The following is a 57,671-nucleotide window of genomic DNA, read 5'->3' on the forward strand; positions in this document are numbered from 1 at the left end:
CTGTTGATGGAAGCATTATACTACATTGGGACATTTTCCTTTATGGTATATTAGGACATTATCATAAATGGTTCATAAACACATTAAATAGCAAAAAAAGTGGATTGACAAAGCCAAAAAAATGATATATTATATACCATATTTTTGAATAAGAATTTGTTTTGACAAAGGCGTCAAAGAGAAATGGATAGGTTAAGTGCCCCCTAATCCTCCTCTTTGACGCCTTTTTTACATATTAGAACACATTAAAAGCAATTGGAGGAGGAAATCGAAAGATGGCAGTAAAATACGTTTTTGTCACTGGCGGTGTTGTGTCAGGACTGGGAAAGGGAATCACAGCAGCTTCACTTGGGCGACTTTTAAAGGCAAGAGGTTTTCAGGTCACAATGCAGAAATTTGACCCTTACATCAACATTGATCCCGGAACCATGAACCCTATTCAGCATGGAGAAGTCTTCGTAACAGACGATGGAACTGAGACCGACCTGGATCTTGGCCATTATGAACGATTCATTGATGAAAGCCTGGATAAAAATTCCAATGTAACTACCGGAAAAATTTATTGGTCCGTTTTACAAAAAGAACGCCATGGAGACTTTGGAGGAGGAACCGTACAGGTAATCCCTCATATTACAAATGAAATCAAAAGCCGCTTCTATCGCGCAAAATCCCCGGATGAAAACAGGATTGCCATTATCGAAGTCGGCGGAACAGTAGGAGATATTGAAAGCCAGCCATTTCTGGAATCCATCAGACAGTTTCAGCATGATGTGGGACATGAAAATGCAATCCTTATTCATGTAACCTTGATTCCATACCTGAAAGCTTCAGGAGAAATGAAAACAAAACCAACCCAGGCCAGTGTCAAGGAGCTTCAGGCAATGGGAATCCAGCCGGATGTTCTGGTATGCAGAAGTGAATATCCGCTGACCGACGATCTGAGAGCCAAAATTGCCCTGTTCTGTAACGTGCCGGTAAGCCATGTACTTCAGAATCTGGATGTAGAGTATCTGTATGAAGCCCCACTTGCGATGGAACGTGAAAAACTGGCAGATGTGGTCATGCAGTCATTGGGACTTGAAAAAAGAAAACCAGACCTTACGGACTGGGAGGCTATGGTAGAAAATCTCCGCCATCCGGATAAAACTGTAAACATTGCCATGGTAGGAAAATATACCCAGCTTCATGATGCATACCTCAGTGTGGTGGAAGCTCTGAAACATGGTGGAATCGCATGTAAAGCGAAAGTAGAGATTACTTGGATCGATTCCGAAGAGTTAAACGAGAAGAACCTGGATCAGAGACTTTACCAGGTAGATGGAATCCTGGTTCCAGGTGGTTTCGGCGGAAGAGGAACAGAAGGAATGATCCTGGCAGCCCAGTATGCCCGTGTACATAAGATCCCATACCTTGGAATCTGTCTTGGAATGCAGATGGCAATCGTAGAATTTGCCCGTCATGTACTTGGTTATGAAGATGCAAACAGCATTGAACTTGCACCAGAAACCACCAATCCGGTAATTGCCCTTATGCCAGACCAGGAAGATGTGGAAGATCTTGGAGGAACCCTGCGCCTTGGAAGTTATCCATGTGTGCTTGCGGATGGTTCTTTATCCCTGGAACTTTTCGGACAGAAAGAAATTCAGGAACGTCACAGACATCGTTATGAAGTTAACAATGCATATCGCAAAGAACTGGCAGAAAAAGGCATGACCATAGCAGGAACTTCTCCTGATGGTCACATTGTGGAAATGATCGAGATTCCGGCAAACCCATTCTTTGTAGGAACCCAGGGACATCCGGAGTTCAAATCAAGACCGAACCATGCTCACCCGCTGTTCCGTGGATTTATCCAGGCAGCTGTAGATAAAGTAAACAAAGAGGAAACTCTTAATCAACAATAGAAAGGATGAGGAAAATGAAAGAAGTGATAAAGGAAAGGCAGGGACTTTACCGTCAGGAATTTGAACATGATAACTGCGGTATCGGTGCAGTTGTCAATATCAAAGGCAAAAAATCCCATGATACAGTTGCCAACGCATTGCGGATTGTAGAGAATCTGGATCATCGTGCCGGAAAAGATGCAGAAGGCAAAACAGGTGATGGCGTTGGTATCCTCCTTCAGATTTCCCATAAATTTTTTAAGAAAGCATGTAAAAAAGAGGGAATCGAAATCGGCCAGGAAAGAGAATATGGTATTGGCCAGTTCTTTTTCCCACAGCACGAGATCAAACGTGCCCAGGCAAAAAAAATGTTTGAGATCATTGTGGAAAAAGAGGGACTGGAGTTCCTTGGCTGGAGAGAAGTTCCGGTAGTTCCGGAGGTTCTTGGACATAAGGCAAGAGAGTGCATGCCATGCATTATGCAGGCATTTATCAAAAAGCCGGATGATCTGGAAAAAGGCATCGCATTTGACCGTAAACTGTATATTGCCCGCCGTGAGTTTGAACAGAGTAATGACAACACTTACGTATGTTCTATGAGCAGCCGTACGATTGTTTATAAAGGTATGTTTCTGGTTGGACAGCTTCGTACATTTTTCTCTGATCTTCAAAGCCTTGATTATGAATCTGCGATTGCATTGGTACATTCCCGTTTCAGTACCAACACAAATCCAAGCTGGGAGAGAGCACATCCAAACCGTCTGATCGTGCACAATGGTGAGATCAACACTATCCGGGGAAACGCAGATAAGATGCTGGCAAGAGAGGAAAATATGGAGTCCCCATACTTAGAAGGGGAAATGCAGAAAATCCTTCCGGTAGTCAACCGAAATGGTTCCGATTCTGCAATGCTCGATAATACGCTGGAATTCCTTACCATGAGCGGCATGGATCTTCCTCTTGCAGTGATGATCACCATTCCGGAGCCATGGGCAAATAACGATACCATTTCCCAGGAAAAACGTGACTTCTATCAGTATTATGCCACTATGATGGAGCCATGGGATGGACCTGCATCTATTCTTTTCTCAGATGGAGATGTGATGGGTGCAGTGCTTGACCGTAACGGTCTTCGTCCGTCCAGATATTACGTAACATCCGATGGCTGCATGATCCTTTCTTCTGAGGTTGGAGTATTGCCGGTACCGGAAGAGAAAATCATATTAAAAGAGCGTCTTCATCCTGGAAAAATGCTTCTGGTAGATACGGTTCAGGGCAAGATCATTGACGATAACGAATTAAAAGAGATGTATGCGAAGAAACAGCCATACGGCGAATGGCTGGACAGCAATCTGGTACATTTAAAAGATATTAAGATTCCAAACGAAAGAATGGAAGAATATACAGAGGAACAGCGTTCCCGTCTTCAGAAGGCTTTCGGATACACTTATGAGCAGTATCGTACTTCTATCCGAAACATGGCGTTAAACGGTGCTGAGAGCATTGGCGCAATGGGTGTGGATACACCGTTGGCAGTATTTTCCAAACAGAACAGACCGCTTTTTGACTACTTCAAACAGCTTTTTGCACAGGTAACCAATCCGCCGATTGATGCGATCCGTGAGGAGATTGTCACCAGCACAAGCGTTTATGTTGGAAAAGACGGAAACCTTCTGGAGCAGATTCCGGAGAACTGCAAGGTATTAAAGATTAACAATCCGATCCTTACCAATACAGATATGCTGAAAATTAAGGAAATGCATCACGAAGGCTTTAAGGTGGCTGTTGTCTCCACTCTTTATTACAAGAGCACAAAGCTTGAGCGTGCTATTGACCGTCTGTTTGTAGAAGTTGATAAAGCATACAGGGATGGTGCCAACATTCTGGTGCTTTCCGACAGAGGCGTGGATGAAAACCATATGCCGATTCCGTCTCTGCTGGCTGTTTCTGCAGTACATCAGCACCTTGTAAAGACGAAAAAGAGTACTTCTCTTGCTATTATCCTGGAATCCGGCGAGCCGAGAGAGGTTCATCATTTTGCTACTCTTCTGGGCTATGGCGCAAGTGCAGTCAACCCATATCTGGCATTGGAGACAATCCATGAGCTGATCGATACCCATATGCTGGACAAGGACTATTATGCAGCTGTAGACGATTATAATCATGCAGTTATCAGCGGTATTGTTAAGATCGCTTCCAAGATGGGTATTTCTACAATCCAGTCTTATCAGGGATCTCAGATTTTCGAGGCAATTGGTGTATCTCAGGATGTTATCGATAAATATTTCACAGGTACTGTAAGCCGTGTTGGAGGCATTACACTGGAAGATATTGAGGAGAATGTAGAAAAGCTTCATTCAGAAGCATTTGACCCGTTAGGACTTACCACAGACCTTACTCTGGATAGTGTGGGTGCCCACAAAATGAGAAGCCAGGGAGAAGAGCACCGTTACAATCCGGCAACCATTCATCTCCTTCAGCAGTCTACAAGAACAGGCAGCTATGAGATGTTCAAACAGTATACAGATCTTGTGGATAAGGAAAATCACGGCAATCTTCGTGCGCTTATGGACTTTAAGTATGCAGAAAATCCTATCCCTCTTGAAGAGGTGGAGAGTGTTGATGAAATCGTAAAGCATTTTAAGACTGGTGCCATGTCCTATGGTTCCATTTCTCAGGAAGCACATGAGACACTTGCTATTGCAATGAACCATCTTCATGGAAAATCAAATACCGGTGAGGGCGGTGAAAGCAATGAAAGACTGGATTCAGCAGGAACAAAGGATGACAGATGTTCTGCGATCAAACAGGTAGCCAGTGGTCGTTTCGGTGTTACCAGCCGTTATCTGGTATCTGCAAGAGAAATCCAGATCAAAATGGCACAGGGCGCAAAACCTGGTGAAGGTGGACATCTTCCGGCGAAGAAGGTTTATCCATGGGTTGCGAAAACCCGTCACTCCACACCTGGTGTTTCTCTGATCTCCCCGCCGCCGCATCACGATATCTATTCCATCGAGGACCTGGCAGAGCTGATTTATGACCTGAAAAATGCAAATAAATATGCAGATATTTCTGTAAAGCTGGTTTCTGAGGCTGGCGTTGGTACGGTTGCAGCCGGAGTTGCAAAGGCTGGTGCACAGGTAATCCTGATTTCCGGATATGATGGAGGTACTGGTGCAGCACCCAGAAGCTCCATTCACAATGCAGGACTTCCATGGGAGCTTGGACTTGCTGAAACCCATCAGACACTGCTTATGAACGGACTTCGTAATCGTGTCCGCATTGAGACAGACGGTAAACTGATGAGCGGTCGTGATGTTGCAATTGCAGCACTTCTTGGTGCAGAGGAATTCGGTTTTGCTACAGCACCTCTTGTAACTATGGGCTGTGTAATGATGAGAGTCTGCAATCTGGACACCTGCCCGGTTGGTGTAGCTACCCAGAATCCGGAGCTGAGAAAGAGATTCAAAGGCAAACCGGAATATGTTGAGAACTTTATGAAATTTATTGCCCAGGAGCTTCGCGAATATATGGCAAAACTGGGTGTGAGAAGCCTGAAAGAGATGGTAGGACGTACGGATCTCCTGGTTGCTACAGATGCAGTTGATGAGCCGCACAAAGGTAAAGTAGACCTTAGTGCAATCTTGAACAATCCATATGCAAAAGCTGGCAGCGAGGTAACCTTTGATCCGAAAGCAGAGTACAATTTCCAGCTGGAGAAGACTCTGGATGAGAAAGTTCTTGTGAAGAAATGCAGTCGCGCAATTCATGGCGGTGAGAAGACCAGATTTTCGGTAGAAGTAAAGAACACAGACCGTGCATTTGGAACAATCCTTGGTGCGGAGATTACCAGAAATAATAAAAACGGACTGCCGGAAGACACGGTAGAGATTGATTGTACAGGAGCCGGAGGACAGAGCTTTGGTGCCTTTATCCCGAAAGGTCTTACTCTGAAGCTTACCGGCGACTGCAACGACTACTTCGGAAAGGGTCTTTCCGGTGGCAAGCTGATCCTGAAGACTCCGGAAAATGCCGGTTACAAAGCAGAAGATAACATTATTGTCGGCAACGTTGCTCTTTATGGTGCAACTAGTGGAACTGCCTTTATCAACGGTATGGCAGGTGAGCGTTTTGCAGTTCGTAACTCTGGTGCCAATGCAGTTGTGGAAGGAGTGGGAGAGCACGGCTGTGAGTACATGACCGGTGGTCGTGTGGTAGTTCTTGGAAGAACCGGTAAAAACTTTGCAGCAGGTATGAGCGGCGGTATCGCTTATGTTTTGGATGTGGAAAATGTTCTTTATAAGAACTTAAATAAAACGATGATTTCTATTGAAAAAGTAGATAATAAATATGACAAAAAAGAACTGAAAAATCTGATCGAAGCACATGTAGCTGCAACGGGATCGGAGCTTGGACAGAAGGTTCTGGATCAGTTTGACATGTATCTGCCTCACTTCAAAAAACTCATTCCAAATGAGTACAAGAAGATGATCACATTAAGTGCAAAGCTTGAGGAAAAAGGTCTGAACAGTGAGCAGGCGCAGATGGAAGCATTCTACGAAAGCATAGGAGTTAAGCATTAAGGAGGCAGAAGATCGTGGGAAAACCGACTGGATTTTTAGAATATAACAGAGAGACGGCAAAGGTTCTGCCGCCAAAAGTAAGAATTGCCAATTTCAAGGAGTTCCGTACTCCTCTTAATAAAGAGAAACAAAAACTTCAGGGAGCACGCTGCATGGCTTGCGGCGTTCCCTTCTGCCAGGCAGGCATGATGATCGGCGGCATGGCTTCCGGATGTCCGCTTCACAACCTGGTGCCGGAGACAAATGATCTGGTATTTACCGGAAACTGGAAACAGGCGTTTCTTCGTCTGAACAAGACACACAGCTTCCCGGAATTTACCTCCCGTGTGTGCCCTGCACTTTGCGAGGCAGCCTGTACCTGCAACTTAAATGGAGAGCCTGTTTCCACTAAGGAAAATGAACGTGCCATCATTGAGACTGCATATGCAGAAGGCTGGGTTGTTCCACAGCCTCCGAAGGTTCGTACAGGAAAGACCATAGCAGTTATCGGAAGCGGTCCTTCCGGACTTGCAGCAGCACAGCAGTTAAACAGAAGAGGTCACAATGTAACTGTATTCGAAAGAAGTGACCGGATCGGCGGACTTCTTCGTTACGGCATTCCAAATATGAAGCTGGAGAAATCTGTGATCGACAGAAGACTGAAGCTGATGGAAGCTGAGGGTGTGAAATTTGTGACAAATACAAATGTTGGAGTGGATATTACAGCAGAGGAACTTTTGAAGAAATATGACCGTGTAATCCTTTGTTGCGGAGCTTCCAATCCCCGTGATATTAAAGTGCCGGGAAGAGATGCAAAGGGAATTTATTTTGCAGTAGACTTCTTGAAAAAAGTTACCAAAACTCTTCTGGACAGCGATTTCACCAAAGCTCCCTATGAAGAGGCAAGAGGCAAACATGTGCTGGTAATTGGCGGTGGTGATACCGGAAATGACTGTGTGGGTACTTCCGTACGTCTCGGCGCCAAATCTGTAACACAGCTGGAAATGATGCCAATGCCGCCGACAGAGCGTGCTGCTTCCAATCCATGGCCGGAATGGCCAAAGGTCTTAAAAACAGACTATGGCCAGGAAGAAGCAATTGCAGTGTTTGGACATGACCCCCGGGTTTACCAGACAACCGTTACTGATTTTATCAAAGATAAAAACGGAAATGTCTGCCAGGCCCGGATCGTAAAGCTGAAAAGCGAGAAAGATGCCAAAACAGGCCGTATGATGATGGTTCCGGTAGAGGGGACGGAAGAAGTGATCCCTGCAGACCTGGTACTGATTGCAGCTGGTTTCCTTGGAAGCCAGAAATATGTGACTGATGCATTTAAGGTTGCAACAACTGCAAGAACCAACGTTGAGACAAAACCGGAAGCCTATGAGACCAGCGTACCGCGGGTTTTCACAGCAGGAGATATGCACAGAGGCCAGTCTCTGGTAGTATGGGCAATCCGTGAAGGAAGAGAAGCCGCAAAGGCAGTGGATGAATCCCTGATGGGATATTCTTATCTGTAAGTTGGCAAAAAAATGCTTTGTGGAATAATACCTGCTGAATCGCTGTCGGGAAAATAAAAAAGAGAGTATATAAAAAGTATGGTCGGGGGCAAACTAAATTTGCTCCCGATTTTCCGTTCTGATACAAAATAATTATTTTGTACATCATTTTATACAACGCTGATATGGTAAAGTGGTAAAAAATAAGTTGACAAAGCATGACCTCATTGCTATAATTACCTCCATGAACAAGGGCGTTCTTCAGAAGGGTATCTTTTTGAAGTGCGCCTTTTTTGTTTAAATAAGTCATGCGTAATGGATGGATGAGGGCATGAGAGTGAAAGAAGGAGAGAACACCATGGGGAATTACACCAGAGAAGAAGTGTTACAGATGGCAGAAGACGAGGATGTAGAATTCATTCGTCTTCAGTTTACCGATATGTTCGGTACTTTGAAAAATATTGCGATTACAGCTCGGGAGCTCCCCCGGGCACTGGATAATGAATATGTAGTAGACAGCTCCTACATTGCCGGAATAGCAGGGGAGAAAGAGCCGGATATGTATTTACATCCGGACTATAATACTTTCACCATTCTTCCGTGGCGTCCGCAGCAGGGAAAGGTAGCCAGACTGCTCTGTGATATCTACCGCTCAGATGGAACGCCGCTTGAGAAAAGCCCGAGATATATTCTGAAACAGGTGGTAGAGATGGCTGCTAAGGAAGGCTATGTTTGTGAAGTGGATCCGGAATGTGAGTTTTTCTTATTTCACACAGATGATAACGGAGTTCCCACTACACTGACTCATGAAAAAGCTGGATATCTGGATATCAGCCCGCTGGATCTGGGAGAAAATGCAAGACGTGATATGGTTCTGAATCTGGAAGATATGGGATATGAAATTGAATCTTCCCATCATGAAACCGCTCCGGCACAGCATGAGATTGATTTTAAATTTTCCGGTGCAAATGAAATGGCTGACTGTGTGATGACTTTCAAAATGGCAGTCCGCACCATTGCAAAACGGCATGGACTTCATGCAACCTTTATGCCAAAGCCGAGAGCTGAGGTGAATGGTTCCGGTATGCACATTCATTTTGCATTGTATAAAGATGGAAAAAATATATTTGCTGATCCTGATGATGTAAATGGTCTCAGCGAGGATGCTTATCATTTTATCGGTGGTCTTCTTGCACATAGTGAAGAGATGGCCGCCATTACTAATCCGCTTGTGAATTCCTACAAGAGACTTGTACCTGGCTATGATGCTCCTACAGAACTGACCTGGACAAAGAATAACCAGAACTCTCTGATCCGTATTTCCAATTTAAGATCAGACAGCCTGGCAATCGAGCTTCGAAGCCCGGATGCATCTGCAAATCCTTACCTTGTGTTTGCTGTTTGTATTGCAGCCGGTCTGGATGGAATTCAGCAGAAATTATATCCTACCAAGGCATCGGATCGTTCTTTTTCCGAATCTGACCAGAAAGCTATGAATATTGGAAATCTTCCGCTGAACCTGGATGATGCCCTTACACATTTCGAGAATAGCACCTGGATCCAGAGTGTACTTGGTAAAAAGTTCTGTGAGGAATATGCAGCTGCCAAGAAGGAAGAATGGCTGAATTATATGAGACAGGTAAGCGAGTGGGAAATCAGCCAGTATTTATACAAGATTTAAGATAAGAGAGTAGCATGGTATGAACAGCAGCATTGTAATTGCATTACCGAAAATCGATGACGCAAAGAAAATACGTACCATATTGAACCGGCACGGTTTTTCTGTAGCTGCGGTATGTTCAACTGCTTCAACAGCACTTGCCAGCATGAGTGAGTTGGACGGAGGTATTCTGATCTGTGGTTATAAGCTGACGGACCGGTATTACCGGGATGTGCTGGAAGATATTCCTTCATATTTTGAAATGCTGTTGCTGGCATCTGGAAGAGTGATTGCGGAAGCGCCTACATCCGTCCTTACTGTGGAAATGCCAATGAAAGTCAGCGACCTGGTAAACACGGTGGATATGATGTTGTCCCAGATCGAGCGGCGGCTAAAAAAAGAGAAGAAGAAACCGAAAACGCGTTCCTGGAAAGAGCAGAATTACATTTCCAACGCAAAGTTTCTTCTTATGGAGCGAAACCATTTAAGCGAAGAAGATGCATACCGGTACATTCAGAAATGCAGTATGGATTCCGGGACAAATATGGTAGAGACAGCTCAGATGGTTCTGATGCTGTTATATGATGAGGTATAGTCTAAGGCAGAATTCTAATCCTGTTGTATAGGATTTTTCAGAAATTCTGGCTGGGGTTTTTATAAGATATATTTTTATGATTTTAGGAAATGGAGGATGAGGAAATGGAGTTTTTGGATGGAAGCTGGAAAAAAGAAGTGAGCAGCTGGGATGCACTGATGGGAGAAGAACTTCTGAATCAGGAAGCCATCCTGGAGGGCGCCATTCACAGTATCCGCAACATGGGAGATGTTGCATTTGTAATTATCAGAAGAAGAGAGGGTCTGTTTCAGACCGTTTTAGTAAATGAGGATGTTGATTTTTCCATTCATGATCTGAAAGAAGGCATGACAGTAAGAGTAAAAGGTGTTGTAAATAAAGAAGAGAGAGCGCCTCATGGCAGAGAGCTTCACATTCGTGAAATTCAGGTGCTGTCTTCTCCGGCTGAACCTCTTCCTCTTGCAATCGATAAATGGAAGCTGAATACTTCTCTGGAAGCCAAATTAAATTACCGTTCCCTTTCCCTCCGCAATATTCAGGAGCGCGCAAGATTTAAAATCCAGGAAGCTTTGACAAGGGCTTTTCGTGATTATCTCTATGAAAATGGATTTACGGAAATCCATACGCCGAAGATCGGAGCCAGAGGTGCTGAGGGAGGCGCGAACCTGTTTAAACTCAGCTATTTCCATAAACCGGCTGTTCTGGCTCAGAGCCCACAGTTTTACAAACAGATGATGGTGGGAGTTTTTGACAGAGTATTTGAGACCGGACCTGTTTTCCGTGCAGAGAAACATAACACCAAGAGACATTTAAATGAATATACGAGCCTTGATTTTGAGATGGGCTATATTGATAGCTTTGAAGAGATCATGGCTATGGAGACTGGCTTTTTGCAGTATGCAATGAAGCTTTTAAAAGAGGATTATGCAAAAGAACTGGAGATCCTGAAGGTTGAGCTTCCAGATGCTTCCAGGATTCCGGCAGTTCGTTTTGATGTGGCAAAAGAGCTGGTTGCGAAGAAATACAACCGTCAGATCCGTAATCCATTTGATCTGGAGCCGGAGGAGGAAGCCCTGATTGGTCAGTATTTTAAAGAAGAATATAATGCGGATTTTGTTTTTGTTACCCATTATCCATCTAAGAAGCGTCCGTTCTACGCAATGGATGATCCAGATGATACCAGATTTACGTTAAGCTTTGACCTGCTTTTCCATGGCCTTGAGATCACAACAGGAGGACAGAGAATTCACGATTACAATGCCCTTCTGAAAAAGATAGAGGACAGAGGTATGGAGACAGAAGGAATGGAACAGTATCTGGATACATTTAAATACGGTATGCCTCCTCATGGTGGTCTTGGAATCGGTCTGGAGCGTCTTACCATGCAGCTTCTCGGGGAGGAAAATGTCCGTGAGGCATGCCTGTTCCCAAGAGACCTGAACAGACTGGAGCCATAAAAAAGCTGGATATCCAGAAAAGATTTTGGTATGGATCCAGAGTGGAGCGTAATAATTTCTGTGCAGGAGGATGAGAAAATGGCAAAACAGATTGACGATGAAACCATGGAAAATGTCTGCATTCTTGCAAAACTTTCCCTTACAGAAGAAGAGAAGGAAAAGGCAAAAAAAGATATGCAGGAAATGCTTGATTATGTAGATAAGCTGGATGAACTGGATACATCCAGTGTTGAACCAATGTCCCATATTTTTGGCGACCAGAATGTATTTCGTGAGGATGAAGTTACAAATGGTGACAACAGCGAGGCAATGCTTGCAAATGCGCCAAAAGCCAAAGAAGGACAGTATCAGGTTCCAAAGACCATAGGATAGGAGACATTCACATGGAATTAGAAAAATTAACAGCCTTACAACTGGCTGATAAGATTAAAAAACATGAGGTCAGTGTTCTGGACGGCGTCAAGGATGTCTTTTCTAAAATAGAGGAAAAAGATAACAGAATCCACGCATATCTGGACACTTATAAAAAAGAAGCGTATGCAAGAGCAAAAGAGGTGGAAAAAGGCATTGAGGACGGAACTTATACCGGTCCTCTTGCCGGTGTTCCCATTGCCATCAAAGATAACATTTGTGTACAGGGAAAACCTACTACCTGTGCGTCAAAAATTCTGGAAGGATTTGTTCCCCAGTATCAGGCAGAGGTGATCAGCCGGCTTGAAAAAGCAGGAATGATCATTATCGGAAAAACAAATATGGATGAGTTTGCCATGGGAAGTACAACGGAAACTTCTGCCTATGGCATTACCAGAAATCCATGGAATACAGAGCATGTTCCAGGCGGCTCATCAGGTGGCTCCTGTGCAGCTGTAGCAGCAGGAGAGGCTTATCTGGCACTGGGCTCTGATACAGGAGGTTCCATCCGCCAGCCAAGCTCTTATTGTGGTGTAACAGGAATGAAGCCTACTTATGGTACGGTTTCCCGTTATGGGCTGGTTGCATATGCCTCTTCTCTGGATCAGATCGGACCGATTGGAAAAGATGTGGCAGATTGCGCAGCACTTCTGGAAGTGATCGCTGGCCATGATCCGAAAGACAGTACTTCCATTGACCGAAAAGACCTGGATTTTTCCAGTGAGATGACAGATAAGATTACAGGAATGAAATTTGGTGTTCCGAAGGAATATCTGTCAGAGGGAATTTCGCCAGAGGTAAAAGATGCCTTTATGGAAACCCTGAAAGTGCTGACCCAGATGGGAGCAATTGTAGAATTTTTCTCTGTCAAAACTATGGAATATATGATTCCGGCATACTATATTATTGCCAGCGCAGAAGCAAGCTCCAACCTGGAGCGCTTTGATGGCGTAAAATATGGCTATCGTGCAAAAGAATATGACGGTCTTCATGATATGTATAAACGTACTAGAACGGAGGGCTTTGGAGAAGAAGTAAAACGTCGTATCATGCTTGGTTCCTTTGTTTTAAGCTCTGGTTATTACGATGCTTATTATCTGAAAGCCCTGCGCACCAAAGCACTTATTAAAAAAGAGTTTGATCAGGCTTTCGAAAAATACGACGTGCTTCTTGCCCCGGCAGCTCCTTATACAGCGCCGAAAATCGGAGAAAGCTTAAAAGACCCTATGGCAATGTACCTTGGGGATATTTATACAGTTGCCGTAAATCTTTGCGGACTTCCAGGAATTACAGTTCCCTGCGGAAAAGACAGTGCCGGACTTCCAATCGGAATCCAGATGATCGGAGACTGTTTTATGGAAAGGAAGATCCTTCGTGCTGCCCATGCCTATGAAAGCGTAAGAGGGAATTTTGGAACACCAGAGGAAGGAGGTAAGAGAGCATGAAACAGTATGAGACTATTATCGGACTTGAGGTTCATGTAGAACTTGCCACCAGAACAAAGATTTTCTGCGGCTGCTCCACAGCATTTGGAGGGGCACCCAATACCCACACCTGTCCGGTGTGTACTGGTATGCCAGGTTCTCTTCCGGTATTAAACAAAAAGGTGGTAGAATTTGCCCTGCGCGCAGGACTTGCCACAAACTGCAGCATCAATCAGTATTGCAAATTTGACCGTAAGAACTATTTTTATCCGGATAATCCGCAGAACTACCAGATTTCCCAGCTGTATCTGCCAATCTGCCATGATGGATTTGTGGAGATCGAGACAGAAGCTGGTAAGAAAAAAGTCCGGATCCATGAGATGCATATGGAGGAGGACGCAGGTAAGCTGATCCATGATGAGTGGGAGGACTGCTCTTTGGTAGATTGCAACCGAAGCGGTGTTCCTCTGATCGAGATCGTTTCTGAGCCGGATATGAGAAGTGCAGATGAGGTTATCGCTTATCTGGAGAAGCTTCGTTGTACCATGCAGTATCTGGGTGTTTCCGATTGTAAGCTTCAGGAGGGTTCCATGCGTGCTGATGTGAACCTTTCTGTGAGAGTGGCAGGAAGTGATACACTTGGAACCAGAACAGAGATGAAGAACCTGAACTCTTTTAAGGCCATTGCACATGCTATTGAGGGTGAAAGAGAGCGTCAGATCGAGCTTCTGGAGATGGGTAAAAGTGTCATCCAGGAGACCAGAAGATGGGATGACAATAAAGAGTCTTCTCATGCGATGCGTTCTAAGGAGGATGCAAAGGATTACCGCTATTTCCCGGATCCGGATCTTCCGCCGATCCATATTTCTGATGAGTGGATCGCAAAAATCAGAAGTGAGATGCCAGAGTTCCGGGAGGAGAAGGCTGCCCGTTATCAGAGTGAGTTTGGTCTTCCGGAGTATGATTCCCAGATTCTTACAGAGTCCAGACATCTGGCTGCTTTGTTTGAAGATGTGGCTACGCTGAGCGGCAATCCGAAAAAGGCGGCAAACTGGTTTATGGTGGAAGTGCTTCGTCTTATGAAGGAAAAAGGCATTGAGGCTGAGAAGTTAAGATTTACACCGCAGCATCTTGCAGATCTTCTCACAATGGTCGATAAGAAGGAGGTAAGCCCACAGAATGCCAAGAAGGTATTTGAAAAGGTATTTGATGAGGATGTTGATCCGGTAGCTTATGTGGAAGAGCATGGCTTAAAGATCGTGGAGGATACCGGGCTTCTTAGCAGCACCATCAGCAGGATTCTGGATGAGAACCCTGGACCGCTGTCTGAGCTTCTTGGAGGTAAAGAGAAGGTTATGGGCTTCTTTGTCGGTCAGATCATGAAGGAAATGAAGGGCAAGGCAAACCCGGCAAGCGTGAGAGAGGCGCTGCTGGCTGAGGTTGAGAAGAGAAAGTAGATTTACAGGAGGATAATCAGATGGTTACCGTTAATCATAATTATTTAAAACTGCCAGGAAGCTATCTTTTTTCTACAATTGGAAAAAAAGTGCGTGCCTATAAAGAAGAGAATCCGGATAAAGAGGTGATCAGCCTTGGTATTGGTGATGTGACACAGCCGCTGGTTCCGGCTATTATTGATGCTCTTCACGGGGCAGTCGAGGAGATGGCTCACGCAGAGACTTTTCACGGTTATGCGCCAGATCTTGGGTATGAATTTCTGAGAAGGGCAATCGCAAAGAACGATTACCAGGACAGAGGATGCAATATTGCAGCAGATGAGATTTTTGTTTCTGATGGTGCGAAAAGTGATTCTGGTAATATTCAGGAGATTTTTGGAACAGACAATAAGGTTGCTGTGTGTGACCCGGTTTATCCGGTTTATGTGGATACCAATGTTATGGCGGGCCGTACCGGAGAGTATAATACGGTTCATGAGAATTTTGACGGTGTGATCTATATGCCATGCCGCAAGGAGAATGGATTTTTGCCGGAATTTCCATCAGAAGTGCCGGATCTGATCTATCTTTGCTTTCCAAATAATCCGACCGGTTCTGCTATTACAAAGGATGAATTGCAGAAATGGGTGGATTATGCCAACAAAAATGGCTGTGTGATTATTTATGATGCAGCTTATGAGGCTTATATCTCTGAGGAAAATGTACCGCACAGTATTTATGAGTGCGAGGGTGCGAGAACATGCGCGATTGAACTTCGAAGCTTTTCCAAGAATGCCGGATTTACTGGTGTTCGTCTTGGATTTACGGTTATTCCGAAGGAACTGGTACGAGATGGGGTATCACTTCACAGTCTGTGGGCAAGACGTCACGGCACCAAGTTTAACGGTGCTCCTTATATTGTACAGAAGGCAGGAGAGGCTGTCTATTCTGAGGCAGGTAAGGCTCAGCTGAAGGATCAGGTTGGCTATTATATGAGAAATGCAAAGCTGATCCATGATGAGCTGGCAAAAGCTGGCTTCTCTGTTTCCGGTGGTGTGAACGCGCCTTATATCTGGCTGGAAACACCGGATAAAATGACTTCCTGGGAGTTCTTTGATTATCTCCTTAAAAATGCAAATGTGGTTGGTACGCCAGGTTCTGGTTTTGGTTCTCATGGAGAGGGCTATTTCCGTCTGACCGCGTTTGGAACTTATGAGAATACTCTGAAAGCCATTGACAGGATCAAGAGTTTGTAATTATAATTGAAGAAAGCTGAAAAACAGGGCGCATCTCTGGCGAAAGCTGGGGATGTGCCCTTTTACGAAGGAGGAGTCTGGATATGAAGATCAATCGTATTGAGCATATGTGTGAGGGGAATGGACATGTGATTATCAAGGAGCTGCTGGATGAGCAGCAGTTAAATGGGAAGTGTGGGCTTTATGCAGAGGTGACTCTGGAACCGGGATGTTCTCTTGGTTTTCATATGCATTATGGGGAGAGTGAGACCTATTATATTCTGACCGGGGAAGGGGAATATAATGACAATGGGACTTCCTGGAGACATGTGAAAGCAGGCGATATTACCTTTACACCAGATGGAAGAGGTCATGGACTGGCGAATACGGGGAATACGGATCTGGTGTTTATGGCGTTGATTATTAAAGATTGAGAGTGTTGCTATGCTCGCAAACCTGCCGAAAATCCCCAAGCCCCACAAGCAGTACCCGCTGCCACCTCCCCTGTGTATCGGTTGGAACTGGTTCAAATGTGGTATGACTTATCACTTTGGCGAGCGGGGCTCGCAAAACGATTGCGGGGGTGTGGCAAAGGGAAAAGTATAGAAAAATATTTAGGAGTTTAGAAATGAATCATACAGCAGAGAAATTACTTACATTTATCAAAGAGAGCCCTACTGCATTTCAGGCAGTGGAGATGATGAAAACAAGATTTACGGAGAATGGATTTACAGAGTTAAAGGAAGATGAGCACTGGGAGATAAAAAACGGTGGGAAGTATTTTGTGATCCGGAATCATTCGGCAATCATTGCATTTACCGTGCCGGAGGTTTCCAGCGACGTGTTCCATATTATTGCAAGCCACAGTGATTCCCCGTCTTTGAAGATCAAGGAGAATCCAGAGATGGTGGAAAATGGGTATGTGAAGCTGAATGTGGAACTTTATGGTGGTGCGCTTCTGGCTCCCTGGTTTGACCGCCCCCTTTCTGTGGCTGGACGTCTGATCGTGAAGGAGGATGAACAGATTTGTGAGAAGCTTGTGACTGTGGACAAGGATATGTTGATGATCCCGAATCTGGCTATCCATATGAATCGTGAGGCGAACAGCGGTTATAAGTATAATGTGCAGAAGGATATGCTTCCTCTTTATGGCCTGGAGAGCGCTAAAGGATCTTTCTTTAAAACTGTGGCAGAGGCAGCAGGGGTGAAAGAAGAGGACATTCTGGGACATGATCTGTTCCTTTATAACCGCATGCCTGGTACGGTTTGGGGCAGTGAGGAGGAATTTGTCTCTGCGCCAAGACTGGATGATCTGCAGTGCGCTTTTTCCTCTATGGAAGGACTGATTGCTGGAAAAAATGAGAAGAGCATCTGTGTACATATGGTAATGGATAATGAAGAGGTGGGAAGCGGCACCAGGCAGGGGGCTGCATCTACTTTCCTTCGGGATACCCTCCTTCGCATTAATCTGGGGCTTGGAAGAAGCTACGAGGATTATCTGATCTCTCTGGCAAAGAGCTTTATGATCTCTGCGGATAATGCACATGCGATTCATCCGAACTACCCTGAGAAGGCGGATCCGGTGAACCGACCGCATATTAATGCCGGAATTGCGGTGAAGTATAATGCGAACCAGAAGTACTGCACAGATGGTATTTCGGCAGCGATGTTTAAGGAACTCTGTAAAGAGGCAGGGGTATCCTGTCAGGTTTACGTGAATCGTTCGGACGTAGCCGGCGGCTCCACTCTGGGAAATATTTCCAATACGCAGGTGGCTTTAAATACAGTAGATATTGGACTGCCGCAGCTGGCTATGCATTCTCCTTATGAGACTGCCGGTGTGAAAGATACCTGCGACTTTGTAAAGCTTGCGGGGGTATTTTATGCCTGATAACATTTTCAAGGGAAGTTATGAAGGTGCTTCTTCTACAGGAAGTGGACAGCAGATTCACAAAAAAGCAGTGTTTTTTGATGCTGATGGTACGATCTGTGATATTGAAAAGGGGACACCGGCCAGTGCTGTAGAGGCGATTACAAAACTGGTGAAGAATGGCCATCAGGCATGGCTGTGTACAGGAAGAAGCAGGGCGTTTGTGCCTGATTATCTGGAACAGATCCCTTTTACGGGAATGATCAGTGCCTGTGGATGTACCATTGAGAAAGATGGCAAAAGGCTTTTTAACAAGGAGATGACCACGGAGGAGGCATGGCATTCGGTGGAGGTCCTTCGGAAATACGGCATGATTCCGGTGATGGAGGGTGCCGACTGGATGTACTACGATAAGGATGAGTATAATACAGATATTAACTGGTATGCTGATCTGATCACAAAGGCTCTGGGGGGTAAGTGGCGCCCTGTTAAGGGGTATGAACACGACCTTCATATTAATAAGATCAGTTCTAAGATCGTGCCGGGAAGTGATCCTGAGAAGGCCTGTGCGGAGCTTGAGGACTATTACGAGTTTATTGGCCATATGGGGGAAGGTCTTGCCGGGGATACCATTGAGATGATCCCGAAAGGCTTTTCCAAGGCTGTTGGCATTGCGGCTGTATGCAGGATTTTTGATATTGCACATGAGGATACCATTGTATTTGGTGACAGCAATAATGACCTGTCTATGTTCGAATATGCAAAGACGAAGGTGGCAATGGGAAATGCGGCGCCTGGAATCAAGAAGCTGGCTGATTACGTGACAACGGATATTTTTCATTATGGAATTAAAAACGGGTTGGAGCACCTGGGATTGATTTAGCTGTTACTTTAGATCATTTCAGACAATTCGCGTACTCCGAGATAAGGGTAAAGGATAAAATATGGCAGAGCGATTAAATTACCAATGTAAATTTGAAAAATACAAAGAAGAGCTGATCAGATTGCGGCGTCATTTCCACAGGCATCCAGAGCTGGGGCTTCAGGAGTTTGAGACATCTGCTTTTATACAGGAGTATCTGGGAAAATTAGGCTATCGGTTTCGGATTGTGGAGCCTACGGGGATCATTGCGGAGCAGCCCTGTCAGGATGAGGCAGCTTTTGCCGGCAAAAAGAAGGTTGTGCTTCGTGCAGAGATGGATGCACTTCCTATACAGGAACAAACCGGACTGTCTTACGCATCGGAAAATGCCGGAGTCATGCATGCCTGTGGTCATGATGGCATCGTGGCTTCGGCGTTGGTGCTGGCGAGGATTCTGGCGGAAGAGGGAGAGGATTTTCCAGTGCGGATGCGGTTTCTTTTTGAACCTGCTGAAGAAATCGGTGAAGGTGCAAAGCGAATGCTGGCAGCAGGTGCCCTTGATGGAGAACCAGATATTTTTCTCATGTTTCATTACGCAGTGGATCAGTCTTTTGGAATGGCAGTGCATGAGGGACAGGCTTCGGCTATGATCAATGGCATGGAAATCCGTGTTCATGGAAAATCCAGCCACTGGTGTGAGGCTCATAAAGGAATTGACAGTATTTATGCGGCTTCTCTGGTGGTAAAAGCCCTTCATGATTTTAATGAAACGTATAAAGGAAAAGGTCCCTGCCTGATCGGAATCGGAACCATTCATGGTGGAGAATACTCTAATATTATTACAGATCTTGTGACTCTTCGGGGAAATATCCGGGCTGCTTATGAAGAAGATTACCAGGCGCTGGATAAGCGGCTGAAGGAAACCTTGAATGAAATAGAAGCAAAGACGGGAACAAGGATTGAGTTGGAATATCCAAAGCCTGCAGTTCTGCCTTTTGCAAATGATCCGGAGCTTACCAGGATTGCGGAAACTGCAGGAAGGAAGATATTTGGAGAGCAGTTTCTTCTGGAAGGCGAGGAGCAGCTGTTTTTGTCCGGAGACAATGCCTATCGGTATTTTTTACATACAAAGGGCTTGTTCAGTGTATTTCTGGCAGGAATTCCTGATAAGGGTTATCCGCTGCATCATCCGAAATTTCAGATTGATGAGGATATTTTGCCATATAGCCTGGAGGCGTTGTATGAGATACTGTCTGGCATTGACAGGGATATGTAGCAGAATCCATTAAATCAATCCTAAACTTTTGCAAATGAACAGCCAGATAGTGAGAGTAAAAGCACTGAATAATGTAGTGAGCATAATGACACTGGAGGAAAAAGACCCTTCGTGCCCCATGTTTTTTGCCATAATATAACAGCTTACTGTGGTAGCAGAACCAAGCATGATCAGAATGGCAACCAGCTTGTCATGGGTAAATCCAAGTCTGACAGCAACTGGAAGAAAAATGGTGCAAAAGCCGATCAGCTTCATAAAAGTGCAGGCGATAGTTGCTTTTAATCTGGAAAAAGCTTTTCCAAAATGAAGGGCACCACCCATGGCCATCAGTCCAAGAGGTGTGGCTGTTTTTCCGAGGTTATTGACAGTACTGGAAAGGATCGTTGGAAGAGGCAGACGAAGGACAGACCAGATAAGACCTGCCAGGATTCCAAGAATAATAGGGTTGCTGGCAATTCCTTTTAAGGTTTTTAGGAGCATCTGTTTGTTCATTCCCTGATTGTCAGGCTTCATAAAAGAGAGAACCATGACTGCCATTACATTATAGAGAGGAACGCTTGCTATGATCATAAGAGGTGCCATACCGGCATCTCCATAAAGGTTCTGGATGATAGCAATGCCGAGGATTGCCGCGCTGCTGCGGTAAGAGGCCTGGACAAATTCTCCCTGTATGTCCCTTGGATTCAGCAGGAAGGAAAGACCGATAGAAATGGCAATGCTGCAAAACGTAGCGCCAAAACAAAAGAGAACAAACTTTGTATCCCAAACTTTAATAAAATCTGATTCAGCCACATTCATAAACAAAAGTGCGGGTAAGGCTGCCTTGAATACAAATTTGTTCATCTGTGCAACAAAGGAATCATCATAAAGATTAATTTTTCGAAGAAAATAACCCAGCATAAGGGTCAAAAAAATAGGAATGGTTGCATTGAGGCAAAAAATCAGATTATCCATAAAAAATTCACCTTTCTAAGTTTGTCAACATGTTGCTGTTCATTCTGTTCACAGTAACCCCGACATATCTTTTTTGATTATAAACTTTTTCCAATAATTGTCAAATTTTGTTTTCTGTGGTATCGTAAGAATGAAAGGCAACGAATGGAGGAGAAATATGAGATACGGTAAGATTCGCGTAGAAGATGGAAATCTGATCTTTTTCAGACATATGATACAGAATAATCTTCCTTGCAGAGATATTGTCTGGGCGTATATCCATCGGGAAGGCGAAAATGCAGAAGAAGCAGTGAAGCAGATGATCTCTAATTATCTGGTGATCATTACCAGGAGAAAGAAGCGATATCAGTTTGAGATGACGGAGCATGAGGCACAGGACTGCCTGCGGATTCTGAAACTTTTCAATCCGGAAATGGCTACCGGATTTCCCAAGGGCGGACGGATTACGATGCAGAGTCTTTCCAATACAAGAGATCTTGGGGCGATCGCCACAAAGGATGGGCGTCATATCCTTCCCAGGAAGCTTATTCGAAGCGGAAATCTTTATCATGCTTCCATGGCTGATCAGCATGTTTTGCAGGAGGACTTCAAGCTGAAGACTGTGATCGATCTCAGAGACCAGCTGGAACGAAATGAAAGACCGGACATTGTGGTGAAGGGTGTGGAATATTATCACATCCCCATGATCGATGAAGAGACTATCAGCGATTCTCCGAAAAGTGTTTTGGGAATACTGCAGACAAATGATATGTTGAAAAAGGTTCTGGAGTATGATGGCGATATAGAGAGTCTGATCGAGCAGCAGTATGAGAATTTTGTAAAGGATCAGTATTCAGTGAAACAATGTGCCAGATTTATGGATGTACTGCTGCATCACGAAAATGGTGCTGCTCTCTGGCACTGCAGCTTCGGAAAAGACAGAGTAGGGGTAGTGACAGCCCTTCTTCTTTGTGCTCTTGGAGTTCACAGAGATGTGATCCGGGAGGATTTTATACGTTCCAATGTGTGCCTGGCAGGAGAACTGGATTATATGCTGCGTTACCTTGAGGCAAACAGACTGGACAGTATTGCAAATGTAAATAAAGTGTCAGCGCTTTTCAGGGTAAAAGAAGAATATCTGGACAGAATGTTTCGGACGATTTATGCGGAATATGGAAATGTGGAGCGCTTTTTGAGAAGAGGACTTTACTTGAACCAAAAGACAGTGACAGACCTGCAGAGTAAATATCTGATATAAAATATTTACGTAAAATATAGATACTTCATACTGTGTAAATATGTTAATAGTGAAATGAAAGTGTGTTATATGAATAAAAATGCTTTAATGCTATAAAACATTAAAACTTTTTTGAAGTGTAGCATTGACAAAATAAATTATGTTGTTATAATGATAACCATATCAATCTGAAGCACGAAAGCAGGATTATATTTATGCAAAATAAGATTTTATCTTTACTAGTTGACAACACGTCAGGTGTACTCAGCCGGATCGCCGGAATGTTCAGCCGTCGTGGTTATAATATTGACAGTATCACTGCCGGAGTTACAGCGGATGTGAATTATACCCGTATTACAGTAGTGTGCAGCGGAGATGACGCAATTCTTGATCAGATTGTGAAACAGCTTGCGAAGCTTGTTGATGTAAGGGATATTAAAGTCCTGGATCCATCTGACAGCGTAGTTCGTGAGACTGTTCTTGTGAAGGTTGCAGCCGCACCGGAGCAGAGACAGGGAATTGTTTCCATTGCGGATATTTTCCGTGCCAAGGTTGTAGATGTGAGCAAGGATTCTCTCATTGTAGAGATGACAGGCAGCAAGACCAAGCTGGAGGCATTTATTAATCTTATGGGAGATTACGAGATTCTGGAACTGGCACGTGCCGGTGTTATGGGTCTTGAGAGAGGCTCTCATGGGGTGAAATTTTTGTAATTGCGGAAGCGCTGATCAGGCAGATGCCGCAGGAGGCAATCCGCCACAGGCGGAGAATTCTGAAAGCAGGATTATTTATTTGGTTTGCTAAGGGGCGTATTTCTGGAATGAATAATCATACACAGAATATGTATATATATTCCCTTAACGATATATATTTTTAAGTTTTAACACAGTAGGAGGAAACGAAAATGTCAGCAAGAATTTTTTACCAGGAAGATTGTAATCTCTCTTTATTAGATGGAAAAACAATCGCAATTATCGGTTACGGCAGCCAGGGACATGCTCACGCACTGAACCTGAAGGAGTCCGGATGTGACGTCATTATCGGTCTTTATGAAGGCAGCAGATCCTGGAAGAGAGCTGAAGAGCAGGGATTTAAAGTATATACAGCAGCTGAGGCTGCAAAGAAGGCTGATATCATCATGATTCTGATTAATGATGAGAAACAGGCTGATATGTATAAGAAAGATATCGAGCCAAACCTTGAGGAAGGCAATATGCTTATGTTTGCTCATGGTTTCAACATTCATTTCGGATGTATTGTTCCGCCAAAGAATGTAGATGTTACCATGATTGCTCCAAAAGCACCAGGACATACAGTAAGAAGCGAGTATCAGGCTGGCAAAGGAACTCCTTGTCTGGTAGCTGTTGAGCAGGATTACACAGGAAAAGCACTTGACAAAGCACTTGCATACGGACTTGCTATTGGTGGTGCAAGAGCAGGACTTCTTGAGACTACATTCCGTACAGAGACAGAGACAGACCTTTTTGGAGAGCAGGCAGTACTTTGCGGTGGTGTTTGTGCACTTATGCAGGCTGGTTTCGAGACTCTTTGCGAGGCTGGTTATGACCCAAGAAATGCATACTTCGAGTGTATCCACGAAATGAAGCTGATCGTAGACCTGATTTATCAGTCAGGCTTCGCTGGAATGAGATATTCTATCTCCAACACAGCTGAGTACGGTGACTACATCACAGGACCGAAGATCATTACAGAAGATACAAAGAAAGCAATGAAGAAAATCCTTTCCGATATCCAGGATGGTACTTTCGCAAAAGACTTCCTGCTTGATATGAGCCCAGCTGGACGTCAGGTTCATTTCAAAGCTATGAGAAAGAAAGCTTCTGAGCATCCATCTGAGAAAGTTGGCGAAGAAATCCGTAAACTCTACAGCTGGAACGGCGAAGATAAGCTTATTAATAACTAAGCAAAAAAAATCCGGGGAAACCCGGATTTTTTTTGCGCTACTTCGGTGTAGCGAAGCGGAGCCGAAGGGACCCGTAAAAATCCGGGGAAACCCGGATTTTTTTGCGCTACTTCGGTGTAGCGAAGCGGAATTTCTCTAGATTTCTGCCAGTTGTGTCAGAAGCTTCTGATTTTCGCTCCCTTTCTTGCATACAAATCCGATTTCCCTTGATGGGAAAGTCAGCCCCAGAGGCGCTTCCACAAGTATTTCTTTATTAAGATCATTTTGCACAAATTCTTTGATCACACAGGCAATTCCCAAGCCTACCTGCGCAAACTGGATTAAAAGATCCATGGAGCTGACTTCCAGAATGTGATCAAGCTGCATCTGGTGCTCATGAAGCATGGTATTGACGGACTGTCTGGTTATATTCTGTTCGTCAAGAAGCATGAAAGTAGCAGTGTGCTGAAGGGGTTCTGATGGAAAAAGCTGGTGCTGATTCTCCAGGTATTGGTGTGTAGCGACAAAGGTATCCTGGATCTGCAACAGGGGCAAAAATTCGTATCCGGATAGTTTCTGCGGTCGTCCGATCAGGCCGATGTCTATTTTGTCTTCTTCAAGAAGTTTCAGGGTCTGGTAGGTGGACTGGCAGGAGATTGTAATACGGATTTGCGGATTGGCAGCAATGAAATCTTTCAGCCTGGGCATAAGTACATATTTGCATAAAGTGGTGCTGGCACCAATGCGCAGCCTGGGAATTTCTCTGGAGCGATTGTGAAGAATGGAATCTTCTCCTTCGGAAAGAAGGTCGAAGGCTCCTTTTGCTTTTTCATATAGAATCTGACCGTCAGGAGTGAGTGTTACGCCTCGGGAACTGCGCTTGAAAAGAGTGGTGTCCAGATTGCTTTCCAGCTTCTTAATGGCGCGGCTGATGGCAGGCTGGCTGATGTACAGCTCCTTAGCAGCAGTTGAGATATTGCCAGTGCGGCTGACTGTGTAAAATATATGATAAAGAGACAGATTTTCCTGCATAAATTCCTCCTGAATATATAACAATATTGCTTACCCTTGTCCATGACAGCATATCTTACAATGTACAAAAATCACGCATTCGAATGATTTTTCGCCAAGTTTCTCAGGTTTTTGTGAACTACGCTCAAAATAATACCTTACAGAATAGCACCAGTAAACAGTGATATATAACTACAAATTATAATAACTATGATTAATATGTATTTTTATTATAACAGAAAGTGTGCTAAAATATCAACATACAATGAATCAGGAGGAATACTAAAATGGGAATGACAATGACTCAGAAGATCCTGGCAGCGCATGCAGGTCTGGATCATGTAGAAGCAGGACAGCTTATAGAGGCACAGCTTGACCTTGTTCTTGGAAACGATATCACTTCTCCGGTAGCTATCCATGAGATGGATAAGATGACAGTAGATACCGTATTTGACAAAGATAAAATTGCACTGGTAATGGATCACTTTATTCCGAATAAGGATATTAAGTCTGCTGAGCACTGTAAATGTGTTCGTGAATTTGCCTGTCGCCACGATATCACCAATTATTTTGATGTAGGACAGATGGGAATTGAGCATGCGCTCCTTCCGGAAAAGGGTCTTACAGTTGCAGGCGATGTGATTATCGGAGCTGATTCACACACCTGTACATATGGAGCTCTTGGAGCTTTTTCCACTGGTGTCGGAAGTACTGATATGGCAGCTGGCATGGCTACAGGAAAAGCATGGTTTAAGGTACCGTCTGCCATTAAATTTAACATCGTTGGCAAACCGAAAAAATGGGTAAGCGGTAAGGATGTGATCTTACATATCATTGGAATGATCGGCGTGGACGGAGCTCTTTATAAATCTATGGAGTTCGTGGGAGAGGGAATTAAAAACCTGTCTATGGACGACCGTTTTACTATTGCTAATATGGCAATTGAGGCTGGCGGAAAGAATGGAATTTTCCCGGTTGATGATCTTGCAATCGAATATATGAAGGAGCATTCCAAGCGCCCGTATACAGCATACGAGGCTGATGAGGATGCTGTTTATGAAGCTGAGTACACAATTGATCTTAGCACATTGGAACCAACCGTTGCGTTCCCTCATTTACCAGAGAACACTAAGACCATTTCTGAGATTGGAGAACCGGTTGTTGTAGACCAGTCTGTAATCGGATCCTGTACGAATGGCCGTATTGACGACCTTCGTGTTGCAGCTCAGATTCTGAAGGGACGCAAGGTTAAGAAAGGGCTTCGCTGTATTGTGATTCCTGCGACTCAGGCAATTTATCTGCAGGCAATGGAAGAGGGGCTTCTTAAGATTTTCATTGAGGCTGGAGCAGTTGTAAGTACACCTACCTGTGGACCGTGCCTTGGTGGATACATGGGTATTCTGGCCGCTGGTGAGCGCTGCATTTCTACTACTAACCGCAACTTTGTAGGACGTATGGGACATGTGGAGTCTGAAGTTTACCTGGCAAGCCCGGCAGTAGCTGCAGCAAGTGCAGTAACCGGTTATATTTGTGCACCGGAAGAATTAGGATTATAAGGAGGAGTACTTATCATGCAGGCAAAAGGCAGAGCTTTTAAATATGGAGATAATGTTGATACAGATGTTATTATTCCGGCACGTTATCTGAATTCTTCAGACCCGGCAGAACTGGCAACTCATTGCATGGAGGATATTGATAATACTTTTGTAAAAAGAGTACAGAAGGGTGATATTATTGTAGCAACTAAGAATTTTGGCTGCGGTTCTTCCCGTGAGCATGCGCCGATCGCTATTAAGGCAGCTGGTGTCAGCTGTGTTATCGCAGAGACATTTGCCAGAATTTTTTACAGAAATGCAATCAACATTGGTCTTCCGATCATTGAGTGTCCGGAAGCAAGCAAGGGCATTGATGAGGGGGATGAGGTAGAGGTGGATTTTGATTCTGGTATGATCTACAATCGCACCAAAGGAACTGAATTTAAAGGGCAGGCCTTCCCGGAATTTATGCAGAAGATCATTAAGGCGGAAGGACTTGTTAATTATATTAATGCACAGCATTAATATAATTGTTAACAGGCAAAGTAAAATATCCTGTTAAAGGGCAAAACTCCCAATCAATAGAAATTTGTCCAAGCATAAAAACTGACCTTGATGGACTGGGAAAACCAGCTGTCAAGGTCTTTTGGTATATGGGCGAAAACCTTGATTTCTGTGATTTTTCTCAATAAAATTGCAGTTTTACCTACGTTCAAGGTCCTTTTATAATTGGATAGGAGAGTTATACATGGGTTACCCGTCTATTCCGTTCACAGTAACACTTACAGACGATTTTAATTTGTTTTTTGAAAAAACTGTTGATTTTTATTATAACATTTGATACAATATCAACTGTTCGCGGGGTATGGCGTAGCTTGGTAGCGCGCACGGCTGGGGGCCGTGAGGTCGCAGGTTCAAATCCTGTTGCCCCGATTAGTCATTGACAAGTGACTTGAAAAATGTTAAGGTAATAACCACAAAGAACATATAAGAGAAATGCTTTGATAAGGAGTAGTACACAGGTACCGGAGCGCAGAGAGTCATCGGGTGGTGTGAGATGACGGAAGGAAACTGTAGAACTCGCCTTGGAGCAGCTGTCTGAAATTACTTCGAATGATTAGAAGAAGCGAGAGTAGACACAGCCGGATTCCACCGTTACAGGGAAAGGATATAAGGAGTAATCCCGTATCCGATAAGTGTATGGATTCTATTCATGAAATAAGAGTGGTACCGCGTAAGATGTATGTCTTCCGTCTCTTGCACCTGTATGTGTGCAGAGCTGGAGGACTTTTTTTATGTGATAGTAATTCCATTGGAATTTAATACCACATAAAGCTGCTTTATCAGACTGAGCTCTGACCCAGCAGACAAAGAATCCTTCCGTCACAGAAAAGAGAAAAATTAAATTTACAATATGGAGGAATAAAAAATGATGAATGTAAGCAAATACAAAAAACAGTATTATCTTCCACCAGAAATCTGTATGGACTGGGCAAAAAAGGACTATATTGACAAGGCACCTGCATGGTGTTCTGTAGACCTTCGTGACGGAAACCAGGCACTTGTCATCCCAATGAGCCTGGAACAGAAGGTTGAGTTTTTCAAACTTCTTGTACAGATTGGGTTTAAAGAGATTGAAGTAGGATTTCCAGCTGCTTCCGAGACAGAGTATACGTTCCTTCGTACCCTGATCGATCGCAAACTGATTCCTAAAGATGTTACGATCCAGGTACTGACTCAGGCAAGAGAGCATATTATCCGTAAAACCTTTGAAGCCGTAAAAGGTGCGCCTAAAGCTATTGTTCACGTATACAATTCCACATCTGTTGCACAGCGTGAACAGGTATTTAAGAAATCCAAAGAAGAGATTTTAAAGATTGCCGTAGAAGGTGCGAAATTATTAAAAGAACTGGCTGAACAGACAGAAGGAAACTTCCAGTTTGAGTATAGTCCGGAGAGCTTTACAGGAACTGAGCCGGAATATGCCCTTGAGGTCTGCAATGCAGTTATCGATGTATGGCAGCCAACTCCGGACAATAAATGTATCATCAACCTTCCGGTAACAGTGGAGCATTCCATGCCGCATGTATATGCAAGTCAGGTTGAGTATATGTGCAAGCATATGCTTCACCGTGAAAATGTAATCGTATCCTTACATCCTCACAATGACAGAGGTTGTGGTGTGGCAGATTCTGAAATGGGAATTCTTGCCGGAGCAGACCGCATCGAGGGAACTCTTTTTGGAAACGGAGAGCGTACTGGTAATGTTGATATTGTAACACTTGGAATGAACATGTATTCCCAGGGAGTAGATCCGAAGCTTGACTTCTCCGATATGCCTCACATCTGCGAGGTGTATGAGCGTTGCACGGGAATGACAGTTGGAGAGAGAAGTCCATACAGTGGAGCACTTGTTTTTGCAGCATTTTCTGGTTCCCATCAGGATGCAATTGCCAAAGGTATGCGCTGGATCGAGGAAAAAGATCCGAACCGCTGGACAGTTCCGTATCTGCCAATTGATCCCACAGATGTTGGACGTAATTATGATGCAGATGTTATCCGTATCAACAGCCAGTCTGGCAAAGGCGGCGTAGGCTACATTCTGGAAACAAAATACGGTCTGAACCTTCCGCCAAAAATGCGTGAGGCAATGGGTTACGCAGCCAAGGGTGTTTCTGATCACCTTCATAAAGAGCTTCATCCAGATGAAATCTTTGATCTGTTCAAAAAGACTTTTGAGAATGTGGGACAGCCGTACAGCATTAATGAAGTGCATTTCCAGCAGACGAGCGAGGGAATTACAACAAAGGTAACCTCCACATTTAATGGAAAAACAATTACCACAGAGGCTGTAGGAAATGGACGTCTTGACGCAGTGAGCAATGCCCTGAAGAAAGCATACGAATTGAAGTATTCTCTGGAAGTATACCAGGAACATGCGTTAGAGCGCAGCTCCAGTTCTAAGGCTATAGCATATGTTGGAATCAAGAAACCTGACGGAACTATGGCGTGGGGAGCAGGCGTAGACCCGGATATTATCCGTGCTTCCATTGATGCACTTGTAACAGCAATTAATAACCGCTGAGAGATTTGTTTAAACCTTATTTATAATAAGAAGCATATTTGATAACAAAAAGACAAACCACCGCAAATCAGTTCATAAAAAAGACTGTGCGGTGGTTTGCTGCTTTGAAAGGTAACGGCGCTTTTTGTCAGAATTCGGCGATAAAAAAGGTTTGACGAACAGAAAAAGAAAAGCTATAATAAAATCCATAAGAAGGGGAGAAATAACCATACCTAAGAATAAAAGGGGACAAATAGAAACAGGGTAAATTTATCAAAAATATTACATGATTTTTGAATGAATCATCCTATTTCTTTCTTGTTGCCTTTCTTTTTTTACCTGTTTTTAGAGAAAAAAGCTATAGAAAGCAAAAAAAACTTGACATTTTGGAGTTTATTAAATATAATTTTCCTATAAATTACAGAAATGTTACAGAATAAATAATAAAAGAAATCAAAACATAACAGAAGTGCAAGGAAAGAAGAATATGAAATTAAAAAAAAGTTTACAACATGTAACAACTTGCAAGAGCGATGCCCAGAAAAAAAAGAATGGAAATGCTCTTGTACATAATTTTGTAGCTCTTAGCGCCTGCGCCACGTTGGCAATGATTTTGGCAGTTGGAACGAAGGTGGCGGAGTTTGGTCCACGGAGCCAGGTATATGCAGCTTCGGACAAAGAGAATAGATCCGCGGATGCCTGGACTGACCTTGGAAGTGTAGAGTATGATCTGCCTACCGGAATTGCCGGTATGGTAACCAGTGTTGCAGATACTCCTTCAGCAGGAACATCTGTAACAAGAATTGGAACTTCATGCGAGAGAGTCATGGTAGGCCAGCGCGTGAAGCAGATAAAAGGAAACGTGGATGAGCTGAATGTAGGGGACTCTATGGCTGATACAGTTGCGAGCTTTGATGCAGCTGCAGTATCCATGTCTGCAAATCCGAAGATCATGTCGGACGCAGATTATGATAACCTGCTTCATATAGTAGAGGCAGAGGCGGGTACAGAGGACATTAAAGGTCGTGTACTAATCGCAAATGTAATTATGAACCGCCTTTCCCATGAGGAATTTCCAGATACCATTACAGGTGTTATTCTGGATCAGAGAAATGGAATTCCTCAGTTTTCACCTGTTTACGATGGTAAGTTTTATGAAGTAACGGTAACAGATGAGACCAGGGAAGCTGTGAAACAGGCATTAGAGGGAACTGACTATTCAGAAGGAGCTCTGTTCTTTGTTCAGCGTTCTGCTGCGGACAAAAAGAACGTGTCCTGGTTTGATAAGGATTTAAAAAAATTATTTAAATATGGTGTTCACGAGTTTTACACCTACCCGGATGAAGCTAAGTCACAGAACACTGAGAATGAAACCTCAGAAGATGACACAAATGTTGTTCAGATGGTGAAAAAATAATATTTTAATAACAGTAACATTCTGTAATAAAGAGATATAAGCCGCCAGGAAATTACAATTCCAGGTGGCTTTTTCAAATTGGGTGTTGATTTAGCACGGTGAAGTATGTATAATACCTGTAAAGTTAAAACATGATAACAAAGAGAGGATGACTGTCGGAAGGTTACAGATTCCGGAATGTGTACCTCATAACAATAAGCGAAAGGCAGGAATAACAAATGCAGGTAATGTACCAGAGCACCAGAGGAAAAGGAGAACCGGTAACCGCTTCCCAGGCTATTTTAAAGGGACTTTCTGAAGATGGAGGACTGTTTGTACCAACACAGATTCCGGCACTTGATGTTTCTATGGATGAACTTTCCAGAATGACTTATCAGGAAACTGCTTATCAGGTAATGAGCCGCCTTCTTACTGACTTTACAGAAGAAGAGCTGCGCACTTGTATCAACCGAGCATATGACAAGAAGTTTGACACAGATGTGATCGCACCTCTTAAGGAAGCTGACGGGGCATATTATCTGGAACTTTTCCATGGTCCTACAATTGCATTTAAAGACATGGCACTTTCCATTTTGCCATATCTTATGACGACTGCAGCAAGAAAGAATAATGTAAAAAATGAAATCGTTATCCTGACTGCGACCTCCGGAGATACTGGAAAAGCAGCACTTGCAGGTTTTGCCGATGTTCCGGGAACCAGGATTATTGTATTCTATCCGAAACATGGCGTAAGCCCGATCCAGGAGAAGCAGATGGTAACCCAGAAAGGTGCCAATACTTACGTTGTGGGTATCACAGGTAATTTTGACGATGCCCAGACAGCTGTAAAGAAAATGTTCAATGATAAAGAACTGGCAGCAGAGCTTTCCCAGGCTGGATTCCAGTTCTCTTCTGCAAACTCCATTAACATTGGACGTCTTGTTCCCCAGATCGTTTATTATGTATATGCATATGCTGCGCTGGTGCGCCAGAACAAGATCGAAGCCGGACAGGAGATCAATATAGTAGTTCCTACAGGAAATTTTGGAAACATTCTGGCAGCATTTTATGCAAAACAGATGGGACTTCCGGTGAACAAGCTGATTTGTGCTTCTAATGAGAACAAGGTTCTGTTTGATTTCTTCTCCACAGGTACATACAATAGAAAGAGAGACTTTATCCTTACCAGTTCTCCATCTATGGATATTTTGATTTCCAGCAATCTGGAGCGCCTGATCTATCGCATTGCAGGCGGAAATCCTGAGGAGTGTGCAAAACTTATGGAAAATCTTTCCAAGGGTGGTGAATACACTATTACACCTGAGATGAAAGCCCAGCTGAAGGATTTCTATGGAAACTACTGTTCCGAAGAAGAGACGAAGGAAGCTATCCGCGAAGTATATAAGACAAGTGATTATGTGATTGATACACATACTGCAGTTGCTGCTGGCGTATACAAAAAATATGTGAAAGATACCGGAGATAAGATTCCGGCAGTTATTGCTTCTACAGCAAGTCCATACAAGTTTACCAGAAGTGTTATGGATGCAATCTCCGAGGGACATGAGAATCTGGATGATTTCGGGCTTGCAGACGCACTTGAGAAGCTTTCCGGGGTGGCAGTTCCGAAGGCAGTCAACGATATCCGTACTGCACCAGTACTTCATGACCGGGTAGTAGAAGCAGAAGATATGCCTGCAACTGTGAAAGAGATTCTAAAAATCAGTTAAAAATCAGTAAAAAGAATTTGTGCATTTTCTGTTGAAAAACAGTATATACTAGAGTATAATTATTTTTAGAAAAATGAATCCTGGGATGTGCGAGGCCCCTTTTATTTTTGAACCTACATTGACATCAAGGGAATCCAATATCGCAGTGCGGATGTCAGACCTCTCGTTGTGGTAGGCAGAAGTCCTGTTGAGGATACCCACCTAGCGGTTAGCTAGGCGTCAAAAGAAAGGGAACGGCATTCTGGGATTTTTTAGAACAGGGAGGCAGGTAATATGGGTGTTACAGCAAAGAAATTTGGAAACTTAACCTCTGGGGAAGAGATTACTTTATACCATCTGGAGAATAAATCCGGTGCATATGCAGAAGTGATGGATTACGGTGCCATTCTTGTGAAGCTTTGCGTTCCGGACAAAGATGGGGAGCTTACAGATGTAGTGCTTGGTTATGACGACGTTCAGCAGTACGAAGTAAATGGCTGCTTCTTTGGTGCGATCATAGGAAGAAGCGGAAACCGTATCGCAGGTGCCAGATTTTCCCTTTATGGACAGGAATACCAGCTTGACAAGAATGAGAATGACAATAATCTTCACAGCGGCCCCAATGGCTTCGAGAAGAAGATTTGGACTGTTAAGAATACAGATTCTGACAAAAATGCCATTACTTTTTCCAGAATCAGCCCGGATGGCGAGAATGGATTCCCGGGAGAATTCCAGGTGTCTGTTACATATGAATTTACAGAGGACAATACCCTGCAGATTTACTATAGCGGAATCAGTGACAAGGCGACACTGGCAAATATGACCAACCATTCCTACTTCAACCTTACAGGGGAGGGAAGCGGCAAGGTTCTTGATACATATCTTACGATCCATGCCAGAGATTATAATCCGGTGGATGAGTTCTCTATTCCTACAGGCGAATATGCAGCAGTAGAGGGTACTCCTATGGATTTTAATAAGGCGAAAAAGATTGGCCAGGAAATCGAGGCAGACTTCCAGCAGCTGAAGTACACTGGCGGATATGACCACAATTATGTGACTGACAATTACGCGAAAGGCAGTCGGAGAACGGTTGCAGTTGCTTACAATGAGACCTCTGGTATTACGATGGATGTGATTTCGGATTGTCCATGTGTGCAGTTCTATGCCGGTAATTTTGTTATTGATGAGAAGGGTAAGAATGGACATGTTTACAACAAGCGTGAAGGCTTCTGCCTTGAGACACAGGTTGAACCAAATGCAGTAAATGTGGAAGCATTCCATTCACCAGTACTTGAAGCTGGTGAGAAGTATCAGTCTTTTACCGCATATAAATTTGACGTAAGAAAATAATTACAATACAGATATTTTTGTCTGGTTTTCTTCATATACTTTTGTATGAAGAAGACCAGATTTTTTTATGGATTGAATTATTTTCTGATTGTACTGCTGGGCTGGCTGCTTTTGTTTGGAAAAGCCGCAGAAATGAACAAGAGGAGTGAAGAAAGTGCCAAAAGGGAGCAGAAAGAAAAGAAAAAGGAAACTGACGAAAACAAGGTGCAACAACGAGAGCCTTCCATTCGCGTTCTGCTTACAGACTCGTCCTGGCAATCCTGTTATCACCAGTCAGTAACCATAGAACAAAAAGGAAAAGAACATACCTACACCCCGGATTCACAGGAGCTCCAGAATGATAGTCTGCTTCTGGACGGGGGAACTGATGGCATTGCGATTCCCTCTATTGAAAGAGCTCAGAATCCTCCTGTTTATTATGGAACTCTGGAAATTAAAAAGACAGCGCAGGGGCTGCTGATTATTAATGAATTGTCCCTGGAAGCTTATCTGGAAGCTGTAGTCCCAAGTGAAATGCCTGCATCCTATGAAGAACAGGCATTGATGGCCCAGGCAGTATGTGCCAGAACCTATGCAGTTTGCCAGATACAGGAAAACAGTCTGGAAAAATATGGGGCGGATGTAGATGACAGCGTGAATTATCAGGTTTACAACAATTTTGGGGCAGATAAAAGAACAAATAAAGCAGTACAGGATACAAAAGGTCAGATCCTATGCCAGAATGGAGAACCGATCACGGCTTATTATTTTTCTACATCAGCAGGCAGGACAAGCACAGATGAGATATGGGGAGCAGACAGGTCAGCAGCTTATCTGAAAAGTGTAGAATGTGATTTTGACCAGAATATGCCATGGAGCAGCTGGAGCGTGGAAATTCCCTGGGAAACTTTGGAGAAACGATCGGGAAATCTGGAAGGCAGCGGGGAATTTATAGGGCTTCAGGTTATTAAAAAGAATATCAGTGGTGCAGTTACGGGAATGGAAATTGTGACGGAAAATAAAAGTATACAGCTGGAAGGCGAATATGAAATACGGCAATTTCTTTCCCCGGCAGGTTGTTTGATTACAGAAAAAGATGGAAGTATTGTGAACGGCAGTAATCTTCTGCCAAGTGCCTATTTTGAACTGAACGTGAAATCCGGTAAGGTAGTACAGATTCAGGGAAAAGGGTATGGCCACGGTGTGGGAATGAGCCAGAACGGGGCAAATGAAATGGCCAGGGAAGGTTATGGCTGGCAGGAAATTCTGGAGTATTTTTTTAAGGATATTACGTTGGAAGAGGTGGGAAATAACCTGTCAAAGCAGGAAGCGTGACATTTTGCAAGGTGTTTTTGTAAACAAAGTTCATAGAAAACCCGAGAATTAAGTTTGCGCAGCAAACGCTGCTTCTTGTGCTTGCCACAAGAAGGCTCGCCTTTCTGCGCATCGCGAAGCGTGTTACTGTGAACGGAGTGAACCGTAACCGTTACTGGTCATGGAAAGAACAGTAACACCAGGAAAAAGTAGACAGAAAGCATGTTTCGTGATATGATACAAAAAATGATTACGAAAATGTAACAGGAGCAATCATATGGATAAGAAGAAAGAAAAACAGAGCGTTCTCCAGCTCCTGCTCGGCTTTATGGCCAGAGCAAATGGAGACCATGTGGGAGCTTATGCGGCACAGGCAGCATATTTCCTGATTATGTCTTTTATTCCGTTTATTCTGTTTCTCACGACTATAATTCGATATACACCTTTAACATACAATATGGTCAGCGAAACCATCCGGGCATTTGTGCCTCACAATATACAGAATTTTGTGCTTACCATTGTATCAGAAGTATATGGCAGAAGCACGGCGGTAGTTCCGATTTCTGCTATCATGGCATTGTGGTCAGCAGGAAAAGCCATGCAATCCCTTACGAACGGACTGAATAGCATTTATCACGTCCATGAGACCCGTAACTGGCTGATTACCAGAATGTATGCAGTTGTTTATACATTTCTGTTCAGCATTGCAATTATTGCAAGTCTTCTGCTTCTGGTTCTTGGAAATCAGATTCAGATTATGGCAGGAAAGTACGTTCCATTCCTTGGGAGAATTATCGGAAAGATCATTGGAGCCAGGACGGCGCTTGTATTTGCCGGACTGTTTCTGATCTTTCTGATTTTGTATAAAATGCTTCCAAACCGTAAAGCTACTTTTAAAAGTCAGGTGCCGGGAGCTCTTCTGATTGCAGCAGGGTGGTCCCTGTTTTCCTATTTCTTTTCTATTTATTTTGACATGTTTCCAGGCTTCAGCAATATGTATGGAAGCCTGACTGCGTTGATCATGGTGATGCTGTGGCTGTATATCTGTATGAATCTGCTGCTGTATGGAGCAGAGATCAACGCTTACTTTGAAAAACAGTTCAGAATGGCCCAGGCATCCATGAGGGAAATACTCAGCCGCGAGCGTGATGAGGCGGAAAAAGAGCTTAATAAAGAGAAGACAAAATATCTGGAAAAAGAGAATGGAAGAAAGAAAAAGACTGAGATGAAAGTTTCAGCTGAGAAAAAGAAGGAAGAGCAACAGATAAATTAACCTCTTGACAGATTCACTCTGATGTGGCATAGTTATAAAAGAGAAAAAGCCAGGAAGGTGTTTATAGGAAATTATTTTCTTTCAGAGAGAGGAAGCCACCGGCTGTAAGCTTCCTTAAGTTCAGATAGTTTCTGAGTTTCGCACCGGAGCCGCGTTTCTGAAATTTCCAGTAGGAAGCGACGTGAAGCTGCGCGTTAAGCGGCGGGAGAGCCTGTATATACAGGAATCAGGGTGGTACCGCGGAATATGCTTCGTCCCTTTTGTTGGGGACGGAGCTTTTTTATTTTCACGAGCAAGAGTCAAAGTCCACGCTTGGGTGAGAACTTGGTGACTGCCGCGAAAATGTAGGAAATACGCAAAGCGGGTTTTTCGCATTGTAAAGTCCTTGGAGCGCGCGAGCGCGGAACAATCCGCTTTTACGAAAGAAAAAATCTGCTATGTAGATATTTTCTTCCCTTTCTTTCCCTCCCGCACCTGGCAGATTATAAAAATAAAGGAGAAATGAACCATGGATATGAAAGAAAGACTTCAGGAACTGGCTGAGAACGCCAGAGTACGGATTGAAGAATCCGAAGGCCTGGATAAATTAAATGATGTGCGTGTGGCATATCTTGGAAAAAAAGGAGAGCTTACCGCAATCTTAAAGGGAATGAAGGACGTTTCCCCGGAGGAGAGACCGAAGATTGGCCAGCTTGTAAACGAGACCAGAGCTAAGATCGAAGGTCTTCTTGAAGAGTCCAGACAGAAACTGGAAGAAGCAGTCAGAGAAGAGAAGATGAAAGCAGAAGTAATCGATGTTACCCTACCTGCAAAGAAATCCAGAATCGGTCATCGTCATCCCAACAGCATTGCGTTGGAAGAGGTTGAGCGCATTTTTATTGGAATGGGCTATGAAGTTGTAGAAGGTCCGGAAGTTGAATATGCAGATTACAACTTTACCAAGCTGAATATTCCGGAGAATCATCCGGCAAGAGACGAGCAGGATACTTTCTTTATCAATGATTCCATACTTCTTCGTTCCCAGACATCTCCGGTTCAGGCACGTGCTATGGAAAAAGGAAAGCTGCCGATCCGTATGATCGCACCTGGAAGAGTATTCCGTTCGGATGAAGTAGATGCAACTCATTCTCCATCCTTCCATCAGATTGAGGGCCTTGTAATAGATAAAAATATTACGTTCGCAGACCTGAAAGGAACTCTTGAAGTATTTGCAAAAGAACTTTTCGGACCAGAAACCAAAACAAAATTCAGACCACATCACTTCCCGTTTACAGAGCCAAGTGCAGAGGTTGATGTTTCCTGCTTCAAATGCGGCGGAAAAGGCTGCCGTTTCTGTAAAGGATCCGGCTGGATTGAAATCCTTGGCTGTGGAACAGTTCATCCCAATGTACTTCGCATGTGTGGAATTGATCCGGAGGAGTACACTGGTTTTGCATTCGGCGTAGGTCTTGAGCGTATTGCGCTTCTGAAATATGAGATTGATGATATGCGTCTGCTTTATGAGAACGACATCCGTTTCCTGAAGCAGTTCTGATTTCTGGGCATCGCGAAGCGTGTAACTGTGAAAGTACTGAGCAGTTACCTTTCATAATATAAATATTAGAGTGAGAAGAGGATTAAATAAATGAATACTTCATTATCTTGGATGAAAATGTATGTGCCGGATCTTGACGTAACCGCACAGGAATATACAGATGCAATGACATTGTCAGGTACAAAGGTAGAAGGCTTCACCAGGCTTGATGCTGACCTTGAAAAGATTGTAATCGGACAGATTGAGAAAATTGAGAAACATCCGGATGCAGATAAGCTGATCATCTGCCAGGTGAATATCGGATCTGAGGTGATCCAGATCGTTACGGGTGCTCCAAACGTAAAAGAGGGAGACAAGGTTCCGGTTGTTCTTGACGGAGGTCGTGTAGCAGGAGGACATGATGGAAAAATGACTTCTGGCGGAATCAGGATCAAAGCCGGAAAACTTCGCGGAGTACCGTCCAACGGCATGATGTGCTCCATCGAAGAGCTGGGAAGCAACCGGGATATGTATCCGGAAGCCCCGGAATATGGAATTTATATATTCCCGGAAAATGCAGTTGTAGGTGAGAGCGCTATTAAGGCTCTTGGACTTGATGACGTTGTATTTGAATATGAGATTACGTCCAACCGTGTTGACTGTTATGGTGTTCTTGGAATTGCAAGAGAAGCAGCAGCTACTTTTGGTAAGAAATTTTACCCTCCGGAAGTTAAAGAGACAGGAAATGCTGAAAAAGCTTCTGATTACGTAAAGGTAACTGTAGAGAAACCGGAGCTTTGCCCACGTTACTGTGCAAGAGTTGTAAAAAATGTTAAGATCGGACCATCTCCGAAATGGATGCAGCGCTGCCTGGCTTCCAATGGAATCCGCCCGATCAACAATCTGGTAGATATCACCAACTATGTAATGGAAGAGTTTGGACAGCCAATGCATGCTTACGATCTCGATACGATTGCAAAACATGAAATTGTTGTACGCTGTGCAAGTAAAGATGAGAAATTTGTCACACTGGATGGACAGGAACGTATTATGGACGAGAACGTCCTGATGATCTGCGATGGTGAGAAACCTGTTGGAATCGCTGGTATTATGGGTGGCGAGAACTCCATGATCACAGATGACGTACACACAGTTCTGTTTGAGGCAGCCTGCTTTGATGGAACAAACATCAGACTTTCTTCCAAGAGAATCGGACTTCGTACAGATGCTTCCGGTAAGTTTGAGAAAGGTCTTGACCCGAATAATGCAAAGGCTGCAATCGACAGAGCCTGCCAGCTGATGGAAGAGCTTGGTGCCGGTGAGGTTGTTGGCGGTATGGTTGATATCTGCAATAAGGTCAGCGAGCCATCCCGTGTAAAATTTGAACCAGATCGTATCAACGGTCTTCTTGGAACAAATCTTTCCAAAGAAGAGATGCTTGGCTATCTTGCAAAGATCGAACTCACCTATGATGAGGAGACAAATGAAATCGTAGCACCGACTTTCCGCCAGGATATCCACTGCATGGCAGATGTTGCAGAAGAAGTTGCACGTTTCTACGGATATGACAAGATTCCTACAACTTTGCCATCCGGTGAGGCTACTACAGGAAAAATGCCATTCAAGCTTCGCATTGAAAATATCGCAAGAGATATTGCAGAGTACTGCGGATTCTCAGAAGGTATGACTTACTCATTTGAGAGCCCGAAGGTATTTGACAAACTGAGAATTCCAGAAGATAATGTACTTCGTCAGGTGATCACCATCAGCAATCCTCTTGGTGAGGACTACAGCATTATGCGTACCAGTACACTGAATGGAATGCTTTCTTCTCTGGCAACTAACTATAACAGAAGAAACAAAGACGTTCGTCTTTATGAGCTTGGAAATGTATATCTTCCGAAGGCACTTCCACTTACCGAGCTTCCAGATGAAAGAACCATGTTTACACTTGGAATGTACGGAAACGGTGATTTCTTTGATATGAAGGGCGTTTGTGAGGAGTTCTTCGAAAAAATCGGTATGAAGAAGAAAATGGAGTATGATCCGGCAAGCGAAAAACCATTTCTTCATCCTGGAAGACAGGCCGATATGGTATACGAGGGAACCGTTGTAGGTTACCTTGGAGAGGTACATCCGCTGGTTGCAGATAATTATGGAATTGGGGAGCGCGCATATATCGCAATGATCGATATCAAGAGCGTTCTTGAATTTGCAAATTTTGACCGCAAGTTTACCGGAATTGCAAAATATCCGGCGGTAACCCGTGACATCAGTATGCTGGTTCCGAAGCAGGTGCTTGCAGGTCAGATCGAGGACATTCTTGCTCAGAGAGGCGGAAAGATCCTGGAGAGTTATCAGCTGTTTGATATCTACGAAGGAAGCCAGATCAAGGGTGGCTACAAGTCTATGGCTTATGCGCTTGTATTCCGTGATCACGACAAGACTCTGGAAGAAAGCGAGATTTCTGCGGCAATGAAGAAAATTTTAAATGGTCTGGAAGGACTTGGAATCGAGTTGAGAAGCTGATGCTTTTATATATTGTAAGACACGGTCTGACGCCCTGGAACCACCTTCATAAGGCTCAGGGTTCAGCAGACATTCCTCTTGCTCAGGAGGGAATTGATCTTGCCAGAAGAACAGGCGAGGCTTTGATGGATGTAAAGTTTGATATCTGTTTTACAAGTCCTCTTACCCGTGCGAGACAGACTGCCCGGTTGGTTCTGGGTGGCCGTGATATTCCTGTGATACCGGATAAAAGGATTCAGGAAATTAATTTCGGGGTTCTGGAAGGGCACATTATGAGAACTGGAAATACTATGGAGTCCAACTGCAAAGAATTTGATCTGTTTTTTAAGGATCCTCTGAAATTTCCGCGTCCGGAAAACGGAGAGAATATACAGGATGTCCTGGATCGTACCAGAGAATTCTGGCTTGAAAAAACCTCAGATCCGTCTCTGGCAGACAAGACGATTTTGGTGTCTTCCCATGGATGTGCAGTGCGGGCTCTTCTCCAGAACCTGTACAAGGATCCTGAGCATTTCTGGCATGGATGTGTGCCTCCTAACTGCAGCATTAACCTGGTAGAAGTGAAGGATGGTAAGGCCAGATTCCTGGAGGAAGATAAGGTTTACGCCTGAAAATATGAAATATGATATAATACCCCTGGCTGTATGAAAAAGGTGTGAAATGATTACTGTGAAGGTCGTGAGCAGTAACAGGAAACGTTTTTTCATTAGGCAAGGGGTATGTTTTTTCTTGTTATTATTAGAAAATTGTGATATTATGATAAAAAATGTACCATTATTAATGGAAAATTCACAAAATGCACCAATTTATTACGATGAAAGCCCTGGGGCGTTCAGATTGCGGGAATGATTTTTTAAACAGCTCTGCAGATGCTATAAGCGCAGAGTAGTTGGCATTCATATATGGTGATGCCGTCGACAGACGGCATATCTATTTTGTGAAAATACAAATGGGGAGGCAGACAATGAAGAAAAAAATCACACATTCTGTATTGTTTGTTGCGGTTCTTGCAGGAACCACTGCTTTGACTTTATTTGCCGGCAGGGGGAACTTATCATCTACGATCTACAATTTCGTATTTCTGGCGGTGATCGCAGTCCTGTATCTGATCGCAATGTTTGGTGGAATGTTCCGTATGAATAATCTGAGTACGGCATTCCACAGAGCAGTAGAGGAGCTGAACAGTATGTTCAAGACTCCTGGGAAGACAGATCCCAGGAATCTTACATATTTAGGCGAGCTCTTCGATGATAAATATCTGGATCAGAAGATGGACAGCTTTACAGACAGCATTAACAATAGTAAAGAAGGTCTTGGGGATATTGAGGAATTTATTAATGAAGATGAGCTGGATATCCATGTTCATAAGAAGCTTCTGGAAATGGTTCCGGATATCTTTACCAGTCTTGGTATTTTAGGTACTTTCCTTGGTCTTGTCTGGGGTCTTCGCGATTTCCAGCCTACAGATTACAGCGCCATGACTTCTTCTGTAGAAGCGCTGGTGGAAGGTATTAAAGTAGCATTCCTTACCTCTATTTATGGTATCTCTTTTTCCATTATTTATACCTTTGGGATGAAGGGAGAGTATTCATCCATGACAGAGGAGCTTCAGGGATTCCTTGAAAAGTTTCATTCTTATGTAATGCCTACAGCGGAGAATGAGTCCAGAAATCTGCTGCTTGCAAGCCAGAAGCTGCAGACAAGCGCCATGAAACAGATGGCAGAGCAGTTTTCCGTTCAGATGGCAGACAGCTTTGAGAAGGTTATCACACCTACCTTCCAGAAGATGAATGATTCTCTGGATATGCTGGTTTCTTCTGTAACCAGATGTCAGGAGGATGCTATTCGTGAAATATCGGACGAATTTTTAAAACAGATGAACAATTCTTTCCATATGCAGTTCCGTGATTTCAACGTGGCACTGGATCAGCTGAAAAAGGCACAGAAAGAGAATACAGCTTATACTTCTGCCATGTACCAGACTATGAGCCAGAAGCTTTCTGAGACCTATGACAAGCAGGACAAAGCCATTACAGATATGGTAAGGGAGATGGGAGGTATGCAGACCCGCTACATGTCTACTGCCAATCGTATCCTTTCTGAGAATCAGGAGATCCAGAAGATGCAGCAGCAGGATTATCAGCATATTGTGGATTATCTGAAGGATGCCGAGAAATCTGCAGCTAAGTTCTGGGTTGCCTGCAACCAGGCAATGCAGAAATATGTTGAAACAGCAGCTTCTTCTATTGAGAGAGTAGGGGCTACAGGTCAGGCAAGTGCAGATCTGATTCAGGCAAACAGCAAGATGGCAGAGCAGTTTACGGCCCAGATGGAGGATTTTGCCCAGTATCAGAGACTTTCCTATAAAACAATGGAACAGGTCCGCAAGCTCCTCAGTGAGGTGACTGCAGCGAATACCAGAGATGTATCTCTGATCGCAAGCGGAAGAAATGATTCTGTAGAGAAGCTGGGCAATCTGATTGCTCAGCAGAATGAGGGACAGCAGGCTCTTCTTGAGGAAATCAACAAGAACATGAAAGAGCTTTCCAAGGCGGCACAGAAAGGAAAATTTGGCTTATTCAGATAAGAGGAGATAGACATGCGCAAAAAAAGAAAATCAGGGGATGGAGGCTTTAATGTATGGCGCTCTTATTCCGATGTTATGGCTGGCGTTCTGCTTCTTTTCATACTGATCATGTCATTGACGCTTTTCCAGGCTCAGAAGAGCTACGACGAGAGTATTCAGGAGAGAGATGAGAAGCTGGCTCTGCAGGCAGAGTATACGGCTGATCTTCTTGCCAAGCAGAATACCATTGAAGAACAGGAAGGAACTATTAAGACCAAAGATGAGAAGCTGACTGCACTGGCACAGACTCTGGCAGAGCAGGAAGCCAAGTTAAAAGAGCAGCAGGCTCTTCTGAATCAGCAGCAGACGGATCTGGATGAGAAGACCACGCAGCTTAGTGAGCAGCAGACAAAGATCGATAATATTATTGGTGTCAAGGCTGAAGTTGTGGAAGCACTTCAAAAAGAATTCCAGAAAAATAATATCAATGTAAATCTGGATTCCCAGACTGGTGCATTGACACTGGATGCCAGTGTATTGTTTGATGTTGATGAGTCGGAGCTTACAGATGCTGGTAAGGAAGCACTCCGAAACGTACTTCCGATTTACTGTAAGGTGTTGATGGAGGATACTTATAAGAATTATCTTGCTGAGATCATTATTGACGGTTATACAGATACAGATGGTGATTATGCGTATAACCTGGAGCTTTCCCAGCAGCGTTCACTTGCAGTGGCGCAGTATCTTCTTGATATTCAGGGGGAGTTTCTGACTGAGGACCAGAGCCTGAATCTGCAGGATTACCTGACTGTAAACGGACATTCCATGGCGAATCCGATTCTGGATGCAGATGGAAATGTAGATAAAGAGGCTTCCCGTCGTGTTGAGGTCAAATTCAGACTGAAGGATGACGAGATGATCGAAGAACTGAGTAAGATCATGGCGGGAAGTGAAGAGAGTGCAGCAGATACTGCCACAGAGGCAGGCGCAGATGCAGCAGCTAATTAGTTACATATAATTTTCAAAAGCAAAAGAGTATTTCAAATTCTTAGATCAGAGAAAATGAAATACTCTTTTTGCGTTTGAAACTTTTTTAACTGTTTGCGTGGGAAAATGAAAACAGTTGAAAAAATATGAACAATTACTGTTCGCTGGTAACGTTCCGCGAGGTGTTTTTTGTGAACAAAGTTCACAGAAAACCCGAGAATTGCGGCGCGAAATCATGCGAATGCATGATTTCTGTGCATCGCGAAGCGCGTTACTGGTCACGGAGTGAACAGTAACACATGAATTGCAGGAGGTAGAGTCTTCTATAGAAAATTAGTTGCAATTTATCTGTTTCAAGTATAAAATGAGAAACAGAGTGAGTTTATATCATGTTTTACAAAAGAAAAAGTACTGCTGTAGCATTCGCAGCAGCCACAGATAAAAGGAGAGAGTGAAATGTCAACAAAAATCGGACGTAATGATCCATGCTGGTGCGGCAGTGGAAAGAAATATAAAAAATGCCATGAGGCTTTTGATGCGAAAGTAGAAATCCTGCGTCAGAAAGGATATCCGGTTCTGGATCATAAACTGATCAAGACTCCAGAGCAGATTGAGAAGATTAAAGAGAGCTGTCGAATCAATGTTGCAGTACTTGATTATGTGGCAGAGCATATTAAAGCTGGTGTATCAACAGAAGAAATCAATCATTGGGTACATGAGGAAACTGTGCGTCATGGAGGAATCCCGGCACCGTTGAATTATGAAGGGTTTCCAAAAAGCGTGTGTACTTCTGTGAATGAGGTGGTATGCCATGGAATTCCATCTGAGGATGAGATCCTGAAGGACGGTGATATAGTAAATGTAGACGTTTCTACAATTTACAATGGCTATTTTTCTGACTCATCCCGTATGTTCTGTATTGGAAATGTAAGTCCTGAGAAAGAAAAACTGGTCCGCGTAACCAAAGAATGTGTGGAAATCGGTATTTCCAAGGTAAAACCATGGGAACCTATTGGAAATATGGGTCACGCTGTTCATATGCATGCACTTGAAAATGGCTACACAATTGTAAAAGAAATCGGCGGACATGGCGTTGGCCTGGAATTCCATGAGGATCCCTGGGTAAGCTATACTTCCGAAGAGAACAGCGGCGTGATCATGGAGCCGGGAATGATGTTTACCATTGAGCCTATGGTAAATATGGGAAGCGATGAAGTATATACAGATGAGGAAGATGACTGGACAGTACGCACTGAGGACGGTATGCCTTCTGCCCAGTGGGAAGTAACCGTACTGGTAACAGAGGATGGCTGCGAGGTTATCTGTTGGTAATGGTTTTGGAAGGTTGTCTTTGAAAAAAATTTGTGACTTGTTTTATGGGCTTTTTATAAAAATAATGGTTGCAAACAGAAAATAATTATAGTATAATCACTTATGTTGTGAAAAAAGATGGTCCGCTGTTACCGTGATGGGTATTAAGAACATCCAGAGAATAAGGAGAGAATAAAATGAACGAAATTATTAAAAACATCGAAGCAGAACAGCTGAAAAAAGACGTACCGCAGTTTAACGTAGGTGATACCGTAAGAGTACACGCACTGATCAAAGAGGGTAACCGTGAGCGTATCCAGATCTTTGAGGGAACTGTATTAAAGAAACAGGGCGGAAGCACCAGAGCTACTTTCACAGTAAGAAAAGCTTCCAACGGCGTTGGCGTTGAGAAAACATGGCCGCTTCATTCCCCACACGTAAAAGAAGTAGAAGTTATCCGTCGTGGTAAAGTTCGCCGTGCGAAACTGAACTACTTAAGAGACCGTGTAGGTAAAGCTGCTAAGGTTAAAGAGCTTGTTAAATAATTTCAATCGAAAATTGCTGGTTGCTGTTCACTGGTGATGTTCCGCGAAGTGCTTTCGTGAACGAAGTGAATACGAACAGTGACTTTTGCTGCGCAGATGGCCGTGCTGACTGTCTGGGCAGCATTTTTTTGATTATTTTTTCTTTTTCTTTTTCGGGATATGTGATAAGATAATAAAGTATCTGGCCTGAGATGAAAAAAGTGTTTTGGAACCAGACGCAGGACATGCAATTATGACACGAATGGAGTAGATATGAGCGACAGAAGAAATAAAAGAGAAAAAGAGCAGTTGTTCAACATGCCGGAAATTGCAAAACTGGAGAAAAAATCTTTTTCTGGTGCCATAGAGAAATTAGAAGACAGTAAACTGAAAAAAGTTTTGATCTGGGTATTCGAGATCACAGTTACACTGATCTTTGCAGTGCTGACTTCTATGATGCTGTTTCAGTCTGTGACGATGCAGGAGAGCTCCATGGAGCCTACTCTGGCAGTTGGAAGCCGGTATTTTGTAAACAAGCTTGCTTATAAAGCATCCTCGCCGAAACGTGGCGATATTATTGTATTCCGCACAAATGCAAGTGATGATGCGGCTCTTCATATCCGCCGTGTGATCGGACTTCCAGGTGAGACGATTCAGATCGTGAATGGAAGAATTTTGATCAATGGAGAGACATATAAAGAAGGCAAAGATTTTCCCACGATCAACAATCCGGGAATGGCAGCCAATGCCATTACACTGGAAGCGGGAGAGTACTTTGTCCTGGGCGATAACCGTAATAACAGCGAAGACAGCCGTTATGGCGATATCGGACGAGTGAATAAGAAATATATAACTGGTAAGCTCTGGTTCCAGATATCCCCGAAGAAAGACATAGGGCCGTTGAATAATTAAACTGTGAGACTTTTATAAAAAATATGTGATTGTTCAGCACGTTCGCGGTTACACGCTTTGTGGAACGGTATCTGCTGAACAGCTGTAAGAATGAGGTAAATATGAACGTACAATGGTATCCTGGTCATATGACCAAAGCGAAAAGACAGATGCAGGAGGACATTAAGCTGATCGACTTGATCATTGAGCTTGTGGACTCCAGAGTTCCCCTTGCAAGCCGGAATCCGGATATTGACGAGCTTGGGAAAAATAAAGCAAGGCTGATTCTTTTGAATAAATCAGACCTTGGAGATGAACGCCAGAATGAAGCATGGAAAGCTTATTTTCAGGGGAATGGGTTCTATGTGGTAAAAGTAGATTCCCGTAGCGGCTCTGGTATGAAAGCAATTCAGGCGGCTATTCAGGAAGCCTGCAAGGAGAAAACGGAGAGGGACAGAAGAAGAGGAATCAAAAACCGCCCGATCCGTGCTATGGTAGTAGGAATTCCTAACGTTGGTAAGTCTACTTTTATCAATACTTTTGCTGGAAGAGCATGCGCCAAGACGGGAAACAAGCCAGGTGTAACCAAGGGCAAACAGTGGATCCGCCTGAATAAGAATGTGGAGCTTCTGGATACTCCGGGGATTCTCTGGCCCAAGTTTGAAGATGAGGCAGTGGGAATGCGCCTTGCCTATATTGGTTCTATCAAGGACGATATACTGAATATGGAGGAGCTTTCCCTTACACTTATTGATTTCCTTCGGGAAAAATATTCTGGTGCATTGGAGAAACGCTATCAGATCCAGGAGGAAGGCACAGCTGTGCAGATATTAGAAGCAATCGCGCGTTCCAGAGGATGTCTGAAGAAGGGGGAGGAGCTGGACTATGCCAAGGCCTCTCTGATTCTGTTCGATGACTTCCGCTCTGGAAAGATTGGAAAAATTACTTTGGAGTGGGTGCCGGAAGAAGGTAAATAATATGCAGAAAATCGGAGAAATAAAGTGTGAAATCCAGGCTGCTGAACCGGGAGAATATGCCACTCTTTTTGAAAAATACAAAGAGGATACAAGAAGTGGAGTCAGGAAGCTTCTGGAGCAGCTTCATAAGAAAGAAGAGGCTTACCAGAAGGAACTTCTGCGCACAGAAAAGATGAAGGAATTTGAGCGCAAATACGAAGATTTGGGCTATGTGTGCGGAATTGATGAAGTTGGAAGAGGCCCGCTGGCAGGTCCTGTTGTAGCGGGGGCTGTTATTTTGCCAAGAGACTGCAAAATCCTGTATCTGAATGATTCCAAACAGTTGAGCGCTAAAAAAAGGGATGAATTGTATGATGTGATCATGGAGAATGCGGTAGCTGTTGGAATCGGAATGGCAAGTCCCCGGAGAATTGATGAGATCAATATTCTTCAGGCTACCTATGAGGCAATGCGTGAGGCTGTCAGCAAGCTGGAGCCGGTGCCGCAGATTCTTCTCAATGACGCAGTAACCATTCCCGACGTGACCATACCTCAGGTGCCGATCATAAAAGGGGATGCCAAGAGTATTTCCATTGCAGCTGCCAGCATTGTAGCTAAGGTCACAAGAGATCGGATGATGGTAGAGTACGATAAAGTGATGCCGGAATATGGCTTTGCCTCAAATAAGGGGTATGGAGCTGCAGCACATATTGAAGCCTTGAAAAAATATGGTCCAAGTCCGATTCACAGGGCAACTTTTATAAAGAATTTTATAGGATAATGTGAAATTTTGAAAAGGCTGATGGTCCGGATATGAATATGTTTTGCGGTTATGAATACAAAAGATACCTACACAGAAGTATATATGGGAGTTTTTATGCAGAAAAACAAGCGAAAAGTAGGCGCTTTTTATGAAGAAATCGCTGCAGATTATCTGGTTTCCCAGGGCGTGATGATTCTGGAGCGAAATTACAGGAACTGGCTGGGGGAAATCGACCTGATCGGAATGACTGCTGATGGATGGTTGATTTTTGTGGAGGTTAAGTACAGAAGTTCGGAACGCTCAGGAAGTCCGCTGGCAGCAGTGAACGGCAGAAAGCAGCTGGTGATTTCCAAGGTGGCAGTGGAATATTTGAAGAATCATTACAGAAGCATGGATGTGAGATGCAGGTTTGATGTGGTGGGAATCAACGGCGATAAGATTTGTTGGATAAAAAATGCCTTTGATTTCTGTCAGTGAGCCAGAGCCTGTTTGAAAAAATATTCCTGCAATCTGTATGCCCCACTTTGCGGTATACTATGCCAGAATTCTGTTGACGTAGCTCGCTGCGGCGCCCTTATCCGGACAAAATCTCCCACAAATTGTGACGCACATCTTGCAGAAAGCCTTTTTCAAACACGCTCTAGAGAATGAATTCTTAACAGGTTCGAGAAGAACTGCGAGATCAGAAGAAGAGGAGAATCAGATGAAGATTAAATGGCATAACGAAAATGAGCTTCATATACAAGTAAAAGAAAATAATGGAGTCACCTATCTTACTTATCCCTCTTTTGAACAGTTCCCGGATATTGTGCATTGTTTCAGTACAAGACTTGGCGGTGTAAGCCAGGGGATTTTCTCATCTATGAATCTTAGCTTTACAAGAGGTGATGAGGAAAACGCGGTAAAAGACAATTATCGCAGACTTAGTGCAGCGGTGGGCTTTTCCTTGGAAGATATTGTCACATCTGATCAGACACACACTACAAACGTGCAGATGGTGGGGGCAGGAGACAGGGGGAAAGGTGTAACGCGTCCAAGAACATATAAAGATGTGGATGGAATGATCACCAATGTTCCAGGTGTTGTTTTATGCACCTTTTATGCAGATTGTGTGCCGCTGTATTTCGTAGATCCGGTTCACAAAGCCATAGGCTTGTCTCATTCCGGATGGCGTGGGACAGTTGGGAAAATCGGTAAGGTGACTATAGAGAAAATGGCAGAGCAGTTTGGCTCAGATCCGGAGGAGATTTTTACGGCAATTGGTCCCTCCATCTGTCAGGACTGCTATGAAGTAAGCGAAGATGTGATTCTGGAATTTCAGAAAGCTTTTGAAGAGAAATACTGGGAAAAGCTTTTTTATAAAAAGAAGAATGGTAAGTACCAGCTGGATCTTTGGGAAGCAAACCACATTATTTTTCTGAAGGCAGGAATAAAAGAAGAGCATATTTCCATGCCTGGAATTTGCACCTGCTGTAATCCGGAATTCCTCTTTTCCCACAGGGCATCCCATGGAAGGAGAGGAAATCTGGCAGCTTTTCTGGGCATTCGTCGGGAAAAATAATGTTACAGACAAGTGCAGATGCGTTTTACTGCCCATGTAAATAAGTAAATATAAAGAAGCCCTGTACCACAAACGAGATAATGTGGAACAGGGCTTTGTTTGTTTATTGTCTATTACTGATTTACACGCTTCATCAGATCCATGATCTTTTCATTGCTGGAACGAACCTTCTCAACAGAAACATCGTGGTTGATGATATCCATAATACTTGCAAGATATTTGCTCATATTTGCTTCCACATAGTAAGGTCTGGTAAGAAGCTCCGGAATACGGTAGTTCAGGTTGGTTGTGATAACCTTGTCAATCCAGCCTTTCTCATAGTAAGCGTCAAATTTATCCATACCTTCTGTAAACAGACCGTAAGTAGTGCAGATGAATACACGGTTGGCGTGACGTTCTTTGATCTGTTTGGCAACGTCAAGCATACTTTCTCCAGAAGAAATCATGTCGTCGATGATAACAACGTCTTTACCTTCTACAGAGTCGCCAAGGAACTCATGAGCTACGATGGGGTTCTTGCCATTTACCACTGTGGAATAATCACGTCTCTTATAGAACATGCCCATATCAACGCCCAGAATATTGGAAAAATATACGGCTCTGGACATAGCACCCTCATCCGGACTGATGATCATGAGATGATCATTGTCAACCTGGAAATTGTCAACGTTCTTTATCAGAGCTTTCAGGAACTGATAGGTTGGGAAAAAGTTGTCAAAACCATTTAACGGAATGGAGTTCTGCACACGCGGGTCATGAGCATCAAACGTGATGATATTGGATACGCCCATATCACTTAATTCACGAAGTGCCAGTGCGCAGTCAAGAGATTCTCTCTTCTTACGTCTGTGCTGACGGCCTTCATAAAGGAATGGCATGATTACATTGATACGATGTGCCTTACCTGTAGCTGCGGAAATAATTCTCTTCAGATCCTGAAAATGGTTATCCGGAGACATGTGGTTCTCGTGACCGCAGACAGTGTATGTGGAACTGTAGTTGGTAACGTCTACCATAATGTAAAGGTCGGTTCCTCGGACAGATTCCTTAATGATTCCCTTACCTTCACCGGTACCGAAACGCGGACATTCGCACTCCACGATAAAAGAGTCTTCGCTGTATCCCTGTGGAACATTGTCAAGGCCCTTCTTTTCTACAAGTTCCTTACGGAATTTTACCAGGTTTCTGTCTACCTCCTCTGCAAGTTCGCGGCAGCCCTCCAGCGCAGCGATACGAATAGGTGCGACAGGCATAGATTTCTCAAGCAATTCTATGTTCGGCATGATATTCCTCCTAAGTAGTATGCTAATTATCGATTCGATTATCTGCAAAAAAATGGGGACACATGTCCTTTACCTTTGCAGATCTCTTCTTTATATTTATAACATTTGCCCTAAATGTCGTCAAGGAATTTATTGATTTTTACTTGAAAAATTACCCGGACGTGAGCAGGAAATGAAAGTTTTTGTTGTGTTTTTCGGGAAAACTTGTTATATTAAAAATAATGGCTTTATTATGCTGAGCCAGAGATGGACGATCTGTGATGTTGTATTCGGGTCTCTGAATCTAAAAATGTATTTGAAAAATGATTTTTCAAACAGATTCTGGAACAGAGCTGACGCGACAGATCGCATTTGAATTATAATGGAGATAAATGTGAAGAAACAAAATAAACACGTGATTGCAATTGTGCAGGATGGAAGTATCGCACAGGAACTGGAGCTTGTACCGGGAGATATACTGCTCACTGTAAACGGTCAGCCTGTGGAAGATATATTTGACTACCGATATCTGATGAATGAAGAATTCGTTGTTCTGGAAGTGGAAAAGGCAAACGGAGAGATCTGGGAGCTGGAGGTGGAGAAGGAATATGAAGAAGACCTTGGGATTACCTTTGAGAAGGATCTGATGGATGATTATCGTTCCTGTTCCAATCACTGCATTTTCTGTTTTATTGACCAGATGCCGCCTGGAATGAGAGATACTCTTTATTTTAAAGATGATGATTCCAGATTGTCCTTCATACAGGGAAATTATGTGACCCTGACCAATATGAGTGATCATGATATAGACCGGATCATCCGGTACCATCTGGAGCCCATTAATATTTCCATCCAGACCATGAATCCGGAACTGAGATGTAAAATGCTCCATAACCGCTTCGCCGGGGATGCATTGAAGAAGCTTCAGAAACTGTATGATGCAGGAATCACTATGAATGGGCAGATTGTTTTGTGCAAAGGAGTTAATGACGGTAAGGAACTGGATGACAGTATTCGTAAGATGTCTGCCTATGCACCAGTACTTCAGAGCGTTTCAGTAGTTCCGGTTGGTCTGACTAAGTTTCGTGAGGGGTTGTATCCGATGGAACAGTTTCAGAAGGAAGATGCATTAGAAGTTCTGGAGATTATTCATTCCTGGCAGAAGAAAATGATGGACCAGTATGGCATTCATTTTATCCATGCTTCAGATGAATGGTACATTCTGGCAGGGAAGGATCTGCCCATGGAAGAGTCCTATGATGGCTATCTTCAGCTGGAAAACGGTGTGGGAATGCTTCGGCTCCTTGGCGAAGAAGTGAAAGAAGCTGTTGCAGGCAGGGCAGGAGATGACCGAAGGATAAAGGCTGTCAGTGCTACAGGAGCTTTGGCGGCACCATTTATTAAGAAATATATGGAGATGATCCATGAGAAATTTCCAAATGTAGACGTGGATGTGATCTCCATAAGAAACGAATTTTTCGGAGAAACGATTACGGTGTCTGGTTTGATCACGGGACAGGATCTGATCAGACAATTAAGCGGCAGAGATCTTGGAGAGAAGCTTTTGCTTCCCTGCAACATGCTGAAAAATGAAGAAGATATTTTTCTGGATGATATCTCTGTGGAAGAGCTTTCCAGGAAACTGAACGTAGAAATTGTAATTGTGGATGAAGGTGGTTCAGACCTTGTGTCTGCAGTCCTTGATCCGATTGAACATAAGAAACAGAAAAGGAGACAAATGTATGAGCAAACCGGTAGTAGCAATTGTGGGCAGGCCTAATGTAGGAAAATCCACATTGTTTAATGTACTGGCAGGGGATAAGATTTCCATTGTTAAAGATACGCCAGGTGTAACCAGAGACAGAATTTATGCAGATGTATCATGGCTGGATAATGATTTTACTATTATTGACACAGGTGGTATTGAACCGGATAGTGGCGATGTGATTCTTTCTCAGATGAGGGAGCAGGCTCAGATCGCTATTGATACTGCAGATGTCATTATCTTTATTACAGATGTACATCAGGGACTTGTGGATTCTGATGCGAAAGTTGCAGATATGCTTCGCCGCAGCGGCAAACCAGTGGTACTTGCAGTGAATAAAGTGGACAGCATTCAGAAATATATGATGGATGTTTATGAATTTTATAATCTGGGAATCGGCGAGCCATTTGCCATTTCTGCAGCTAACCGTCAGGGACTTGGAGATATGCTTGATGAGGTCGTAAAACATTTCCCGGAGGATACGGGAGAGGATGAGGATTCTGATATTCCGAAGATTGCTATTGTAGGTAAACCTAATGTTGGTAAGTCCTCTCTGATCAATAAGCTGCTGGGGGAAGACCGTGTAATCGTTTCGGATGTTGCCGGAACCACTCGTGATGCAGTTGATACGAAGGTTACCTGGAACGAAAAAGATTATATTTTTATCGATACAGCCGGACTTCGCCGGAAAGCAAAAGTAAAAGAAGAAATTGAGCGCTTCAGTGTGATCCGTACTGTAACAGCTGTAGAACGTGCAGATGTTGTAGTTGTAATGATCGATGCATCAGAAGGCGTTACAGAGCAGGATGCAAAAATTGCCGGAATTGCCCATGAGAAAGGCAAGGGCGTGATCATTGCAGTGAATAAATGGGATGCTATTGAGAAAAATGACAAGACCATTTACAAACATACTAACCGTATTCGGGAGGTCCTTTCCTTTATGCCTTATGCAGAAATCGTGTTTATTTCTGCCCGAACAGGACTTCGGATTTCCAGAATGTTTGAGACACTGGATGCGGTAATTGAGAATCAAACTATGCGTATCCAGACTGGTGTGCTTAATGAGATCCTTGCAGAAGCAGTTGCCATGCAGCAGCCGCCGTCTGACAGGGGCCGCCGTCTGAAAATTTTCTACATGACACAGGTTGCGGTAAAACCGCCTACATTCGTAATCTTTGTCAATGACAAAGAACTTATGCATTTTTCCTACACCAGATATCTGGAAAATAAAATCCGGGATGCCTTTGACTTTGGGGGCACACCGCTGAAATTTATTGTAAGAGAGCGCGGAGAGAAGGAATAAAGATGGAACGTATTATTTGTCTGGCTATTGGATATTTGTTTGGAATGTTTCAGACGTCATACATTATCGGAAAAATCCATCACATGGATATCCGTCAATATGGAAGCGGCAATGCAGGAACTACCAATGCCCTTCGTACTCTTGGAAAAAAAGCGGGGGCAATGACTCTTATTGGCGATATGCTTAAATGTGTGATTGCCATTCTGATCGTGGATGCAGTATTTAAGAATCGGTATCAGGAAATTCTTCCATTGCTTGGCATGTACACGGCAGCAGGCTGCGTGCTTGGACATAATTTTCCGTTTTATCTTGGATTCAGGGGCGGCAAGGGAATTGCAGCTTCTGCGGGAATGCTGCTGGCAATGGACTGGAGAGTATTTCTGATCTGCGCGGTGATCTTTATTGGGCTGGTAGCTATTACCCGCTATGTGTCATTGGGGTCAATGGCAGCATATGTAGGTGCGCTGATTTGTTTCATTGGGTTTGGCGCTGCGGGAAGTTATGGCATGGATTTCCCTCATACATTTGAGATGGATGTGATCATGGGACTTATGACAGCACTTGCAATTTACAGACACAGGGCGAATATTTACCGCCTTTTAAATGGAACTGAGAATAAGCTTGGTGCAGCGAAAACTGCAGCCAAATAAGATGAGGTGATAAAATGGCAAAAATCAGCGTAATGGGAACCGGAAGCTGGGGAACAGCACTTGCAATACTGCTTCACAACAATGGTCATCAGGTTATGTTGTGGTCTGCACATCCGGAAAAGGCAGCCAGTCTGAATCAGACCCGGGAGGATCCGAAAAAGCTTCCCGGAATTAAAATTCCGGATGGAATTGTGATAACCGGTGATGAAAAGACAGCTTTGGATTCACCAGATATAGTTGTATTTGCCTCACCATCTGCTTATATGCGTGCTATCAGCAAACGACTTTCCCCATTGATTCGACGGGGACAGATTATTGTAAATGTGGCGAAAGGTGTAGAAGAAAATACGCTTATGCCTGTGTGTGATATTATTAAAGAAGAGATTCCTCAGGCAGATGTTTGTGTGCTTTCAGGACCAAGCCATGCGGAAGAAGTAAGCCGCGGACTCCCTACTACGTGTGTAGTCAGTGCCCGCAAAAAAGAGACCGCTGAATATCTCCAGGGCCTTTTTATGAGCCCTGTTTTCCGGGTGTATACGACACCGGATATGCTGGGGGTAGAGCTTGGCGGTGCCCTTAAGAATGTAATCGCCCTGGCAGCAGGGACTGCTGATGGCTTAGGGTATGGAGATAATACAAAGGCTGCTTTGATCACAAGAGGAATAGCAGAGATGGCGCGGCTTGGTGTCAAGATGGGCGCTAAATTGGAGACTTTTGCCGGCCTTTCCGGAATTGGTGATCTGATTGTTACCTGTGCCAGTGTGCACAGCCGAAACAGACGCGCCGGCTATCTGATGGGACAGGGTTACACCATGAAGCAGGCTATGGATGAAGTGCAGATGGTTGTGGAGGGCGTTTATTCCGCAAAGGCAGCCAAAGCGCTGGCTGAGAAATATAATGTGGAAATGCCGATCATTATGGAAGTAAATAAGCTTCTGTTTGAAAACAAGCCTGCATCTGAAGCTGTGAAAGACCTGATGCAGAGAGAGAAACAGGGAGAAATTTCCTGGGAACTGTGAATGCTATATTCAGCAAATAAGCTGTTGCAAAATATAAAATACAGAAAATATAACTGAAAGAATAGAACCGCAAAAAACTGCCAGAGCAGTGAGCAAAAAAACGAAAGAGTATGCTCAATGTTCTGGCAGTTAATAATTTACAAAGAGTGAAAAGATTAAAAAATAACATCCTTCAGATCATCCGGCACATGGGATGTATGGAGATCTTCATTTAAAGTATCCATGATCGCCATATCTTCATCCTCAATGTTGAAATCAAAAATATTGGCGTTGGAAGCAATGCGGTCTGGATTGACGGATTTCGGAATTACAGAAATACCCTTTTGGATTGCCCAGCGAAGACCGACCTGAGCAGGAGTATGTGCATACTTGGTTCCGAGAACACACATTACATCATTGTCAAGGTAAGCACCTCTGGCAAGCGGTGCATAAGCCTGAACCTGAATTCCTTCCGACTGGCAATATTCAATCAGTTCTTTCGGATAGCAAAGCGGATGACATTCGATCTGGTTGACAGCAGGTACAATACCGGAAATTTTCTTAAGCTCTTCCAGATGATGAATCTGGAAATTGCTGACGCCGATGGAAAGTACACGGCCGGTTTCAAGAAGTTTGGCCATCTCCAGCCAGGTTCCGGTATAGCAGCCAGGCACCGGCCAGTGAATCAGATAAAGATCCAGATAATCCAGCTTCAACCGCTCCATGCTTCTGTAAAAAGCACCATCTACATCTCCAAGGCGCTGCGCATTGTTCCAGATCTTGCTGGTGATAAAAAGTTCTTTGCGTGGGACACCACATTTGGCAATTGCCTTGCCTACACTTTCTTCGTTTTTGTAAGCGGAAGCAGTGTCAATAAGACGGTAGCCCGCGTTCACTGCAGCTGTAATGGCTGTCTCTGCTTCGTTATCTGCTGTTTTATATACACCAAGCCCTAAAAGGGGCATTTCTCTGTCGGTATTCAGGAATACGGTTTCTCTCAAAGCTAATTCCTCCTCATTAAACAATAAATGCTGCTGCTCATGAAGTAATCAGCAACCAATAAATTTCATTCATTATAGCATATAATTACAAAACATTCACCTGTTTTTTGCTTAAATACGCATTCGTTAATCTTTAGACAAACTTTAGAAATAACTGGTAAAATTGTACAGAAATTAAAACATATATTTGTGTGGTAAAGCGTTGAAATTTGGTGAAATTTTATAATTATCTCCT

General features: G+C 43.7%; 46 protein-coding genes, 1 tRNA gene, 1 other RNA gene and 2 other annotated features. Of the genes, 44 read left to right on the top strand and 4 right to left on the bottom strand.

Features of this window, described 5'->3' with window-relative positions; genetic code table 11:
- Positions 1-275: 275 nt before the first annotated feature.
- The 14 genes from I4V84_RS04710 to I4V84_RS04775 all read left to right on the top strand — a co-directional run bounded on the left by I4V84_RS04710 (position 276) and on the right by I4V84_RS04775 (position 20,149).
- Positions 276-1,904: a CTP synthase gene (locus tag I4V84_RS04710; RefSeq protein ID WP_118578480.1), complete on the top strand. Its 1,629-nt coding sequence runs from the start codon at positions 276-278 to the stop codon at positions 1,902-1,904.
- A 14-nt stretch (positions 1,905-1,918) separates the two neighbouring features.
- A complete protein-coding gene (gltB, locus tag I4V84_RS04715; protein ID WP_195991351.1) occupies positions 1,919-6,466 on the top strand; it encodes a glutamate synthase large subunit in 4,548 nt (1,515 codons plus the stop codon).
- A 14-nt stretch (positions 6,467-6,480) separates the two neighbouring features.
- Positions 6,481-7,965 (top strand): glutamate synthase subunit beta, encoded by a 1,485-nt coding sequence (locus I4V84_RS04720; protein WP_148462912.1) that lies wholly within the window; start codon positions 6,481-6,483, stop codon positions 7,963-7,965.
- Positions 7,966-8,302: 337 nt separating this feature from the next.
- Positions 8,303-9,625 carry a type I glutamate--ammonia ligase gene (gene glnA / locus I4V84_RS04725; RefSeq protein WP_148462972.1) on the top strand — a complete coding sequence of 441 codons (1,323 nt, stop codon included), beginning with the start codon at positions 8,303-8,305 and terminating at the stop codon, positions 9,623-9,625.
- A gap of 19 nt (positions 9,626-9,644) precedes the next feature.
- Complete coding sequence (locus tag I4V84_RS04730) at positions 9,645-10,199, top strand: ANTAR domain-containing protein (RefSeq protein ID WP_118578478.1); 555 nt, start codon at positions 9,645-9,647, stop codon at positions 10,197-10,199.
- 104 nt (positions 10,200-10,303) lie between these two features.
- On the top strand, positions 10,304-11,635 hold the full coding sequence (gene aspS / locus I4V84_RS04735) for an aspartate--tRNA(Asn) ligase (protein ID WP_195991352.1): 1,332 nt from the start codon (positions 10,304-10,306) through the stop codon (positions 11,633-11,635).
- A gap of 78 nt (positions 11,636-11,713) precedes the next feature.
- Positions 11,714-12,007 carry an Asp-tRNA(Asn)/Glu-tRNA(Gln) amidotransferase subunit GatC gene (gene gatC / locus I4V84_RS04740; protein ID WP_118578476.1) on the top strand — a complete coding sequence of 98 codons (294 nt, stop codon included), beginning with the start codon at positions 11,714-11,716 and terminating at the stop codon, positions 12,005-12,007.
- An 11-nt stretch (positions 12,008-12,018) separates the two neighbouring features.
- Positions 12,019-13,491 carry an Asp-tRNA(Asn)/Glu-tRNA(Gln) amidotransferase subunit GatA gene (gatA, locus tag I4V84_RS04745; RefSeq protein WP_195991353.1) on the top strand — a complete coding sequence of 491 codons (1,473 nt, stop codon included), beginning with the start codon at positions 12,019-12,021 and terminating at the stop codon, positions 13,489-13,491.
- The gene (gene gatB, locus I4V84_RS04750) at positions 13,488-14,927 is read left to right on the top strand and encodes an Asp-tRNA(Asn)/Glu-tRNA(Gln) amidotransferase subunit GatB (RefSeq protein WP_195699314.1); all 1,440 of its coding nucleotides are present in this window, start codon (positions 13,488-13,490) and stop codon (positions 14,925-14,927) included. Before gatA ends, gatB begins: the two co-directional genes overlap by 4 nt.
- A 20-nt stretch (positions 14,928-14,947) precedes the next feature.
- A complete protein-coding gene (locus I4V84_RS04755; protein ID WP_195699315.1) occupies positions 14,948-16,162 on the top strand; it encodes an LL-diaminopimelate aminotransferase in 1,215 nt (404 codons plus the stop codon).
- Between the two features lie 83 nt (positions 16,163-16,245).
- Positions 16,246-16,575: a cupin domain-containing protein gene (locus tag I4V84_RS04760; protein ID WP_118578473.1), complete on the top strand. Its 330-nt coding sequence runs from the start codon at positions 16,246-16,248 to the stop codon at positions 16,573-16,575.
- A gap of 194 nt (positions 16,576-16,769) precedes the next feature.
- The gene (locus tag I4V84_RS04765) at positions 16,770-18,032 is read left to right on the top strand and encodes a M18 family aminopeptidase (RefSeq protein ID WP_148462917.1); all 1,263 of its coding nucleotides are present in this window, start codon (positions 16,770-16,772) and stop codon (positions 18,030-18,032) included.
- Positions 18,025-18,894, top strand: a complete 870-nt coding sequence (locus I4V84_RS04770; RefSeq protein WP_207748623.1) for an HAD-IIB family hydrolase — start codon at positions 18,025-18,027, stop codon at positions 18,892-18,894. The genes I4V84_RS04765 and I4V84_RS04770 overlap by 8 nt, the downstream gene beginning before the upstream one ends.
- Positions 18,895-18,955: 61 nt before the next feature.
- A complete protein-coding gene (locus I4V84_RS04775) occupies positions 18,956-20,149 on the top strand; it encodes a M20 family metallopeptidase (protein ID WP_195699316.1) in 1,194 nt (397 codons plus the stop codon).
- A 9-nt stretch (positions 20,150-20,158) separates the two neighbouring features.
- Here I4V84_RS04775 and I4V84_RS04780 read toward each other — a convergent pair whose 3' ends face one another.
- On the bottom strand, positions 20,159-21,103 hold the full coding sequence (locus tag I4V84_RS04780; RefSeq protein WP_173715510.1) for an AEC family transporter: 945 nt from the start codon (positions 21,101-21,103) through the stop codon (positions 20,159-20,161).
- A gap of 157 nt (positions 21,104-21,260) precedes the next feature.
- Here I4V84_RS04780 and I4V84_RS04785 point away from each other — a divergent pair, with 157 nt between their 5' ends.
- The 3 genes from I4V84_RS04785 to ilvC all read left to right on the top strand — a co-directional run bounded on the left by I4V84_RS04785 (position 21,261) and on the right by ilvC (position 24,243).
- A complete protein-coding gene (locus I4V84_RS04785; protein ID WP_195477482.1) occupies positions 21,261-22,340 on the top strand; it encodes a tyrosine-protein phosphatase in 1,080 nt (359 codons plus the stop codon).
- A 194-nt stretch (positions 22,341-22,534) separates the two neighbouring features.
- Positions 22,535-23,032, top strand: a complete 498-nt coding sequence (gene ilvN, locus I4V84_RS04790; RefSeq protein WP_118578468.1) for an acetolactate synthase small subunit — start codon at positions 22,535-22,537, stop codon at positions 23,030-23,032.
- Between the two features lie 191 nt (positions 23,033-23,223).
- Positions 23,224-24,243, top strand: a complete 1,020-nt coding sequence (gene ilvC, locus I4V84_RS04795) for a ketol-acid reductoisomerase (protein WP_118578467.1) — start codon at positions 23,224-23,226, stop codon at positions 24,241-24,243.
- A 135-nt stretch (positions 24,244-24,378) separates the two neighbouring features.
- On the opposite strand, the gene I4V84_RS04800 is transcribed toward ilvC, so the two are convergent.
- Positions 24,379-25,254 (bottom strand): LysR family transcriptional regulator, encoded by an 876-nt coding sequence (locus I4V84_RS04800; protein ID WP_187565693.1) that lies wholly within the window; start codon positions 25,252-25,254, stop codon positions 24,379-24,381.
- 266 nt (positions 25,255-25,520) lie between these two features.
- Between I4V84_RS04800 and leuC the strand changes: the two genes are divergently transcribed.
- The 23 genes from leuC to pgeF all read left to right on the top strand — a co-directional run bounded on the left by leuC (position 25,521) and on the right by pgeF (position 50,457).
- On the top strand, positions 25,521-26,789 hold the full coding sequence (leuC, locus tag I4V84_RS04805) for a 3-isopropylmalate dehydratase large subunit (protein ID WP_118578465.1): 1,269 nt from the start codon (positions 25,521-25,523) through the stop codon (positions 26,787-26,789).
- A gap of 15 nt (positions 26,790-26,804) precedes the next feature.
- Entirely contained in the window at positions 26,805-27,293 is a 489-nt protein-coding gene (leuD, locus tag I4V84_RS04810; protein ID WP_118578464.1) for a 3-isopropylmalate dehydratase small subunit, read from the top strand.
- Positions 27,294-27,627: 334 nt separating this feature from the next.
- Positions 27,628-27,701: transfer RNA gene (locus tag I4V84_RS04815), tRNA-Pro, on the top strand.
- A 59-nt stretch (positions 27,702-27,760) separates the two neighbouring features.
- Positions 27,761-28,029 (top strand) — a binding site (T-box leader).
- A gap of 168 nt (positions 28,030-28,197) precedes the next feature.
- On the top strand, positions 28,198-29,853 hold the full coding sequence (locus I4V84_RS04820; protein ID WP_195699317.1) for a 2-isopropylmalate synthase: 1,656 nt from the start codon (positions 28,198-28,200) through the stop codon (positions 29,851-29,853).
- Positions 29,854-30,319: 466 nt separating this feature from the next.
- On the top strand, positions 30,320-31,249 hold the full coding sequence (locus I4V84_RS04825; protein WP_195699318.1) for a cell wall hydrolase: 930 nt from the start codon (positions 30,320-30,322) through the stop codon (positions 31,247-31,249).
- Between the two features lie 218 nt (positions 31,250-31,467).
- On the top strand, positions 31,468-32,958 hold the full coding sequence (gene thrC / locus I4V84_RS04830) for a threonine synthase (protein WP_195699319.1): 1,491 nt from the start codon (positions 31,468-31,470) through the stop codon (positions 32,956-32,958).
- A gap of 74 nt (positions 32,959-33,032) precedes the next feature.
- A non-coding RNA gene (gene ssrS, locus I4V84_RS04835) (6S RNA) lies at positions 33,033-33,210 on the top strand.
- A 21-nt stretch (positions 33,211-33,231) separates the two neighbouring features.
- Positions 33,232-34,290 (top strand): aldose epimerase family protein, encoded by a 1,059-nt coding sequence (locus I4V84_RS04840; protein ID WP_118578461.1) that lies wholly within the window; start codon positions 33,232-33,234, stop codon positions 34,288-34,290.
- Between the two features lie 45 nt (positions 34,291-34,335).
- Positions 34,336-35,604, top strand: coding sequence for a SpoIID/LytB domain-containing protein (locus I4V84_RS04845; RefSeq protein ID WP_243284027.1), 1,269 nt, complete (start codon positions 34,336-34,338; stop codon positions 35,602-35,604).
- 256 nt (positions 35,605-35,860) lie between these two features.
- The gene (locus I4V84_RS04850) at positions 35,861-36,856 is read left to right on the top strand and encodes a YhjD/YihY/BrkB family envelope integrity protein (RefSeq protein ID WP_195699321.1); all 996 of its coding nucleotides are present in this window, start codon (positions 35,861-35,863) and stop codon (positions 36,854-36,856) included.
- Positions 36,857-36,898: 42 nt separating this feature from the next.
- Positions 36,899-37,118, top strand: a binding site (T-box leader).
- Positions 37,119-37,370: 252 nt separating this feature from the next.
- Positions 37,371-38,390: a phenylalanine--tRNA ligase subunit alpha gene (gene pheS / locus I4V84_RS04855; RefSeq protein ID WP_195699411.1), complete on the top strand. Its 1,020-nt coding sequence runs from the start codon at positions 37,371-37,373 to the stop codon at positions 38,388-38,390.
- A 90-nt stretch (positions 38,391-38,480) separates the two neighbouring features.
- Complete coding sequence (gene pheT / locus I4V84_RS04860; protein WP_195699322.1) at positions 38,481-40,898, top strand: phenylalanine--tRNA ligase subunit beta; 2,418 nt, start codon at positions 38,481-38,483, stop codon at positions 40,896-40,898.
- Positions 40,898-41,509, top strand: a complete 612-nt coding sequence (locus I4V84_RS04865) for a histidine phosphatase family protein (protein ID WP_195409948.1) — start codon at positions 40,898-40,900, stop codon at positions 41,507-41,509. Before pheT ends, I4V84_RS04865 begins: the two co-directional genes overlap by 1 nt.
- Positions 41,510-41,862: 353 nt before the next feature.
- A complete protein-coding gene (locus I4V84_RS04870) occupies positions 41,863-43,485 on the top strand; it encodes a MotA/TolQ/ExbB proton channel family protein (RefSeq protein ID WP_173715520.1) in 1,623 nt (540 codons plus the stop codon).
- Between the two features lie 12 nt (positions 43,486-43,497).
- Complete coding sequence (locus I4V84_RS04875; RefSeq protein ID WP_173715521.1) at positions 43,498-44,472, top strand: OmpA family protein; 975 nt, start codon at positions 43,498-43,500, stop codon at positions 44,470-44,472.
- A 435-nt stretch (positions 44,473-44,907) separates the two neighbouring features.
- Entirely contained in the window at positions 44,908-45,783 is an 876-nt protein-coding gene (locus I4V84_RS04880) for a methionyl aminopeptidase (RefSeq protein ID WP_173769094.1), read from the top strand.
- 176 nt (positions 45,784-45,959) lie between these two features.
- Entirely contained in the window at positions 45,960-46,307 is a 348-nt protein-coding gene (gene rplS / locus I4V84_RS04885) for a 50S ribosomal protein L19 (RefSeq protein ID WP_118578454.1), read from the top strand.
- Between the two features lie 252 nt (positions 46,308-46,559).
- Positions 46,560-47,198 carry a signal peptidase I gene (gene lepB / locus I4V84_RS04890; protein ID WP_330382733.1) on the top strand — a complete coding sequence of 213 codons (639 nt, stop codon included), beginning with the start codon at positions 46,560-46,562 and terminating at the stop codon, positions 47,196-47,198.
- 101 nt (positions 47,199-47,299) lie between these two features.
- Positions 47,300-48,154 carry a ribosome biogenesis GTPase YlqF gene (ylqF, locus tag I4V84_RS04895; RefSeq protein WP_173715522.1) on the top strand — a complete coding sequence of 285 codons (855 nt, stop codon included), beginning with the start codon at positions 47,300-47,302 and terminating at the stop codon, positions 48,152-48,154.
- Position 48,155: 1 nt separating this feature from the next.
- Positions 48,156-48,914 (top strand): ribonuclease HII, encoded by a 759-nt coding sequence (locus I4V84_RS04900; RefSeq protein WP_173715523.1) that lies wholly within the window; start codon positions 48,156-48,158, stop codon positions 48,912-48,914.
- Positions 48,915-48,965: 51 nt separating this feature from the next.
- On the top strand, positions 48,966-49,373 hold the full coding sequence (locus I4V84_RS04905; RefSeq protein ID WP_243284028.1) for a YraN family protein: 408 nt from the start codon (positions 48,966-48,968) through the stop codon (positions 49,371-49,373).
- 12 nt (positions 49,374-49,385) lie between these two features.
- Entirely contained in the window at positions 49,386-49,547 is a 162-nt protein-coding gene (locus tag I4V84_RS20315; RefSeq protein WP_306467810.1) for a DUF6783 domain-containing protein, read from the top strand.
- 52 nt (positions 49,548-49,599) lie between these two features.
- Complete coding sequence (gene pgeF / locus I4V84_RS04910) at positions 49,600-50,457, top strand: peptidoglycan editing factor PgeF (RefSeq protein WP_195991354.1); 858 nt, start codon at positions 49,600-49,602, stop codon at positions 50,455-50,457.
- A 113-nt stretch (positions 50,458-50,570) separates the two neighbouring features.
- Here the strand turns inward: pgeF and I4V84_RS04915 are convergent, their stop codons facing one another.
- Positions 50,571-51,740 (bottom strand): ribose-phosphate pyrophosphokinase, encoded by a 1,170-nt coding sequence (locus tag I4V84_RS04915; RefSeq protein ID WP_148462606.1) that lies wholly within the window; start codon positions 51,738-51,740, stop codon positions 50,571-50,573.
- A 361-nt stretch (positions 51,741-52,101) separates the two neighbouring features.
- Between I4V84_RS04915 and I4V84_RS04920 the strand changes: the two genes are divergently transcribed.
- Genes I4V84_RS04920 through I4V84_RS04935 form a run of 4 tightly spaced genes read left to right on the top strand, consistent with a single transcriptional unit; the run spans position 52,102 to position 56,456 of the window.
- Entirely contained in the window at positions 52,102-53,499 is a 1,398-nt protein-coding gene (locus I4V84_RS04920; RefSeq protein WP_118578449.1) for a DUF512 domain-containing protein, read from the top strand.
- Positions 53,462-54,787, top strand: a complete 1,326-nt coding sequence (gene der / locus I4V84_RS04925) for a ribosome biogenesis GTPase Der (RefSeq protein WP_195991355.1) — start codon at positions 53,462-53,464, stop codon at positions 54,785-54,787. Before I4V84_RS04920 ends, der begins: the two co-directional genes overlap by 38 nt.
- Before the next feature lie 2 nt (positions 54,788-54,789).
- A complete protein-coding gene (gene plsY, locus I4V84_RS04930; protein ID WP_118578447.1) occupies positions 54,790-55,437 on the top strand; it encodes a glycerol-3-phosphate 1-O-acyltransferase PlsY in 648 nt (215 codons plus the stop codon).
- A 14-nt stretch (positions 55,438-55,451) separates the two neighbouring features.
- Complete coding sequence (locus I4V84_RS04935) at positions 55,452-56,456, top strand: NAD(P)H-dependent glycerol-3-phosphate dehydrogenase (protein WP_148462604.1); 1,005 nt, start codon at positions 55,452-55,454, stop codon at positions 56,454-56,456.
- Between the two features lie 155 nt (positions 56,457-56,611).
- Here I4V84_RS04935 and I4V84_RS04940 read toward each other — a convergent pair whose 3' ends face one another.
- Positions 56,612-57,436 carry an aldo/keto reductase gene (locus tag I4V84_RS04940; protein WP_118578446.1) on the bottom strand — a complete coding sequence of 275 codons (825 nt, stop codon included), beginning with the start codon at positions 57,434-57,436 and terminating at the stop codon, positions 56,612-56,614.
- Positions 57,437-57,671 lie beyond the last annotated feature (235 nt).

The organism is Ruminococcus sp. 1001713B170207_170306_F1, assembly GCF_015668065.1.
Lineage (GTDB): Bacteria > Bacillota > Clostridia > Lachnospirales > Lachnospiraceae > Blautia_A > Blautia_A faecis.

Coding starts and splice junctions, on each gene's coding strand:
- I4V84_RS04800 (WP_187565693.1), bottom strand. CDS start 25,254: ATGCAGGAAAATCTGTCTCTTTATCATATATTTTACACAGTCAGCCGC.
- I4V84_RS04775 (WP_195699316.1), top strand. CDS start 18,956: ATGGCAGAGCGATTAAATTACCAATGTAAATTTGAAAAATACAAAGAA.
- I4V84_RS04785 (WP_195477482.1), top strand. CDS start 21,261: ATGAGATACGGTAAGATTCGCGTAGAAGATGGAAATCTGATCTTTTTC.
- I4V84_RS04845 (WP_243284027.1), top strand. CDS start 34,336: ATGAAGAAGACCAGATTTTTTTATGGATTGAATTATTTTCTGATTGTA.
- I4V84_RS04820 (WP_195699317.1), top strand. CDS start 28,198: ATGATGAATGTAAGCAAATACAAAAAACAGTATTATCTTCCACCAGAA.
- I4V84_RS04880 (WP_173769094.1), top strand. CDS start 44,908: ATGTCAACAAAAATCGGACGTAATGATCCATGCTGGTGCGGCAGTGGA.
- gltB (WP_195991351.1), top strand. CDS start 1,919: ATGAAAGAAGTGATAAAGGAAAGGCAGGGACTTTACCGTCAGGAATTT.
- I4V84_RS04755 (WP_195699315.1), top strand. CDS start 14,948: ATGGTTACCGTTAATCATAATTATTTAAAACTGCCAGGAAGCTATCTT.
- glnA (WP_148462972.1), top strand. CDS start 8,303: ATGGGGAATTACACCAGAGAAGAAGTGTTACAGATGGCAGAAGACGAG.
- I4V84_RS04935 (WP_148462604.1), top strand. CDS start 55,452: ATGGCAAAAATCAGCGTAATGGGAACCGGAAGCTGGGGAACAGCACTT.
- ylqF (WP_173715522.1), top strand. CDS start 47,300: ATGAACGTACAATGGTATCCTGGTCATATGACCAAAGCGAAAAGACAG.
- gatC (WP_118578476.1), top strand. CDS start 11,714: ATGGCAAAACAGATTGACGATGAAACCATGGAAAATGTCTGCATTCTT.
- I4V84_RS04915 (WP_148462606.1), bottom strand. CDS start 51,740: ATGCCGAACATAGAATTGCTTGAGAAATCTATGCCTGTCGCACCTATT.
- pheS (WP_195699411.1), top strand. CDS start 37,371: ATGAAAGAAAGACTTCAGGAACTGGCTGAGAACGCCAGAGTACGGATT.
- I4V84_RS04825 (WP_195699318.1), top strand. CDS start 30,320: ATGAAATTAAAAAAAAGTTTACAACATGTAACAACTTGCAAGAGCGAT.
- I4V84_RS04875 (WP_173715521.1), top strand. CDS start 43,498: ATGCGCAAAAAAAGAAAATCAGGGGATGGAGGCTTTAATGTATGGCGC.
- I4V84_RS04920 (WP_118578449.1), top strand. CDS start 52,102: ATGGAGATAAATGTGAAGAAACAAAATAAACACGTGATTGCAATTGTG.
- aspS (WP_195991352.1), top strand. CDS start 10,304: ATGGAGTTTTTGGATGGAAGCTGGAAAAAAGAAGTGAGCAGCTGGGAT.
- I4V84_RS04865 (WP_195409948.1), top strand. CDS start 40,898: ATGCTTTTATATATTGTAAGACACGGTCTGACGCCCTGGAACCACCTT.
- pgeF (WP_195991354.1), top strand. CDS start 49,600: ATGAAGATTAAATGGCATAACGAAAATGAGCTTCATATACAAGTAAAA.
- I4V84_RS04870 (WP_173715520.1), top strand. CDS start 41,863: ATGAAGAAAAAAATCACACATTCTGTATTGTTTGTTGCGGTTCTTGCA.
- pheT (WP_195699322.1), top strand. CDS start 38,481: ATGAATACTTCATTATCTTGGATGAAAATGTATGTGCCGGATCTTGAC.
- leuD (WP_118578464.1), top strand. CDS start 26,805: ATGCAGGCAAAAGGCAGAGCTTTTAAATATGGAGATAATGTTGATACA.
- I4V84_RS04710 (WP_118578480.1), top strand. CDS start 276: ATGGCAGTAAAATACGTTTTTGTCACTGGCGGTGTTGTGTCAGGACTG.
- plsY (WP_118578447.1), top strand. CDS start 54,790: ATGGAACGTATTATTTGTCTGGCTATTGGATATTTGTTTGGAATGTTT.
- I4V84_RS04770 (WP_207748623.1), top strand. CDS start 18,025: ATGCCTGATAACATTTTCAAGGGAAGTTATGAAGGTGCTTCTTCTACA.
- der (WP_195991355.1), top strand. CDS start 53,462: ATGAGCAAACCGGTAGTAGCAATTGTGGGCAGGCCTAATGTAGGAAAA.
- I4V84_RS04730 (WP_118578478.1), top strand. CDS start 9,645: ATGAACAGCAGCATTGTAATTGCATTACCGAAAATCGATGACGCAAAG.
- leuC (WP_118578465.1), top strand. CDS start 25,521: ATGGGAATGACAATGACTCAGAAGATCCTGGCAGCGCATGCAGGTCTG.
- I4V84_RS04760 (WP_118578473.1), top strand. CDS start 16,246: ATGAAGATCAATCGTATTGAGCATATGTGTGAGGGGAATGGACATGTG.
- lepB (WP_330382733.1), top strand. CDS start 46,560: ATGAGCGACAGAAGAAATAAAAGAGAAAAAGAGCAGTTGTTCAACATG.
- ilvN (WP_118578468.1), top strand. CDS start 22,535: ATGCAAAATAAGATTTTATCTTTACTAGTTGACAACACGTCAGGTGTA.
- ilvC (WP_118578467.1), top strand. CDS start 23,224: ATGTCAGCAAGAATTTTTTACCAGGAAGATTGTAATCTCTCTTTATTA.
- I4V84_RS04905 (WP_243284028.1), top strand. CDS start 48,966: ATGAATACAAAAGATACCTACACAGAAGTATATATGGGAGTTTTTATG.
- I4V84_RS04840 (WP_118578461.1), top strand. CDS start 33,232: ATGGGTGTTACAGCAAAGAAATTTGGAAACTTAACCTCTGGGGAAGAG.
- rplS (WP_118578454.1), top strand. CDS start 45,960: ATGAACGAAATTATTAAAAACATCGAAGCAGAACAGCTGAAAAAAGAC.
- thrC (WP_195699319.1), top strand. CDS start 31,468: ATGCAGGTAATGTACCAGAGCACCAGAGGAAAAGGAGAACCGGTAACC.
- I4V84_RS04780 (WP_173715510.1), bottom strand. CDS start 21,103: ATGGATAATCTGATTTTTTGCCTCAATGCAACCATTCCTATTTTTTTG.
- I4V84_RS04765 (WP_148462917.1), top strand. CDS start 16,770: ATGAATCATACAGCAGAGAAATTACTTACATTTATCAAAGAGAGCCCT.
- gatB (WP_195699314.1), top strand. CDS start 13,488: ATGAAACAGTATGAGACTATTATCGGACTTGAGGTTCATGTAGAACTT.
- I4V84_RS04850 (WP_195699321.1), top strand. CDS start 35,861: ATGGATAAGAAGAAAGAAAAACAGAGCGTTCTCCAGCTCCTGCTCGGC.
- gatA (WP_195991353.1), top strand. CDS start 12,019: ATGGAATTAGAAAAATTAACAGCCTTACAACTGGCTGATAAGATTAAA.
- I4V84_RS04900 (WP_173715523.1), top strand. CDS start 48,156: ATGCAGAAAATCGGAGAAATAAAGTGTGAAATCCAGGCTGCTGAACCG.